Below are 56,816 nucleotides of genomic sequence, written 5' to 3'. Positions count from 1 at the left end.
AGCTGCGGATTGACGGCCATGATGGGGGCGATCACGGGCTTTGGCGTGGCAAGGAGGATCGGCGCCCACGCTTCGCCGCCCAGACTGAGGCCAAGGGAAAATCCGATCGCCCAGGGACCGACGATGGTCTCGCCCTTGTGGTTCATGAAGATCGGAAAGTAGTGCCCGGGCGCGTCGCGCAGCAGGCTTTCGACTTCGTCGTGGCGGTTCAGCACGGTATTGACGAGCCGCTCCTCGATCGAGCCTGGCCTGGTTTGCGGTATTGAGCCGCCGAATACGTGCGGCAACCAGGTATGTGCAGGGGGTGGCGTCGCCTTAACCGATTTTGAGACGCGATAGTTTCTTCCGCTAGAATTTCACGCGCCAATGGATGAAGCGATTTCGCGCCATGTCGAGATGACGTGAGCGCGAAGCTGGCGATGGTCTGCGGCGGTCAAGTATTTCCGGTGAAGAAGAAAGAGATTGGCAATCTGGCCGTGAGCTGAGACGAAACGCTGACATTGGCGCGCGGATTTGAAGCGCATCATGCGTCGCTCGCGTCGTCGCACGGGAAGGTGAGAATTCTCGGCCCGATTATTGAGCCCTTTGTGCGAGCGATGCTCGACGCCCGGCATCAACTGGGATTTTGCGGCGGAATAGGAACGCAGCTTGTCGGTCACCATCACACGCGGGGCGGTACCCTGGTCCTTGAGCAGCTTGCGCATCAAACGCATAGCGGCCGCCTTGTTCCTTCGGCTTTGCAGCAGGGCATCGAGGACGTAACCGTTGGTATCGACAGCGCGCCACAGCCAGTATTTCTTTCCCTTGATCGTCACCACCATCTCATCGAGGTGCCATTTGTCGGCAAAGTAGCCTCGTGAGCGGCGTCGGAGCTGATGGGCGAACTTCACGCCAAATTTCGCCGCCCATTCCGAGACGGTCTGAAATGAGACGCTGATGCCGCGCTCCGCCAACAGATCCTCAATATCACGGAAGCTGAGCGGGAACCGATAATAGAGCCAGACAGCATGAGCAATGATCTCAGCGGGAAACCGGTGGCGTTTGAAGTGGGCAAGCGAGGTCTCGGTCATCAAAGCCCGATAGCAAGTCGGTGCAAACAGCCCGTTAAGGCGACGCCACCCGCAGCGCCGTTTCGTCCTCGTTGCGGCCCATCAGTCGCACGGCCGTTGCGGCGCATTTCAGCGCCTGGCGCTGCCGCCAGCAGCCGGCCCAGTTCGGTTCGGAACGCACAAGATCATCAAGTGATTTCAGCGCGATACCGGCATGAAACGCCGCATCCGTCTCTGCCAAATCACGTCCGCGCGGAACAGACCAGGCGGGCAGCAGGGCCGGTGGCGCGGATCTCGGAAAGGCGGTGGCGAAAGACGAATCCATGTCCGCAAGACTACTGCATCGGTGCGGTTTAGGCCAGATTCTTCGCAGTTATCCGCACGGCTTGTCTTCATCACATAATGACTGATAATCTTGCATTATCCGTCATTTTCGTCTTTATATAGAAAATGGCCTCTCACATCGATCAAAACTCCGAAAATCGTACTCGGCATCGCTCCGCTCAACCACAGGAAACGCCGCCGGGCGTGGACGAAACCGCGCCGGCGGGCTCGGCCGAGCATGATGCCTCGATCGCCGACGACATGCCCGACATCATCGACGTTGTCCTGGAGATGGGCCGCGCGCCGGAGGAGCCGCCGGACGGTGCCCCCTCCCCTGCCCTTCCGGTCGTCTCGACCCCGCGCCTGCCGGCGCATCTCGACGCGCTGGCCGATCGGGCCCGCGATTACGTCGAGGCGGCGAGCTCGTCCAACACGCGCCGCGCCTACGCCTCGGACTGGAAGCAGTTTGCGAGCTGGTGCCGACGGCAGGGCGTCGAGATGTTTCCGCCCGATCCGCAGGTGGTCGGCCTCTACATCGCCGCCTGCGCGTCCGGAAAGGCAACCGGGGACAGGAAGCCGAACTCCGTGTCGACGATCGAGCGCCGGCTCTCGGCGCTGACGTGGAACTATGCCCAGCGCGGCCAGCCGCTCGACAGGAAGGATCGGCACATCGCCACCGTCATGGCCGGCATCCGCAACAAGCATGCCGCCCCGCCCCGGCAGAAAGAGGCGGTATTGCCCGAGGATCTGATCGCCATGCTGGAAACGCTCGACCGCGGCACCCTGCGTGGCCTGCGCGATCGCGCCATGCTGCTGCTCGGCTTTGCCGGCGGCCTGCGCCGTTCGGAAGTCGTGGGCCTCGACTGCGGCCGCGACCAGACCGAGGATTCGTCCGGCTGGATCGAAATCCTCGACAAGGGGATGCTGTTGCGCCTGCGCGGCAAGACCGGCTGGCGCGAGGTCGAGGTCGGACGAGGCTCGTCCGACACCACCTGCCCCGTCGTCGCGCTGGAGACCTGGCTCAAGCTCGCCCGCATCGCTCATGGACCACTGTTCCGAAGGGTGACGGGGCAAGGCAAAAAAGTCGGAGCCGATCGGCTCAACGACCAGGAGGTCGCCCGCCTCGTAAAACGCACCGCACTGGCGGCTGGCGTGCGCGGCGATCTGCCGGAGGGCGAGCGCGGAATGAAGTTTGCCGGCCATTCGCTCCGCGCCGGTCTGGCGTCCTCGGCCGAGGTCGATGAACGCTACGTCCAGAAGCAGCTCGGCCACTCGAGCGCGGAGATGACTCGCAAGTATCAGCGGCGGCGCGATCGGTTTCGCGTCAATCTCACCAAGGCGTCGGGGTTGTAGAAAAGCCCCCTCCCCTCCCCCGTTTTTCGGCCGCCGAGAAGCGGCTCCGGAGGGGGATTTTCAGCTTAGCGCTTCAATTGAAATCGGGAAGTAAAACCGACATCCGCTCTGCCGATCGCCGGCAGGAGGGCTTGGAGGGGCAAATCTCCGATCTCATACCGCATTGTAATAACTTCACTTTGTTCTCCATGCGGAAGCTATCATAGTCTTCACTTCCGTCACAGCGGTACTTTTGCCACGCGCGCGTACAATAAGATGCGTCAGCGGCTTCCGGATTGAACAGATGCTCCTCGATCGTGGCTCAGATTGACGAGAAACGCCGATTTGCGGAGGTTTCAAGCTCGGCCGAGTGTCAGGAAGGCCTTCAAGAGACGTTTACAAACGATCGTTTATCCGTATCTTCTATGTTTGGAAAACGGAACGATGGGCAGCTCGGAGGCGCTCCAAATGGCAGCTGAGACGCAAAAACGAGCTTCCCGTCGACCACAGGGCCGCCTGATCGGCTATGCGCGCGTGTCTACGGATGAACAAGCGACAGAAGCGCAGGAAATCGAACTGCGCTCTGTCGGCTGCGATGTGATCGTCCAGGAGCACGGCTCCGGCGCATCGCGCGCCCGGCCGGCTCTCAGCAAGCTGCTGCGCGACGTTGGCGCCGGCGACACCCTCGTTGTCGTCCGCATCGACCGCCTTGCGCGCTCCGTCAGCCATTTGCTCGAGGTGATTGAGGACCTGACGGAAAGAGGGGTGCATTTTCGCTCGCTGCGGGATCCGATCGACACCACGACGCCGCAGGGCATGTTTTCTCTCCAAGTGCTCGGCGCCGTGGCGCAGCTGGAGCGCTCGTTGATTTCCGAACGCACGAAGGCCGGCATAAGGGCGGCGAAGGCGAGGGGAAAGCTCTCCGGAAACCCTGGGATCCGCGAACGCCGACCGGAGACGCTCGCCATGATGACAGCCGCCCAGAAGGCAGCTTACGGCGCACGCATCCAGGCAACTGCCAGCCAGTGGCTTCCGACTGTGAAGCGCATGCGCCCGGATCATACTTGGGATGACATCGCGCGGGTACTGCAGCAACGAGGGCAGGACTGGACGCCCGAGCGGCTTCGTCGCGCCGTGAGATGGCTGGTTACCGAGCACATGGCAGACCCCGCCTTGCTTCGGAAATCGCCGCCTCGCCTCCCGGAGGACCGGCTGATGACGCTGGTCACTGGTATCCACGCCTCGAACCCGGATTTGACGCTCCGGGAGATTGGGGCGCAGCTCGAGAAACTTCACGAGCGCACACCGCGCGGCGGAGCCAAGTGGTCTCCATCATCGGTGAAGAACCTGCTCGACCGCGCCCGGCGCTCTGGACTGCTGGCGAGCGAAACTTCGTGACCATGCCTGGGCGGTGACAGCCAGTGCCCGATCGTGAGAGACACCAAACGAGCGGCATCATGGCAGCGGCTTTAACTTCTGCAGACTTTTCACGAGCGAATCCGAGAACTCAAGTCGCGGTGCTCCGCCGGCGTTGCCCGCGGCTTCTGATTGCCGCCGCTTGTTCTCATACAGCTTGGCCCGCAGCAGCGCCATGATCATCGGCCAGGTCGAGAACTTCCCTTCCCTCGCCTTGTCTGTCAGGCTCCGCAAGTATCCGCCCGCGCTGTTGATCTGACCCGATCGCTGATAAATCGCGGCCAGTGCAATCGCGGCCTGAACCTCGCCCATGACGCCTTGGGCATCCTGCCAGGCGCTCCGACTGATACCGAGCATCGTTCGTCCAAGTTCTGCGGCCGCAAGCAAGTCGCGCCAGTGGCGGATCTCACCCGATTGAACGATTTCCAGCAGGTTAGGGCAGGCATCCAGCACAATACTCAACGGCAAATCACGCTTCGGCAAGCTCCGCACGTTGTCGGTTTCCGCAGCGCTGCCGCTCGCTTCATTCTTTTCTCGAAAGCCGTGTTCAGATTCAGATATGGATTCGGGATTTGAATTCTGTATGTGGCGCTCAAAATGAGACTCATTGGCGTTCGCATTTTGCGTTTTTGTAAAGGATTCCAATATGTCACTGATCTCGGCGTGAAGTTCCGCGAGTTGCCCGCAGATGTCCTCGAGAAGTTGCCTCGGCGCCGTGCGCGGAAGCGTTGCGATGATCGTTTGATAGGCTTGAAGCACCCTGCCCCAATTACCCGGCACGCCCTCTTCGATCCCGGTGTCAATCATCTTGACGATATCGCGCCGCAGCAGCGTCAGACGCTCCCTGGCAACGCGAAACGCCTTCTTCTCCGCCTGGACGGTCTCAGCGAGATCACGAAACTCCTCGGCGCGGGCGACGATCGGCGACAGGTCGAAGCCATAGGCCTGCTCCACTTCCCCTGCCCTGCTCCTGCGGGCGAAGCGCTTGCCGTTCGGACTGTCGCGACGAATGATCAAACCGCATTCCACCAGCACAGCCAGATGGCGGCGAAGCGTTGCCGGCGAGATGCCATTGGCCCTGGCCATGAGCTGCTCGTTCGACGGCCAGACGATGAGTTCCCCCACGGCCGAGAGCTCCGTTTCCCGGTGGAATGAAAGCAGCGCGTTGAGGATCGCCAGAGAGCGATCGGTCGCGCCGAGCGGCTCGCGCGCTTCACGGATATGCTGGAAGACCTGCCACTTATTGGCGGCTGCCTCCTTGGGCATTGCCTTTGCGGTCGCCTGGCTGGCGATCTGGCCAAGCGTCAGCGCTCGCCGCCCGAAGGGCGTCGTTGAAATATGTATCTGCATTGTCTTTCACCTATCGCTAGGCAAAAGAAATTGGCTCGCCGAAACGACGTTTTCCGTCGCGGACTCTTGACTGCGATTCGCGGAAGTGCGATTCTCTGGGTGCTAACTTGGAGAAGGGCTTCCGAACGATGTTTTGGGGGCCTTTTTCTTTTGCTTCGTTTCGATCTCCTGCTTCGTGTTCAGTTCGCCGCTATCCGACGCTCTTGCGGTATTCCGCGTAGAGTCGGGGGACCTCGTTCAAGACGAATTCCGCAAACTCGGGGGAAGCCTTCCGATCGACGCTGAGCGTCACCTTCTGCTTCGTCTGAGAAATTCTACCAACTTCATTGCCCTGGTGAGTGACAGGCACCTCGTCTTTCGGAGCGAGCGCACCGTCCTTGAGAGCTTTCGCAACTGCCTCGAAGCGCTCCTTCGACTTAAGCAGCTCGAACCCAGGACGATTGGCGACGTTCAGCGCCTGCTTTGCGCGCTGTTTGTCTGACGCCAACATATCGGCCAATGCCATCCAATTGCGACGGCCTACGCCGTGCGCGGGGCCGATGGCTTCAATCAAGTCCTCGGGAATTTTCGCCGCGACAGCCAGCATGTTTGAAAGATCACTCTTATAGATCGCCAAGGCTGACATGATGACGTCACGAGGGAACTGCTTTTCGAGGCGTTGCGCGAAGCGAACTTTTTCGATGTAGGAGAGGTCCTGCCGCTCGTTGTTCTCCTGCCCTTGCGCAATGACCAGTTCTTGGTCGCTCATCGTCCTAACGACGGCCTTTACCGGCCGCTCCAGAGCGATCGCAGCGCGCAGTCGGCGATGTCCGAATGCAACTTGATATTTCGCTGGGTCGTCGGGGTGGGGCCGAACTAGGATGGGAACCTGTTGCCCCTCGTTCCGGATCGAGTCCACAAAACCGCGAAAAGCTTCATCATCGGACAACATTCGGTCCGGGATAAATGAAGGCTCTACGTCGGCAGTGTCGAGTTCGACTATGATCTGGCCCGATAGGAGCTTCTTTTCAATTTCGTCCGCTCGCTTCGAACGCTCACTGAGCTCCCCGAGCGACTGCCCAAGGGCACCAACCGGCGTGGCATCGCTCGGATCGGTCAAATCAGGTGAACCTAGAAGAGGTCGCAGCCTTGATGGCCGGCGTGGGCCTTGGTCTTCCTGCGAGACTGCGGGCACGGTATCGCGGGTTTGATCCGTCGGCTTTTGCGACAGGTTGCCAAAGATCTGCTTCCGGCTCATGCGGCCCTACCCCATGCTTTCTTGATCAGCGCCTCAATTTCAGCGTTGACACTGTCAACAGATTCCAACGCTCTGTCGTAGGTCGACCGCGTAAACTGGCTTCTCTCCACCTCGAAAATTGTTTGGTTGGTGAGACCGGCATCGGAAATCGCGGTGCTCTTGAGCATCGGGTGATTGAGGACGTGATCGCCAAAAATAGAGCGCAAAAAGGCGACCATCTGGTTCTGCGGGCCGTCGCTTGGCTCAAAGCGAGTCACTAGGTACTTCATCCAGAGATATTGCGACGACGCCCCTGCCCTACTGATTTCTTCGAGCAGATCTCCCGTCATCGCCAGGAACTGGCTCATCGACATTACGTCCAGCATCTGCGGATGAATCGTGATCAGAACCGACGTCGCGGCGGTAAGCGCTGACATCGTCAAGAAACCTAGTTGCGGCGGGCAATCGATTACCACGACATCGTACAGCTTCTGAACTTGAGAAAGCGCCTGTCCAATGCGCGCAAAGAACAGAGTATCGCCCGGCGCACGCGTCATTAGGGCCTTTGGCGTATCGTGCTCGAACTCCATCAATTCGAGATTGCCAGGCACCAGATGGAGATCTGGGATATACGTTGCTCTGACAATCTCGGCGATCGGGCGCTTCTCTTCGTCATACCGGATTGCTCCGTAGAGCGTTTCGTTGGGCCCGACATCGAGCTCGGGTTGGTGTCCGAACAGCGCGGAGAGGCTTGCTTGCGGGTCCAGGTCGATAGCTAGGACGCGGTAGCCGCGAAGAGCAAGATACTGAGCGAGGTGGGCCGTCGTCGTTGTCTTTCCCGACCCCCCCTTGAAATTCATCACAGTGATGACCTGGAGTTGCTCGGAGCCGGTGCGCCAGGGTAAGTATCGCTTGTTTCCTCGAGTCCCACTGTCCAGTGACTTCCGAATCTCATGGATCGCCTCGACCGAATATGTACGGCGCCCCCCCGCCGAGACGTTACTAACGTCCGGCATCTCGCTAGCGACCTGTCGGAGGTAACCCTCCGTGATTCCGATCAGCTTCGCGGTTTCGGCCGGCGAAAAATTGCGAATGCCTTTTTCCGCGCCTGGTTGAAATGTGCTAACGTGATGTGCTTGGAGCTCGGACGACAGCGCCGCGGAATGACGCTGAATGAGGGTCTTGAGCTCATTGGTCACGTCGGTTGACGCTGGCGGTTTAGCAGTGGTCTCCATCAGGTTCTTCCATTCCTGCGGTAGTTGCGGAAAATTTACGAGATTGCGAAAAACTCCGCAGGTGAGCGAACTATGCCCGATTCTTTCTGTTCTGCAACAAAATAAGGGTTAACGAGATATGAATGCCCCGGGGTACCAGCATTCAGTCGGGGAAGTTAGCCGCGGCTAACTGGTAATCTCGGTCCGCCCCAGGGCCACAGCCACGCACGGTGTCGACGGAGCCCAACCGCGATGGCGCCTACGAGAATCACCATCGTTGTGGCGAGAGAGGATTATACGTGCCATTAGCGCGGCGCCAATCCGCAGGAGTCATGAAATTACTCGACCAAATCCCTGCGCTCGCGGCCTTTGCCTTCGCCTCGATCTCCGCATAGCCGGGCAGCGGATCTTCATGCTTTGACACAGCCAGGACATACATCCCCTGCCCGAGACCCAAAGCTGCTATGTCGATCGCGTCGACGTAGCACAGCGCTCGATACCCTCCACCTGGAATAACGCGGGTCGGCCGACACTCGACCTCCTTGACCAATGTGCGAGACGCGAGCCACGCCGTAGCCACTGCGCCACATGGCCAGTCCACATTTCCAAGACGCGCCTTCTGTCGGAGTTCGCAGGAATCGACGGCCTCCAGGCGGATTCGGGTCGCAGTACGATATCGTCCTCCGTCCTGAATCAAATCGAACGTGACGCCATCGTAGATTTGCGCTTTGCCTATGACCGTTTCCGGCAAACCCTGGGCGGCGACGCTGCCGGCGGTCGAGAACAAGCTGAATGCAATGGCGATCGCATAGGCTGCCGGACCCCACCCGCAGCCTCGGCTTTCCACATATCTCGTCCGAACCTTCATCAACGCATCCGCCACTTCTTGCAGAACCCAATAAATGCTTTTTCGATGCTCGGTTGGGCGAGATCGATATTCCCCTTGCGGCACCAGGACCTGAAGGCATCCGCCACGGTCTCGACATCAGGCGTCGGTTTGGGCGCATGCTCGCGAACCAGCTCCGCCCAACCGGACCAGTTGATGCGGTCCTGAGGAAAGCCGCGATAGGGATGTACCGGGCGCGAGGAATGAATTGCGACGCCGCCGCCCTTCGCGCCGGCAAGCGCAAACAAAGACCGGCTAATTCGCAACTGCCCGTTTCTGCCTCGCTGAATGAGTCTCCGAAGATACGCGCCGGGGTTGGCGACCTGACCATCATCTGCGCGCTGCACGGTGACAGCAAGCGCGGCGATCGCCGCGTCCGGTCCCAGATCGTTTTCCGCCTCGGTCCATACCTGGGCATTGATTGTCGCGGCGGCGCACAGCCGGCGGCCTGATGACCGCAGCGCTGTCCAACTGTCGAAGACCTCGGGGACGTGCTTTTGAAGGGCAGGGCAGGCGGCTCGCACCAGTCCGAGCGATACATTGCCGATGTCGTCAACCGGGCTCAGCGCCGGCCTGCCATCCGTTCCAGCGGCCGCTAGCGCATCTGCCAGTCTTCTTCCGGAAGTCAGTGGGGTGGGGCGGGGTGGGGCGCCTGAAATAAGTCTGTCCGTTACGGCGGGGGGCGAGTTTCTACTTTCTTCTACACAGGGAAGATCCGCTGTAGTTTGTACCTGACGAAAACTCGTCACCGCGGTGTCTAAATTTGAGCGTTGCGACGCGCTTCGGTACGCCTCTTCAACCTGCTCACGGAGAACGGTCAACTCTTCGATCAACTCGCGGAATTGGCCCAGGTCACCCGGCACGCATTCCCGCAGCCTATCCAGCCTCGCGTGGAAGTGTTGCCAGTTGCCCACGAGCCCATCGCGTTCCGCCGCCACCAGGACAGCCTCGATCTCTCTGCGGATCTGTGTACGCTGATAGGAGAGCGTCCTGCGCTCGCGTCCTTCCTGCTCATAGGCAAGGGCGATCTCGAGAAGTTCGTCATAACGCATGATGATCGGCGATAGGTCGATCCCAAACGCCTCCACGATCTTGCCTTGGTCGTCCCGAACACCACGACGCTGGTAGGTGGGGTGCGATGCATGCGCGATAAGTCCTGCCGCGGCCAGCCCGCGCAGATGATGTCGGGCCGTAGAGATGGATAAGCCGAGTTGCCGCGCGAGGGCCTCGTTAGAGGGCCAGACGATCGGGCTGGCGTCCTTGCAGGTCCAGTCGGCCGCGGGCGAATAGCCGAACAGTTTGTCTATCATCGCAATCTTCGCCGCCTTCAGTCCCAACGCGGCGGCCGCGCGCTTAGCCAACTGCAATGCCTCAATCCGCTTTACGGCCAGTGTCCGATCGCCAGCATAGTCCCGAGCTGCCCGGTGCGCGGCCAGGCCGGCGGGCGTGATCCGACGAACACCGGCCACTGGTTTCAATCCTTCGGCCGATGCAAATTCTTCAGTAGTGCTCATTCCGGTACCTCCCGAAACGGCAAGCAGGATCGTTCGCCGAAGTGGCGTTTTGCCTTGACACAAATTTGGGCTTTTGCGATTATTCGACCCGTCACAGGTTGCGGTTCTCGCCAAAGAGCCCCAGCAAAGAATTTCGATCTTCAGTGAACCGGCCTTGGAAGCGTCAACTTCCGGGGCCGTTCCTTTTTTGCCGTATAGCTTCTCCATCACACGGTTTGTCTACGCGAAACGAATCAGTCTGCGCGTGAGAGCAGGTGAGTCGTTGCGCGAAGTATGCTAGCGCGCTTATGCGCAAGCACTACTGTGCGTTTTCATCATGTAATGGAAGTCTTTTTAAGACGACTTTTCAAACGACTGAGGATCACGTAGCGCGGTTTAGGAGCCGTAAACGCCCTGAAGCCTCTCGAAGATTTCCGGCGCGATCTCGTACTGCCGGGCCTTGCCACGCCCGATTGACGTGCGCCCCCAGGACTCTTTCAAAAGCCCTCGCACGACCAGCGGATCAATGGCTTCCTGCGCTGCTTTCCTTGTCATTCCAGTGACTTCCGTCACGTTCGTTATGGTCAGCGCCGTATCTGCCTTTTGCAGCGTGTACAGGAGATTCATCATGCCGAGCTGGCGCAGACGCGAATTCGGCGTCTCGTCGGGCAGGGGCTTTGACATGATCTCGTGCGTAGCCAAGGTCGCAAAAACCGTGTTGTGCCAGCGTTGGTTTAATGGGCTTGGCATCTTCTTATCTATTCGTTAACGTGCAGTATGAAAAGGTGGTGAAGCCTCACGGACGGCGAGCCAGTGGAGAGACAAACGGGAGTTTGGGCATGAAAAATGCGGTCATTCGGGCACTTTCTGCCTTTTTACTCTGCGTTCCATTGTACACGTTTTCGTCTTCCATTGCGCGGGCAGATGATTGGGGTTGCCAGGTTCTCCTATGCCTTTCGAATCCCGGTGGCGCAACGCAGTACGCCGAGTGCCGCCCCCCGATTGAGCGGTTGTGGTCGCATCTGGCGAAGGGCCGTTCCTTCCCGATTTGCAGCGGTGTCGGCTTCACAGCGACGAAGCCCCGTTACGAGCCGTACTATTGCGATGCCGGGTTCCGTCTCGTCACGCGTTCGGGGGATCGTCGGAATGAAGTCGGTTGCGTCTCCACCGAACCCAAAGTCGTTAGCAGCGCCATGTGCAGTTATCGTGACAATGGGGGCGCCTCGGGACGCTGGCATTTCGAGGACGGCAAGCGGGTTTGCAAGGCACTGGTCACCCAACATCCTTATGTGCGCGAGCAGCCGAGGTACGTCGACGTTACCATCGATGGCGCCGGCCGCCAGCGCGTGTGGTTCTAACCTATGCCGGTTGCCTTCCTCGATCTCGCTCAAAACTGCGCGCCGCAGATCGCCACGGAAACAATCGCGGCTGTCGTGAGCGTCGAGAGCGGCTTCCAACCCTTTGCCATCCGCATCAACACAGATCGTCCGCTCGCCGAGCAGCCCAAAACCAGAGCCGAGGCAATCGAAACCGCGACAACCCTGATTGCCGAGGGCCACGATATTGACCTCGGACTTGCCGGGATCAATTCCGGCAATCTCGGCCGGCTCGGCCTTTCCGTCAGCGATACCTTCGACTTCTGCCTCAACATCAAGGCCAGCGCGTCGCTCCTTGAGCATTACTACCAAATAGCGCTCCAAGGCGGCGCGACGACGGCGCAGGCCGAAGCCGTCATGCTGCGAAGCTATTTCGGCAATGGCGACCCCTCTGTCGGCGAAATGGTGCGCTACGACAAAAAAGTGCTGGCCGAGCGCGCGCGACTGTCCAACCAACTCGACAGTATCGAGATTGTCGAAGCGAAGGCGCAGGCGTTGCCCGCACGCGAGAGGGCAGGGGAGTCGTCTGCCGCGACGGCCGAAGGCGATCAGGCCGAGAAGAGCCAGCAGAGGTCGCAGGCTTCAGTGCCGCGATGGGACGTCTATAACGCGGGGCGGCAATCCTCCGTCCTCGTCTTTTCCAACGAGCAAAAGGAGTGATGAGCCCATGAACCTATCGGCTCGCATAAGGCCATTCGCGGCGACCGCGACGATGGCGGCGGTATTTTCCCTGTCCTTGGTCGAGCCGAGCTTCGCCCAGGCGGGCGGCATCGAAAGTGTGCTGCAGAATATCGTCAACATGCTCACCGGCAATGTCGCCAGACTGCTGGCCATCATCGCCGTGATCATTGTCGGGATCGCATGGATGTTCGGCTACCTCGATCTTCGCAAGGCGGCGTTTGTCGTGCTTGGCATCGGAATCATCTTCGGTGCGACCGAGATCGTCAACATGATCTCAGGAGGCTAGTGCGTGACCGAACGGATTGCCCTTGAGGAAGACACGCTGTTTCTCGCCTGCACCAGGCCGGCGATGATTGGCGGCGTGACGATGGAGGCGATGGGGATCAACATGATCTTCACGACGATCCTCTTCATAGTCGCGGGATCCGTGGCCTACGCGCTCGTGGGCCTGGTGTTCCACGTCATCTTCAAGGCCATCGTCAAGCACGACCACAATATGTTCCGCGTGCTGCTCGGTTGGATCGAGACGCGGGGCAGAACCCGCAACAGCGGGTTCTGGGGCGGATCGAGTCTCACTCCGATGAAGCTCGTTCGGCGCTATGACGAAAGGGATCTCGGCCTTGCCTAGTACCGCGACCGTCAGGAGCCGTGAGCTCGAACCCGAGACCTTCATCCCCTACGTCCGCCACATCGATGAACGGGTGATCGCGCTTGACTCCCGTGCCCTGATGGTGGTCATCGCGCTCGAAGGCGTGTCGTTCGAGACGGCCGACACGCTGGACCTCAATGCGCTGCACCGGGACCTCAACACGCTCTACCGCAACATCGCGGATGAGCGGCTGGCGCTGTGGACGCATGTCGTTCGGCGACGCGACAACGAGTATCCTGACGGCGAATTCGCGAACGCCTTCTCGCGCACGCTGAACGACAAGTACCGCAACCGCATGATCGGCGAGGACTTGTTCCGCAACGATCTGTATCTCAGCCTCGTATGGCACCCGGGCAAGGATGCAGCCGAGCGGGTGGCAGCGTTCCTGTCGAGATTGCGCAAGGCGCGGCGACGCGGGGTGGAGCTTGATGTGGATGCCCTCAAGCGTCTCGACGACACCATCGTCGACGTTACAGCCGGCCTGAAGCGTTTCGGCCCGCGCGTTCTCACCCTTCAAGAGCGCGACGGCCTTGTCTTCTCGGAGCCGAGCGAAGTGCTGCACCAACTGGTGGGCGGCCGCCGTGAAGCCGTGCCGCTGACCGAGGGCCGCGTTTCATCGGCAATTTATTCCGACCGCGTCATTGTCGGACGCGAGACGGTCGAGATCCGTCACGAAGGATCGAGCCGTTATGCAGGCATGTTCGGTTTCAAGGAATATCCGGCCCGCACGCGGCCCGGCATGTTCGATGGCTTGTTGACCGTCCCCTATGAACTGATCCTGACCCAGAGCTTCTCATTCCTGTCGAAGTCAGATGCGAAGACGGTGATGGGACGCAAGCAGAACCAGATGGTCAGCGCCGGCGACAAGGCCGGGTCGCAGCTCGAGGAGCTCGATGATGCGCTGGACGATTTGGAATCCAACCGCTTCGTGCTGGGTAACCATCACTTGACGCTTACGGTCTTCGCCGGAACGGTGAGGGAATTAACGGACAATCTGGCGAAGAGCCGAACCCATCTGACCAACGGCGGCGCGGTCGTTGCGCGCGAGGATCTCGGGCTGGAAGCGGCCTGGTGGGCGCAGCTTCCCGGCAACTTCCGCTATCGCGTCCGCTCCGGCGCGATCACCTCGAAGAATTTCGCGGCCTTTTCGCCGTTTCATTCCTATCCGGTCGGTCAGCGCGACGGCAACGAATGGGGACCTGCCGTTGCCATGCTGAAGACGGCGTCGGGATCTCCGCTCTATTTCAATCTTCACTATGGCGATCTCGGCAACACCTTCATCGGCGGACCTTCCGGCTCTGGCAAGACGGTGCTGCTCAACTTCATCCTGTCGCAGGGCGAGAAGTTTGATGCCAATATTGTGTTTTTCGACAAGGACCGCGGCGCCGATCTTTTCGTGCGCGCCGCCGGCGGCACATACCTGCCGCTAAAAAATGGCCGGCCGACCGGCTGTGCCCCGCTGAAGGGCATGGAACTGACGCCGGAGAACAAAGTGTTTCTGGCGCAATGGGTGACCAAGCTTGTCGGCTCGAAAACGCGAGAACTCTCCGTCGCGGAAACCCGCGACATCGCCAATGCCATCGATGGGCTCGCCGATCTGCCGGTAGAGCGGCGCACGATCGGCGCGCTGCGCACCTTTCTCAACAACACCGATCCCGAAGGCATCGCATCTCGATTGCGCCGCTGGGAGAGGGGAGGGCCGCTCGGTTGGGTATTCGATAACGTCATTGAGGACATTGGCCTTGGAGACTTCGGTGTTGGCGGCAAGTTCGTCGGCTATGACATGACCGACTTCCTCGACAATGAGGAAATCCGCACGCCGCTGATGGCCTATCTCTTCCACCGGGTCGAGCAGCTGATCGACGGCCGCCGCATCATCATCGTGATCGATGAGTTCTGGAAGGCGCTTGCCGACGAAGGCTTTCGCGATCTCGCCCAGAACAAGCTCAAGACCATCCGCAAACAGAATGGGCTCATGCTGTTCGCCACGCAAAGCCCGCGCGATGCGATCAACTCTCCGATTGCGCACACCATCATCGAGCAGTGCCCCACCCAGGTCTTCATGCCCAACTCGCGTGGCAGTCGAGCCGACTACGTCGACGGCTTCAAGCTCACCGAACGGGAATATGAGCTGATCGCACGGGAGCTCTCCAACGAGAGCCGCCGCTTCATCGTCAAGCAGGGTCATAACAGCGTCGTCGCCGAGCTCAATCTCGGCGGCTTCGACGACGAACTCGCCGTGCTCTCCGGTCGCACCGCCAACGTCGAACTTGCCGATACGATCCGGGCGGAGACCGGCGACGATCCGGAAGCATGGCTTCCTCTCTTCCAGCAGCAAAGGAGTGCAGGCTGATGCGTATGCGCAAATCGATGATGGCTGCCGCCATCCTTGTCCTGTCGGCCAGCGGCGCCGGCGCGCAAGGGATTCCCGTGATCGACCAGACGGCGATCCTGAAGCACATTGAGAGCATCACCCAGCTCAAGTCGCAGCTTGACGCGCTCAATCAGCAAATCACCCAAGCCGAGCAATTGTTCGGATCGCTGAACAAGCTGACGAACATGGCCGATGTTGTTTCCCTCCTGAACCAGCCGGAAATCCGCAAAGCCTTACCGCAAGACTTTGCGGCGATCGAAAGCCTGCTCAGCGGCAACGGCTCGGGTGCGTTCGGCGATGCCGCCTCGAAATTCCTCGGCGAGAACTCGACCTACCAGACCTCGGCCAACGATTTCTACGCCCAGGAACTGGCGCGCGTTCAGAACCGCAATGCCGGCCAAATGAGCCTTGGCCAGCAGATTTACGATGCCGCCACCAAGCGCATCGATGGGATCGATCAGTTGCGCCAGCAGATATCGTCGGCAAGCGATGCCAAGGACATCGCCGATCTCCAGGCGCGCATTCAGGCCGAAAGTGCCTTCCTGCAGACCGATCTCCTTAGGATGCAGGGGCTGCAGATGGTCCAGCAGGCGCAGGCCCAGGTCGAGGATCAGCGCAAGGCGGAAGACTGGCGCAAGCGCATCGACACGATGAACACGGCGCTGTCGCAATGAAGCATGTCGCGGCTCTCGTCATGATGGCATTGCTGGCGGCGTGTTCGGAACCGCCTCCGGCTACGGTCATCACCGTCAGCGAATTTCTCGCCGACGAGAGCCTGCGCGCTGATCATATCGGAAAGTGCCGCGAGAACCCCGGTGAACTCGGGGAGACGCCCAATTGCCGCAATGCCGAAGAGGCGGAAGGCAAGGCCCGGCTCGAGCGCATGAACAGGGCGCTGGGGGGATAGCGCCATGTACACCGTCTTCGGCTTTCTCGATCGCCAGTTCACGACGCCGCTCCAGAACTTCATCAGTTCCGGTACAAGCGGGATCAGCGCGTGGGTGACGGGGCCGTTGACAGCAGCGCTGACACTCTACGTGATCCTTTACGGTTTCCTGATCCTGCGCGGATCGGTGCAGGAACCGATCATGGAGTTTGCCTTCCGGGCGATAAAGCTCGCCATCATACTGATGCTGCTGAGGAACGCCGGCGAATATCAGACCTATGTGACTAACGTCTTTTTCGAGATTCTGCCCAGGGAAGTTTCCGAAGCACTGAATACCGGCGGCGCGCCGAGCGCTACGACCTTCGACAGTCTGCTCGACAAGGGTCAGAAATCCGCCAATGATATTTGGGCACAGGCCTCATGGCCGGTCGATCCGCTGACCGGTTTTGCCGGTCTTGTCGTCGTGTTTGTGACTTTTGTCGTGGCCTCGATCGGCTATGTTGTTTCACTCTATGCGCGGGTCGCCCTTGCGATCGTTCTCGCGATCGGACCGATCTTCATCGCACTGGCCATGTTCCAGTCGACACGCCGCTTCACCGAGGCGTGGATCGGGCAGCTCGCCAACTTCGTCATTCTGCAGGTTCTGGTTGTCGCGGTCGGCTCGCTGCTGGTCACCAGCTTCGCGACCATGTTTACGACTGTCGAGGCTTACAGCGACGTCCTGATGCGCCCGATCGCCGTCGGCGCCATCGGGCTTGCGTCACTGTACGTCTTTTATCAGCTGCCAGGTATTGCCTCGGCGCTCGCCTCCGGCGGTGCCTCGCTGACCTATGGCTATACCGCGGCGCGCGATGGGCACAACAACACCGTAGTGCGCGCGATCGGTTGGAGTTGGCGCAGGCTGACCGGCAGAGGAGCCTGACGCCATTACCATGAGGGGTATTTCAGCGTGCATATAGTTCGAGTTGTAACAATGATGGGGCTGCTGGCGGCGGTCTCCGGCTGCGCGACGCTAAGTTACCCGCTGCCCAAATGCGACGGTTACGCGAAGCGTCCGCTCAATCGTTCGATGTGGGATTGGGATGCCGGGAAAGCACAGGGCAATCCGCAACAGCAATCCTCGCGCGCTGGTGGCGACGCGTTAGCCTTGGCGTTCGCCGAGCATGAACCAACCGTCGCGACCGTAGCCTTCGCCGGATTCGACGAAGCCGGCTCTCACGCCGCTTGCCGGGCAGGGTAGGGGGCATGGTGACGACAGACAGTCTCAAGGAATATTTCGACAAGGCGCGCCGCTTCGATCAGGACCGGATGGTCTCCGCCGAGCGCTCAAAACGACTCGCCTGGTTCGTCGCCATCGTCGCCAGCGTGCTGGCCTGCGTCTCGGTTGCCGCCGTGGTCGCGCTGACGCCGCTCAAGACGGTCGAACCCTTTGTCATCCGCGTCGACAATTCGACCGGCATCGTCGACGTCGTGTCAGCCATGGCGTCGACCGCCGGCAACTATGACGAGGAGGTCACCAAATATTTCGCCGCCCGTTACGTCCGGGCACGCGAAGGCTATGTCTGGTCGGAAGCGGAAGAGAATTTCCGGACCGCATCGCTGATGTCGAACGCGGCTGAGCAGCAGCGCTTTGCGGCCGCGTATCGCGGCGGCAATCCGGAATCTCCGCAGAATGTCTATGGGCGCTCGGCGACGTCCCGTATCGGGATCAAGTCAATCTCACTCATCAACAGCAATGTCGTTTCAGTCCGCTACACGCGGACAATCACACGCGGCGAAGATGTCCGCACAACCCATTGGGTGGCAACGATCACCTATTCCTATGCCAATGCCCCAATATCCTCCAGCGACCGGTTGGTGAACCCGCTTGGGTTCGTGGTGAGCGAGTACCGGGCCGATCCGGAGGCCTTGAATTGAGAAAACGATCGTTCCTTGCCGTGGCCATCATCGCGGCACTGACCGCATTCCCTGTTCAGACCCTGGAGATTCCGACCAGCGCGCAGCAGGACAATCGCGTGCGTTTCGTCAGCTACCAACCCTACAATATCACCCGCATCGTCGGCACGATCCGTTCTTCGGTCCAGGTGGAGTTCGCGCCAGACGAGGAAATCGCTCATGTGGCACTCGGCAATACCGTTGCCTGGGAAGTCGCACCTGCCGGCCACATCCTGTTCCTCAAACCACGCGAGAACCAACCCGCCACCAACATCTCGGTTGTGACGACACGGCGCGACGGCTCCAAGCGCAGCTATCAGATGGAATTGGTCGTTCGAGACGGGTCGGTCGATGCCGGGCAAAATACCTATTTCTATGTGAAGTACCGTTATCCAGCCGATGAAGCAGAGCGGCGACGCCTCGAGGATGAGGCGAAGAAGCGTGCGGCCGAGGCTGGTTATGCCGATCAGGTCCTCGGCATCCATGAACAATACGGCCCACGAAACTGGCGTTATTCGGCGCAAGGCTCCGCCGCAATCGAACCGCAGGCGGTCTACGATAATGGCAAGGTGACGACCTTTGCCTTCAGCGGCAATCAGGAGATGCCCGCGATCTACATAGAGAATTCCGACGGGACGGAAAGCCTGGTGCCGAAGACGGTTCAGGGCGACCTCGTTCTGGTCCATGCGATCAGCCGCAAGTTTATCCTGCGGCGTGGATCGGACACGCTCTGCATCTTCAACGAGGCCTATTCGCCGGTAGGCGTCGATCCGGGAACCAATACCACCTCGCCCTCGGTCGAACGAGTGGTGAAGGTTCCGGCCGCCGGACAATAAGGGAGCCGCCATGACAGATACGCCAGAAACATCGATCCCCGGCGAACGCGGTCAGACCTCGGCGGCACGCAAGGTCGACAGCAATCCCTTGCTCAAGCGAGGCGCGGTCGTGCTGGCGGTCGTCGCCTTCATGGGTTTCGCCATGTGGTCGATGCGCCAGGGGCCGAAGGAGGACGTCGAGCAGCCGGGATCGGGAGTGATCCGTCAGACGACGGAGTTCGAACCGGCCCGGGCCGAACCCGAGCCCGTGGCCCTGCCAGTTCCCGAGATCAAACTACCGACGCCGGCCGTCGAGACGGCGGAGACGCCCCCGGTCGATGAACTGCTCGATGCGGCAAGACGGGCGCCGGTGATGGCCTTTGGCGGCGGTCAGTCCGGCAACAATGCCAGGCCTTCCAATACGGGCGACGCGACGACCGATCCAAACTTCGTCCCGGTTGACGGCCTCCTGGGAGGAGGGGGGCAGGGCGAGAACGAGGATCAGCGCTTCAACCGGATGCTGAAGCCAACTGTCCTGGAAGGATCGAAGGCCGGACATCTCGGCAACCGGAACTTCATCGTGGCGATGGGGACCTCGATCCCCTGCGCGCTCGAAACCGCGCTGTCATCCGATCAGCCGGGATTCACCAGTTGCGTGATTACCCGAGATATTCTCTCCGACAACGGCCGGGTCGTGCTGATGGAGAAAGGCACCCAGGTCGTGGGCGAATATCGTGGCGGACTGCGCCGCGGCCAAAGCCGGTTGTTCGTGCTCTGGAACCGAGCCAAGACGCCCACAGGCGTCATCATCACATTGGCCTCGCCGGCAACCGATGCGATCGGCCGGGCTGGCTTTGATGGTTACGTCGATACGCATTGGTGGGAGCGCTTCGGAAGCGCGCTACTTCTGTCGGTGGTCGGCGATATTGCCACCTATGCCGGTCAGGAACTACAGCGCAGTGATGTGCAGGCGCAGGGCACGACAAGCGCCGGCAAAGACGCCGCCGCGATCGCCGTCGAGCAGTCCATCAACATTCCGCCAACGCTCATGAAGCACCAGGGGTCACTCGTTTCGATCTTCGTGGCGCGCGATCTCGATTTCTCAAGCATCTATGGTCTGCGGGTCACCGAGCCGCGCAACACGATCTACGACCGCGCCGTGATAGGCGACTTCTATCCAAAATCCGATTTGGTCACGAAATAGGGCAGGGGATGGCGGAAAACTCCGATGCTGGCGTCGTCCGCCAACTGCTTCTGCCGCTCGATCGCTTCTTGAAAGACGAGAGCCTCTACGAGGTCGTCATCAATCGACCCGGCGAAGTGCTGACGGAAGGAACGGCTGGCTGGAAACGCCACGAGCTGCCGGACCTGTCGTTTGACAAGCTGATGCGGCTGGCCCGCGCGGTGGCAAGTTACTCAAATCAGGGCATCGACGAGACGCGCCCGCTTCTCTCTGCCACCCTTCCGGACGACGAACGCATCCAGATTGTGATCCCGCCGGCGACGACACGCGACACCGTTTCCATCACCATCCGCAAGCCCTCATCTGTTGCGCTGTCCACGGCTGATCTGGAGGAGGGCGGCTTGTTCGAGAATGTCGTTGCGAGCGCCGATCAGACCTCTCGTGAAGATCCGTTGTTAGCGAGCTACCGCAGCGGACAGTATCGCGTCTTTCTCGAAGGTGCGGTTCTTGCGCGCAAGAACATCATCATCTCTGGCGCCACGGGATCCGGCAAGACCACGATCTCGAAGGCGCTAATCCAGCACATTCCAGACGACGAACGGCTCATCAGCATCGAAGACACACCGGAGTTGACGATCCCGCAGCCGAACCATGTCCGGCTGTTCTATTCCAAGGGCGGGCAGGGGCTGGCAAAGCTCGGCGCGAAGGATCTGCTTGAATCGTGCCTGCGCATGCGCCCGGATCGGGTCCTCCTGCAGGAGCTGCGTGACGGCACTGCGTTCTACTACATCCGAAACATCAATTCCGGGCACCCCGGCTCGATCACCACCGTCCATGCGGATTCACCAAGCCTGGCGTTCGAGCAGTTGACACTCCTGGTCAAAGAATCCGAGGGGGGACAGGACCTCGACCGGGAAGACATCCGAAACCTGCTGAAGATTTCGATCGACGTGATCGTGCAGTGCAAGAGGGTCGGCGGCAGGTTCCGGGTGACGGAGATTTACTTCGCTGACGCCATTGCCCCGACCGCCCGCATCTCTTCAGCTGGAGGGGTCGCGCCATAATCCATAGCGTGCGGGCTAGGCAAGATCCGCATTTTAGAAAGTTGGACCATCTTATGAAAACAGCGCGCCGTCGGCGATCGGCCAGTCTCCCCGTACATTTTGCGACAAACTTATCCTGCGGTACCGCAAGGTCTGCAGAAAGGTGTCTTCGTATGCGCACCTCGAACGAAGCATGTCTGACCGTCTCCGAAGGGGAGCATCTCGCTCAATCCATCAATTTGGCTCTCGCGTGTTACTGTAGAGAACAAATGAGAGAGGGTGACGATCTTATTCTCGAGCTCGACTCTTCCCGTGCCATCATCCGGCCCGTTCCGGGAATGCTGTGGCTACGCGTTGACGCGTCCGATTTGCTGACCTGCATTGGAACGAAGATGTTACTCGAGTCTGCCCTGAGAGCGTCTCGAGAGGATGCGCCGAGACATGTTCTGTGGGTGCAGGCGGAGCACGAGCCCTTTGCGGCCGTCCGGGCAGTCATCCAGTCCGGCCAGATCACCGCCTACTAGAGCCGCGCGCTCGCCGTGGCGATGAGGCGATGAGGCGATGAGGCGATGAGGCGACGCGATAGCATGATCTGATTTCCTGATCCCAGCGATTCCAGTGGTGGCCGGGACCCCGCCAGGCAAGCTTATCGCTTTATCGAGATCCCAGCATTGCGGCCGCGTTCCAATTGCTGTCGCTGCAGCTGGGTCTGACCATGCACCGCCTGCACCTGAGACTGCACGCGCGCGAGCGTGGCGACACGCTCATGAGGGACAGCGAGGTTTCGTGACAGTCGATCGAGATCCCCTGATTTCAAGGCATTTCGGTCAGAGGGCGTCAACCGCCGATTGATTGACGAAGCGATGCCGTCCAGCTCCCGTCGCAACTGCGGGGCGGCGTGCAGCCTCGCGGCCTGCTCGTGCGCCGGCGCCTGCAGGATTGCCGTCAATCCCACCGATGGCGCTCGGATTTCCTGACGCTGGCGATGTTGCTCCTCACGATGCTTCGTCTCGATCTGATGCCGCTCGAAATCGACCGTGCGGCCATAATCCTCCATTGCGGCGGCAAGCTGCGGCAGATGTGCCTTCGCGGTCTGGCGTTCCGGGCTTTCGGCACGCAGGAACCGACCGCCCTCGCCTGCCATGGGTCCAAGCTTTCCAGCCCGGATATCCTGTCCAGCGACGGAGCCCGCCATGGCGCCATCGATGCTCTCGACCGTCGCCGATGTAGCAGCGGCGTTTCCATAGACCAGTTGGGATAGCCGTTCGATTTCAGAACGCTTTTGCTCCAGCCGTGAGGATTGCCGCAGCTTGGTGCCGATCTCGGCCTCGCTCAGATCGGGCACGTCCCGCCCGGGAATGAGGACCTCTCCCGGTCGAACCTGCCGCTCCGGTTTCTCTTCCTCACGATCACGGACCAGGGGACGCGCCAGAGGGTCTTCGCCGCCTGGAATGATGGGACTCCGGTCGATGCCGATCCGCTGCTTGACCTCCCGGGCGGTCTTCATGGCATCGTCATCATCCGAGCGACGCCGATCCGCCAGAAACCAGGCGAGGTCATCGCGTGAGTGAGCCTTGACTTCATCGAGCAGGGACGCCGGCGCACTACGAGCCTCCATACGATCCACGACCTTGGCCCAGACAAGCGCGAAGGCGTCGATTTCCTCGCGGGACAAAGGTCGGCTGCGCGTCTCCTCGAGCACCTGGCGCGCCATGGCGGCCGCCCGCCACTGTCCATTGGACAGAACATTGTCATAGACCGCTTCGCCATCGGGCCGTTGAATCAGGACCCGGCTGGCGAGCTTGCGGCGCTCAATGCGCTCCAGGCTTTCGGCAAGGCCGGTGACGGCGGCATCATGGACGGCGCGCGGCGGGATCCGCGCCGCTGCGCCGGCATGATGCAATTCCTCGAAGCGGTAGTGGCAACCCTGCCAACTGACTCGCGAACTGACGGCCAGCACGCGCGCTTCGATGCGATAGCCGGCCGATCGTCCGGCCGTCATGATTTTCTCGACATTGTCGGGCGTCCTCATCGTGGTTTCAAACACGACATGGACACCGCGACCGGTGGCAGCGGTGAGCAGCTTCTCGCTCCAGATACCGGCGTCGGCTTGCGTGAAGCGCGACGCCGTCATCGGATCGGCGTTCTGGTGAGCGACAAAACCCGGATGATAGGATCGCAGATCATCGCCGACGACGCGGATGGCGGGACCCGTTTCCTCCAGCTCCGTAAGGCTCGCCGTCAGCAGAGCTGTTTTGCCGGAACCAGGCTGGCCGCCGAGCACGATCAGGGTCGGCCGGTCCGCTTTGCCGATATCGTCGGGGAGATAGTCGGGCAGGATTTCCGTGCGAAAGATGTGTTCGTTCTGGGCCTCCGACAGCCGGCCGAGGGTAGCTTCGTCCGCCATGGATCAGAGCTCCCGCCAGAACGCGGCCGCGTCTTTGACCCGCGGCCCCCATTCCGCGATCACGGCTTCGATCTGCTCGGGATCGCCGACCCGAATGCGGTTCTGCACCGCAAGCAACTCCCGCCGCTTGGCGCGCAGCGCTTCGGCGCCGGCCGGATCGTTCGCCTCGATGGCGGCAACGCGTTCCGATACCAACCCACGCGCCTGATTCATGATTTCGATGGCGAGCTCGGCCCGCACAATCGCGTCGAGCGTTGTTATCTGTCCGGCCATTGTCTTGTCCCTTCTGCTATCTCGTGATGCCTTTGGTCTGGTTGAGTGCCCGCATCTGGCGCTCGGCGATGATGTCCTGGGCCTTGTCGGCGCGAACGGCATTCTGCAGCACCTTGAGGCGGGGCTGCATGGCCTCGAAGACCTTGCGCTGCGCCGCCGGCACCCGATCGATGACGTTTGCCTGCGCACGTCCAATCGCGTTCGGCCCGAACCTCTTGTCGAGCGCATTGCTGACGGCTGCGAACTCCGCTCTCACCTTTGCATCCAGAGAACGGACGAGCCGGGTTATGTCCTTGGGAGACTTCTCGGCTGTGGCCGTCACGCGGGCCAGCTCGGATACCGCCCGTGGTGACAGTCCGGGCACCGGTACGCTCATTCGCTCCCGATCTGCGGCAATGGCCGCCTTCTCGGCGTCGAACGCGCCCTGCCAGGCCTTGCCCGTTGCAACGACGCTGGCGGCTGCGCTCGCCACGGCTTCGACCGCAGCCTTGCGTTCCCGCCCGGTGGCCATGAGCCGATCCACAACGCGGTCGGAACCGCGCAGTGCGCCATAAGCCGCGGGGTCGTTCGCGACGGCACGCGCGATGCGCTCGGGCTCGACGCCCTTGACGACCAGAGCCTCAATCGTCGCAAGGGCCGCCGCAGGATCGCGCCAGACGCGCTGCGCGGCCTCAGCAAGTGCTGCGCGCTGTTGCCTATAGCGGGGAACCTCCAGCGCACGCTTTTTGGCTTCATCATCGACAGTTGCCGCGAACTCGGTGACCGCCGCGAGCATCGGCAAGGCGGGTGGCCTGGACATCTCTGGAGCCGTGGCCGGATCGTAGGCCGCCGGCGCTATGACCCGCGATGGATCGTGCCGCTCGGCCAGATATTGCAGTTCGTTAAAACGGCGCACGGCCGCAAACAGCGTCGTCAACTCTTGCCGTTTTGCCTCTGGCATTCCTTCGGGCATGCGCGCGACCATCTGCTTTTCGGCATACTGGTCGGCCTTTTCGGTAAAGGCGCTCCAGCCGAAGCGGGCGGTCAGCGCTTCGCCGAGGGCCTTCATCTCCTGCACCAGCGAGCGCTCTGACGCTGCATAGGTAAAGGCCGTCTTGTAGGCGCCTTCGCCGCCCTTCTCGCGAACCGCCTCGACTTCATTGAGCCGCGCCACCGCATGCGGGGACAGTGCCGGGACCGAAAGCGCCATGGCGGCGCGGCGCGCATGCTCACGGTTCTCAAAATTGGCCCGGTCATGCTTGAAGTTTTCGGCGTGACTGCGCGCCAGGGGGCCGAGCTCTGCGACAGCGGCGACGGCCTCAGCCCGTTCCTTCCGCGCTATCTGGCCGTCGACCAGGCTGTCGCTGCCACGCATGGCCCCAAGCATCGAGGGACTGCGAGCAAGCTTTTCACCGAGCTGCCGTGGCTCGACTTCAAAGGCCGACGCCTCCGCGTTCAGACGATCGAGGGCAGCGGCAGGATTGCGATAGATACGCTCGAGCACGGGGAGCAGAATCGCCTCGCGCTCTTTCCACCGTGTCGACGCAAGATGCTCGATCCGCGCGTCTTCGTCCAGCGAGCGGATAAAACTCGCCTGTGGCGCGAGCAGATATCGCGTCTGTTCGGCAGCCGCCCCAATCTGCGCGGGCGCAATTCCAGATACACCGACATATGCCGGATCCACCGTTTGCGTCCGAACCGCCCGATCGTCGTAGGAGACGCTGCGCTCCTTCTCGATCGCAAAGCCGAGTGCGACGCTGGCGCGCTCCCAAAGCCGCGCCACGCGATCACGTTGTGCACCAATCCACGACAGGCGCCGCTCCATCCCCTGCTCCATTCCGGCAGCAAGCTCGATGGCATGATCCATGTTGCGGCGGCGGGCGAAGTCGACAATCTGTGCCTGGTAGCCCGCTTCGGATTCGTAATCGAGCGTCGTCGTCTTGGCGCCGGAGCGGGACAGGCGCTCGACCAATGACTTAAACAGTTCCGGACGATGACTTTCCTGCGCGAGACGTTCTTGGCGTACATCCGCGGTCTCGGCCCGCTCTGCGATCCAGACATTGCGTTCGACCTCACGCTCCTCGAAGGTCTTTTTGCCGGTTTCGGGATCCACGACCGGTATCTTCACCGTGACGTGCTCAACTCCGTCCTTGCGCAAGGTGACGGTGTCGCCGATCTCGACGCTGCCTTTCTCAATAGCCTTCGGAAGGCTGACACCCCAGACGCGATGGACCACGCCGTCGTCGGTTTTGACGTCGGCATATGGGCTCTCTTTTGCATCTTCGTCGTTTGGACGGAATTTCGCTTCGCCGGTTTCGACCAGTTGACCGGTGACGCCGGCGGCGTGATCGACGCGCTGCGCCCTGCCCCATTTCTCGCGCGGCGCAAAATCCTCGTGCGCCATATAGAGATCGGCCCGATCGCGATGTCGCGACATCGCAACATAGGCGAGATGCTGATCCATCATGCCGGTGGCCAGAACCAACGTCCTGTCCACGGTCGCGCCTTGAGATTTGTGCACGGTGGCCGCATAGCCGTGGTCGACATTGCGATAGGTGTCCTGGCCGAAGGTTACCTCCCGCCCCGCATCAAGCTTTACCGTGAGCAGCGTCTCGCCCCGCTCGTTCGTCGTGCGAACGACGGTTCCGAGCATGCCGTTCTTCACTTGCTGAACAGCGAGATGCTCGGCGCGCTTCTCAAAGAAGCGGGCGTTTTCGAGGAAGATCAGTCGGTCGCCAATCGCGAACTGCCGCGCGCCCCGCTCGGTCTGGTACGCGCGGTCTTCGCCAAGCGCTTCCTGACGACGCATCACGGTGCGGATCGCATGATTGAGCTTTCCGACATCATCATTGGTTTGCGCCAGAACCAGCAGTTCCGAACCGGTGAGAACGCGGCTTTCCGATTCCGCCTTCTTCCGGTAATCCGCCCGCGCCTGCCCCCAATCCTCGACGATCCGCTCGATCACCGCATCGCGGGTTTCAAGCTGGACGATGCGGTCATGTTGCGCATAAGCGTCGAGCGCCTCCTCGACCTTCCCGCGCGCGAACAGGCGGGAGGCACCGCGCGCCCACTGCTCGCGCTGGCGACGAACACCGGTCAATTCGGCAAAGCCGATGCGCTCGACAATCGCCCGGAACGCCGCGCCCGCCTGGATCGGCTGGAGCTGCATCGGATCCCCGACCAGCACCGCTTTTGCTCCAGCGTCCTCGACAATCTTCAAGACACGCGCCAACTGTTCCGACGACACCATGCCGGCCTCGTCGATAACCAGCACATCGCCCTTTTGCAGCGTGTCCCGACCGTCCGCCCAGCCCAGTTCCCATGAGGCGAGCGTGCGTGATTTGATCCCGGAACTCTCTTCAAGACCCTCGGCGGCCTTACCGGCAAGGGCCGCTCCGACGACGCGACGGTCGTCCGCCTCCCAGGCAATGCGCGCCGCATCGAGCAAGGTGGATTTGCCCGCACCGGCCAACCCTACGACGGCGGATATAGCGCTATCGCCGGTGACGTGCCGGACGGCGTCGACCTGTTCGGCGTCGAGCCTGAACGGCTTCTCCGGATCGCGGCTCTCCACCAGGCGAATGGCGTTACCGACTTTTTCGGACGTCACCGTGAAGCCCGATCGACGCGACAGCTCCCGCGCCGACTGCGCCATATCGTATTCGGTGCGCAGCATGGCGCGTGTGGTGAACACGGCGACGTCGGCAACCTTTCCTGTGTCCGAATCAATCTGCTGCGGCTTCAGCGTCACCAGATCCGACGACGCCATCAGTTGCGCATGGATATTGGCGAAGACCGCCGGATCGTCGACATAGCGATGCAGTGCTTTGGCGATTTCCCGCTCGTCGAATGTCGAACGTTCCCGGCTGAGCTGCTTCAGCAAAAGGCCGGGTTCATCGGCAAGGCGGTCGGCCATTTCCTGCCGCTTCGCCAGGGCGGCTGGTGCGAAGTACATCTCCCTGCCCTTTCGGGCCAAGGCCGCTTTTGCCGGACCGAGATGGCTTTGGGCGATGCCGTCGAGGCCCTGCTCGGCATAGCTGCGCCCATCCAGGCGGATATCGTGACCGGCAAGCGCAAGATGCTTGTTGGCCGTTTCCGCCCAGCCGATTTTCCACGCCTTCATCGTGTCCTTGTCACCAGCCCACAGCCGATAGACGATCTTGCCCTTCGGCCGATCCGGGGTGACGACACGCAGTGGCTTGCCGTCATCGCCGAGAACCGCGACCTTCTTGTTGCCAAAACCATCATCGGTCAGAGGCCGCAAGGTGGTCATCAGGTGGATATGCGGATTGCCGTCCTTGTCGTGATAGACCCAGTCGGCGACCATGCCCTTTGATGTCAGATGGTCGCGGACGAATTCGCGCACCAGGGCAATGTTCTCCGCCTTCGACAGCTCCTCCGGCAGCGCGAAGATCATCTCGCGGGCAAGCTGCGCGTCCACCCGCTTCTCAAAGGTATCGACGGCATTCCACAACACCTCGCTGGCGCCGGCGATCGTCCTCCCATCGATCATGGTGCGGAGCCATGCCGGCGTCTGATCCGGCAGCGCCAGCTCTTCATGCACGAGCTCGGCCTTGCCGCCCTCATACCGGAAGCTCATCCCCGTCTGCTCTTCGTCCATCCTCGTACGATGGCGATAGGCCGCGGCCGAGACGACACTGCGTCCCGCTCCCCGGCTGATCACCTGTGCCCGTACGAACATGATCGCCATGCGATCAGACCCTCTCCCAAGCATGTCGCGTTCCGCCACGTATATTGCGCCCTCGAACAGATCGGGCCGCAGGACCGATGCCGCTTCTCGGGATGCGCCCTTGCGGGCGCAGACCAAAAGTGAGCCTCACGGCTCGCCGCAAACTAGCATCTTTTACTATGCGTTTCTACACGGTATAATCGCCGTGCAAAGGAAGGCTTCCGGAAAGGATAAGGTAGAAAATGCGCGCTAAATCATCGATTTCAGAGATTGACGCCCAGATAGATAAACTACGCGAAAAACGCCGTGGAATCCTCGCCAAGGCCAATGAGCGCTTCGCGCGCGCGGCGGCCAAGGCAGGACTGGCCGAGATGGATATTCCCGACAATGAGCTCGACGCTGTCTTCGAGGAGATCGCCGCGCGATTTCGCAAAAGCGCCAAGGGGCCTTCAGGCGCATCTGCTTAAGCGCCTCGATCGGCGGATTGTGGCCCTGGAACGAAAGCGGCGGCAGACGATGACAGAGGATCGCAAGAAAGACGCGCGCGAGAAGATCACGCTCGGCGGATTGGTGGTGAAGGCCGGGCTGCGACAGGCCGACCGGGCGTTCCTGCTCGGTGTCCTGTTGGAAGCCGCGACCGTACGCGTCGGATCGCCCGAGCATCATCGGCTGAAAGCAAAAGGCGGCATGGCGTTCCAACGCGACCGCATGAAGGACGCCGAAGCGGCGGATGCGGGATCGCCCGTCTCCGACGATTCCGAGAAGGCAAACGGCGACTAAGCGCCAGCAAGAGGAAGCCGGTCATGGCGGGAAAGACGAAACTGAAGCCGGCGCTGTTATGGGCAATCGTGCCTGCCGTCGTGACAGCGATGACCCTGGCGATCACATCGTACAGATGGCAGGCAATGGCGGGCGGGTTCTCGCCTGCCAATGCCTATTGGTTCTTACGCTCAGCACCCGTTCCCAATCTGCTCTTCGGTCCGATCGCGGGATTGATCACTGTCTTCGCGCTGCCGATGCACCGCCGCCGGCCGGTGGCGATGGTCAGCCTGATCTGCTTTCTCGGGGTCGCCGGCTTTTACGCTTTGCGCGAATATGCGCGGCTGTCCCCATCCGTCGAGAGCGGCTCGGTGACCTGGGACGAGGTGCTGTCCTATCTCGACTTCTTCGCCGTCATTGCTGCGGCCGTCGGTTTCGTCATCGTCGCGATATCGGCGCGGATATCGGTCGTCGTGTCCGATCCGGTGAAGCGCGCCAAGCGCGGAACCTTCGGTGATGCCGATTGGCTCACCATGTCGGCCGCCGCAAAGCTGTTTCCGCCAGACGGCGAGATCGTCGTCGGCGAACGTTACCGCGTCGACAAGGAAACGATCCGCGACGTGCCGTTCGATCCGGCCGACCGCGAGACATGGGGAAGCGGCGGCACCGCGCCGCTGCTCACCTATAAGCAGGATTTCGATTCCACCCATATGCTGTTCTTTGCGGGCTCAGGCGGATTCAAGACCACCAGCAACGTGGTGCCGACGGCGCTGCGCTATACCGGGCCATTGATCTGCCTCGACCCGTCGACCGAAGTCGCACCTATGGTCGTCGAGCACCGGACGCAATCGCTCGGGCGAGAGTGCATGGTCCTCGACCCGACAAATCCAGTGACGGGGTTCAACGTTCTCGACTGGATCGAAACGTCAAAACACAAGGAGGAGGATATTGTCGCGGTAGCCCACATGCTGCTGTCGGAAAGCGCGCGGTTCGAATCCTCGACCGGCAGCTATTTCCAGAACCAGGCGCACAATCTTCTGACCGGATTGCTCGCCCATGTGGTGCTCTCTCCGGAATATGCCGGTCGGCGGAACCTGCGCAGTTTGCGCCAGATCGTCTCCGAGCCGGAACCGTCCGTGCTCGCCATGCTGCGCGACATTCAGGAGACATCGGCGTCCGCCTTCATCCGCGAAACGCTCGGCGTCTTCACCAACATGACCGAGCAGACATTCTCCGGCGTGTACTCCACGGCATCAAAGGATACGCAGTGGCTGTCGCTCGACGATTATGCCGCGCTTGTCTGCGGCCGATCGTTCAAATCGAGCGATCTCGTCGCCGGAAAGAGGGACGTGTTCCTGAACATCCCTGCCGCCATCCTGCGCTCCTATCCGGGCATTGGCCGGGTGATCATCGGTTCCCTGATCAATGCCATGACACAGGCCGACGGCGCGTTTCAGCGCCGGGCCCTGTTCATGCTCGATGAAGTCGATTTGCTTGGCTATATGCGCGTTCTCGAAGAGGCGCGCGATCGCGGTCGAAAATACGGCATCACGCTGATGCTCATGTACCAGTCGGTCGGCCAGCTCGAACGGCATTTTGGCAAGGATGGCGCGACGTCATGGATCGATGGATGCGCCTTCGCCTCCTATGCCGCGATCAAGGCGCTGGAGACCGCGCGGAACGTTTCGGCGCAATGCGGCGAGATGACCGTCGAGGTCGAGGGCAAATCCCGCAATGTCGGGTGGAGTAATTCCAACAGCGGGTCGCGGCGCTCGGAAAGCCTCAACCTGCAACGCCGCCCTCTGATCATGCCGCACGAAATCACGCAGCAGATGCGCAAGGACGAGCAGATCATCATCGTACAGGGCCACGACCCGATCCGCTGCGGGCGGGCGATCTACTTCCGGAGAAAGGACATGGATGCGCAGGCCAGTCCGAACCGTTTCGTCAAGTCCGCCGTTTAGCGGAAGGGCGGTACCGGTCGAACGGATCTTCCGCGCCGGGCGGCGCGAACCAGTCGAGGAACAGATTGTAGCCGACCGCAAAGACGAACATGCCGAGCGCGGAGGAAAGGAAAAACCACCACGGCATGGGCGCAGCATTCGGATTGACGAAGACACCGATCGATACGAGCAACATGACGATGCCGGCGACGAACAGAAAGCCGGTGAAGGCGCGGAACGCGCAGGCGACGAAATAGAGCAGATGCCAGGTGGTGTAGAAACCGGCGCGGCCAATGGCCTCGAGCACGTTGAAGGGCAATGCGACGAGGAAGGGCATCGGGCGCAACGTTGGCCGCGCGTCGGCAGGGGCAGCGTTGGGGGCGTCGTGATTGCCGTTTGTGGGAGATCGCATCCGTTGTCCTTTCGCGGTGAGCGTCATTGTAGCTGAAATTGGAAGAATGAGAATCGGCGGAGTTCAATTGACGGAAGAAGAACAGCAAAGAACCGCAGGCCGGCGAAACCGCGGGAGCAAACGGAAACAGAATAAGTGAAGAGGAGACCAGTCTGATGATGACCGCAGGAACCGGAAGACCATGAGCCGGCATATCCGCATGGGCGGGCTTGATGTCGACATCGCTGATGCCGCGTTCGACGATCGGTTGGCGGATGCCTATTCGCGTCGTGAACATCCGCTTTGCCGCTGCCAGGCGGACGGCGTGCAGATGTACATCGCGCGGTTTGAAGACCGCCATATCCTGAAACGGATGCCGGGCACCGGGGCGCAGCACGCGCCCGACTGCGAGTCCTACGAGCCGCCATCCGACCTCTCGGGCCTGAGCGCGGTCGAGGGCGAGGCAATCGTCGAGAATGTGCAGGACGGCACAACGGCCCTGAAGCTCGGGTTCAGCCTGTCCAAGCTCGGCGGACGGACCGCGCCTGCAATCGGGGACAGCGCTGATCCGGGCGACGTCAGGACCGACGGGGCGCGATTGTCGTTAAAGGCGATGCTGCATTTCCTGTGGGACCGGGCGCAGTTCAATCGCTGGCGGCCGGCGATGGCCGGCCGCCGCAATTGGGCGGTGGTGCGCAAGTTCGTCGTCGAGGCGGCGTCGAGCTCGAGCGCCAAGGGCAAGCCGCTTTCCGACGCACTCTATATTCCGGAGATGTTCGATCCGGAGCGCGCCGACGCAATCGTTCAGCGCCGCCAGGCATTTCTGAGCAGAGCCGTTCAGTCACAGGGCAACCGCCGTTCGCTCGCGATCCTGATCGGAGAGTTGAAGGAGATACAACCGTCTCGGTCCGGATCGCGTGTGATCGTCAAACACGCCCCCCGGTATCCGTTCATGCTGGCCGACGACGTCACCCGCCGCATGAACAAGGTCTTTTCTCGCGAACTCGCGCTTTGGGAGGCAAGCCCGGAATCGCATCTCATCGCAGCGGCAACGTTCGGGGTCGGGGTATCCGGCATCGCAGCCATCGAGGCGATCGCGCTGATGATGGTCAGCGAACGGTGGATTCCATTCGAGAGCCAATACGAAGGCATGCTGCTTGACGCGCTCACGAAGCACGGCTCCATATCCGTGAAGGGGTTGCGTTACAATTTGCCGCCGGCACAGCCGATGGCGAGCGTCGTGCTGACCCGTGAAGGCGGCCAGCCCATCGCGATGTACATCGTTCCCGATGACGCGGATGGCGCCTATCGCGAGACGCTCGATCTGCTTGTCTCGGAGAGTGAAATGGACTCCTGGATATGGGACATCGCGGAAGGACCAGTGCCTGATCTTCCTCGGTAAGCGGTGCTTCGAAAGCCATCATTTGTGGACGGTCCCGTGGCCGCGAGAGGATCGTCACGCGACTGCGCGGAGACCGCTTGCGGCTCCGGGAGCACCGCTCTTGCGGTGCGAGTAGAGCCGTCCCCGAAGGGGCTCGCCCAACTTCCCTGTGCGCATCGTTGAAGCATCGACCGGAAAGGGAATCTTCCACTTTCCTGATACGCCCTGATATGGACGTACGGCCCATAGTCAGGACGCGACGTTGATCGAGGAATGGCCTAATCGTCGATGGCAGGGCCACGGCAGAGCCGCTGCGCTGACCCATCACCGGAATGAATCGGCCGTGGGCAACCGATTCATAGAAGTCGTTGGACCTTGAAATCGTAAAGCGCGATTCTGTCCCTATGATCGCGCAACCCTACCAGCTTTACGTCGAGCGGATGGATCCCACGAAGAACATGGCCCGGTTCTATGCCATGTCGATCGAGGCGACGCTGTTCGGAGACGTCTGCCTGACCCGCAGATGGGGACGCATCGGCGCGCGTGGGCAGATCATGCAACATCATTTCAACAAAGAGGAAGACGCGGTGCAGCTCTTTCTGGAGCTGCTGCGCAGCAAACGCACGCGCGGTTACGGTCCACGAACGGGCCGCCGGCCGCATGATCGCCGGGCTCGGCGAACCTCATAGGCCGGTCGATCCGGCTTATGAGGTTAGGTGTCAGGGCGAAAGCCCCCTAGAAAGGAGGCTCGGCGCTCATCAGCGCCTCCTGCTCGGCCCAGATGGCTTCACGCTCGGCCAGCGCCCTGGCAAGCTCCTCTTCGATCCAGCGACGCTCGTCCCGGCAGATCGCATTTCTGGCCTCGGCCCGAAGCTCCTCGATGTGTTGATCGATCGACATGTTCATCTCCTTGATGTTGGTGAAAGATGACACCGGCGGTCATGGTGGGCCGGAGGGGTCAAGGAGCGCGGCACGCGACCGGCGGAGCCGGCGAGTGGGGGAGCCGAAATGCGTCAGCATTTTGGGGGTACCACGAAGTCCTTGGGGCCTTCGGAACGCCATGGCATCCTCGGACGATCTGAGCAGACCTTCCCCAACCGGATGGCAGCAAAAAGCCGGGGCCAGGCTCGATGCCTGGTTCCGGCTTCTCTATAGCTGAGAGGAACCCCGCCTGTGCGGCGGGGTCCTCTGGCGGGATGCTCAGTCCCGGTTCGGGCGGGACCAGATCAGCTGCAGGCCTTCCTCGCCTTCCACCTCGATCAGGGTGGCGTAGATCGGAGCGGGGAAGCTCGGGTCGTCCAGCTTTACCGAGAGGTAGTCGCGGCCCTCTGCGGAGACCTTCTGCCAGGCGGCGCCGAGTTCGACATTGCCGGAGAAGATGCGGAAGTGCGGTCCCTTGTCGGAGGGGTTTTCGATGCGGACCAGCTTGGCCTTGACGTTGAGGTTGAGGGTCTTGATCGAGCCGCTGAAGCCGTTGCCCGTGGAAGCGAAGGTGCCGATGGTAGCCATGTGTCTCATTCCTTTGTTGCTCGGGCCGCGCCCATCGCGACCTCGATGACGGTCGGTGGACCGGAGGCGATCGACTGGCACCCGCAGGGCTGGAACAAAGTGGAAGGCGGCCGGGAGCGGCTTTCTTGGTCCGCGAGGAATGGCGGCGCAGCCGTCAGGGGAAGAAAGTCGTGAAGGCCGTTGCCGGGACAAGATCGAGAGCCCGCAATAGCGGGATCGGCCTTCGGTCAGACCAGTCACATCGAGGACGCAGATGGACGTGGCCTTTGTGGAAACCGGAATGAAGACCGGCGTTTCCGTCGACGGCGTCATACCACGAGCCAGAGGCTGTTCGGTCGAGAGCCCATCGCGGTCGCAGTCAAGCCACGCAGCGCCTCAGATCCCAAAGACAGGGACCGTTGCCCCATTGTCTCGCACCGGCTTCGAACGGTGACGCACCGGGAGATCAGCGAGACAAGCGCCCGACGCTACGCGCCAGGCTGACCCATGCATTGAACCGACGCTGCTTCTATGGCGCGCTATCGGGAGAGGCGACCGGCAATTTGCCTATCCTGGCTCTCGTTTCAAGCTGAATGGCTAACCGCCAGGGACGACCGTACAGGCGGGGTTCCGATCGCGGACCTGACAAACTACAGCGGGAAGGCGCGGCGCCTCCGGGTCCCGGGGCCGACCTGGCGCCCGTCAGGGAACCGTGGCGAGATCGGTTTGCCGAAACTCATCGGCCGTCGCCAGAATGGGCACCGCGAAATATTTCGCACAGGCGTAATGCAGGCAATCGCCGAGATTGAGGCCATGGCGGCCGGAGCGATACCGGTGAGCCGCCGACAGTGCCAGCCTGGTGGTCTCGGCTGCAGGCGGCAGATCCCGGACCTCGATCCCGCGCTCGTCGAGGAACTCGGCAACGATCGGCTCCACCTCCGATACCGAAAGACCAAACTTGTCGGGACGCGCAAGACCGAGCACCGCCTCAAGCACGGCGACCGGCGAGGTGAAGGCATTCTTCCCGGAAGCGATGGCATCGGAGACGCGGCCCGCTTCCGGTTCATCGGACAGCACGGCGATGATCGCGCACGCGTCGACGAACATCACTCCGATTCCCACATCTTGTCGAAAGCTTCGCGCGGGAGCGGCTTCTTCGCCGCCTTGCGCAGCGACACGCCATGCTTTTCACGAAGCCGTGCAGCCGTCTGAAGCGGGCTCTCGGCATCACGCCGGCGCTCGATCGCCTCCTTCATCGCGATGACGATCGCATCGGTGATGCTGACGCCGGCCATATGGGCGAACCTGCGCGTCAGCGCATCAGCCTCCGGGTTATTGACATTGATTGGCATGGGGCCTCCATGTAGATAGTTCTTGCCAGTAATGTAGATATTCTCGTCTACATTGACAAGATCGCCGATCTGGAAGGGAACAGCCGCGACGCCATCCTCGGCGTTGAAGGTAATCGGTCCGCTCTTTCGCTCCGTCGGCGTCGTCGCCAGACCGACGGCCCGGCTCCGCCTGATTTGCGGATCGTCGCACCAGCCCCAGATGACCTTTCTTCGGCCCCGGCGTCCGGACCGGGAGTCGGTCCCGCTCCGCGATCGACCGAGTGTAACCCACCCGTCGAACCGAAAGAGATTGCCGCTGTGGAGGGCGGCATCCTGATAGCTGACCGCCCAGCGGCAGCCGCGTGCGACAGCAATTGCCGGGAAGGCGAAGGATCGCCAGAGGCGCAGCGCCACGCGGCAGAGATCCGGTTTTGCTGCGCACAGGCGCGAAAGCTCGACTGCATCGTGCCGCGTCAAGCCGGCGACACGCTCACGTATGAGCGTGTCGGTCGCGACGACGGCAAGCAGCCGGCCCTCGTGGCGCAGGCCGTAGGACCAGCCGCGCGTCGGGCGGTGGATCTCGCCCATCCTGTGACCCTATAGAACGAGATGGGCGTTAAGCTCCTCGCGTGTGATGGGCCCGAACGTTACGGGGGCAAAGCCGGCCTCATACACCGCACATGCCCTCGCACTCATTCGGCCAGAGATCGAGCTGCCCGCGGTCAGCGGCGGTCGATAGATCGACGTCCTCGAGCGGCACGCAGGATCGATGCAGGTATACCTCGCCGCGAATGCCCCTGAGTCCTGTCCGCAGCGCCCGGTCGACCTCGACGGCGTCCTGCCATGCAACGGCATCCTGTTCGCGCATCGATCGCCATACGGCGTTGCTGTGAAACGGGCAGCCGATGCACGCGCTTTTCGGAGGATCGGGATAGTCGTGCCGACGCAGCCAGGCGAGGCAATCCCGCCTGCTCAAGCGCTTTTCGATCAGCGGGAAGCGCTTGACCTGCCACGCCTCGAAACTCGGCTTTGCCCGAACAATCTCGTCCGTCGAGATGCCTATCCAGCATTCGACGACCGGAAACGAGGGAGAGCGCTTGCGCGTCAGGCCCGCCAGCTCACGCACCTTCCGACGGATTGGAACAATCTTATAGTCCGTAGTGCACTGGCGACGGATCATGCCGATCGAGACGGTCTCCGTCGTCGTCTGGCGCGTGGCGACTTCGATGAGCTCGCCCTCGTCGTCCTCGTCAAAAACCGGGACCACCGCGCCTGCCGGCGTGACGGTCCTGGCGAAGGCGGGGATCGAGGCCCAGCGGTTGCCCTGCCCGGCCGCGATCAGCTGCTCGCGAATATTGCCGTCCGAGACAATATGGACCGGGAACGGCAAGACGTTCGGCGACATCAGCCATGCGAGATGATCGTAGACGGCCTGAGGCTCCCAGCCGGTATCAGCGAAAATAGCGCAGTCGGGCATGGGGCCGATCTCGCCATGGGCCGCCATCAGAGCGAGTGTGGTGGATTGCACGCCAGCGCCAAGCGATAGCGCGCGCAAGCGGAGCGGGGAAGGCTCAGCGCCCTCCCCCATGATGTTCGGAGAATGCAGCATCACGCCGCCTCCGCGACCTGCGTCGCACCCGGCTGGAGATCGTGCAGATAGTTGACGGCGCGCTGGGCATGCGCCGCCGCGGCGAAAATGAAGCGCTTCTCGTTCTTGAGAATTTCAAGCCAGCTGGCCAAATAGCTCGCGTGATCCGGCCTCGGCTCCAGTTCAGGGACGATGCCGAGGTCGGCCGCCAGGAAGCAGCCGCCCAAATCCGCGACCAATTCTTCGTGCGCCCTGAAGGAGCGATCCTTGTGATAGCGGGAGAGATTGCGATCAAGCCGCTTTTCCGAGCCGACCCAATGGGTCATCTCGTGCCCGAGCGTGGCGTAATAACTCGGAGCATCGCGAAAGCTCTCGAAGGGCGGCATCTGCACGATGTCGAGCGCCGGATTGAAAAACGCCTTGTCGCCGCTGTGACGGATGACAGCGCCGGTATTGGTGAAGAAGGCATCGGCATGCTCGATGCGCTCGACCGGATCGGCCACCGGCGCGGGATTGCCGTAGTACTGCGCCGGCAGGTCGTCGATCTGATCGGCGCAGAACACGGTATAGGCCTTGAGGAAGGGAATGCCGCGTTCGACTTCCTCGCCTTTCGCGTCGGTTTCTGTGCGGGTGAAGCGGCTGGCGTAGACGACCATCGATCCGGTCTCGCCCTTGCGGACATGACCGCCCAGTTCAACGCTCTGCTTGAACGTCATCCATGTGGGCGAGACGAACCCCCGCGCCACCGCCTCCGACCAGAGAAGCAGCGTGTTGATGCCCTGATACGGCAGTCCGTTGTGGCGCAGCGGCCGCGTGATGCGACCCGTCGTATTCCCAGCATTCCATGGCTGAACCCACGGACGCACGCCCTTTTCCAGCTCTGCGACGATGCGGTCGGTGATCTTCGCGTAGATATCGACGCGGGGCTTGCTCTCTTTCCTGCTCATTTTCCAAAACCTCCATTCAAGGCCGCGCCAGTCGCGGCCGTCACGAGGTCCGCAGGCGCAGGACCGCAGGTTCGCGAACCCGCTCGAGAGCAATCGGAAAAAGGATAGATGTCGGTTGCGGGCCGCAACGTCAGTGAAGGACGGCGCAGCCGTTTCGCGGGCCGAGGACCGAAGCAGGACCAACATTCGTGACGGCCGCGACTGGCGCGGCCTGCAGGATCGTTTTCATTTGTCGGGTTTCCTTGGCGACGCACATGCGAAAAGGCCGGTGTCCGCAAGGACACCAGCCTCGATGGGAAGATGAGGGCGGAGCCGAAGCTCCGCCCGGGATTGGCTAGCCGAGCGCCGCCATCTGGAGGTCGGCCGCCTGCCGGCTGACGGTCTGGCCGGGATTTTCGACCTGACGCTCGTAGGGCTTCCAGGTCTCGCCGACGATATGCTCGTAAGCGGCGACGGCACCCTCGGCGGCCATGCGCAGGGCGTGGGACTGAAGCCCCATGTCGGCCGCGAATTCGCGCTTGCGCTGGGCGTTGCTGTCGAAACCGACCGGTCCGTCCAGATCCTCGTCGCGGATGTCGTTGGCGAGCTTGGCCGTGGCGTCTTTCGCCTCGGTGACGGCCTTGGAGTAGAACTGACCTGCCCCGTAGGCGGAGCCGACATAGGAGCCGACGATCCGCTGCAGGTGAATCTGCATCGCCTTGTCGGAAAGCCCCTCGGAGAGGGTATCGGCGCCTTCGATCAGGCTGCGCTGGTGGAAGTCGCGGATGCCGTCGCTGTCGAGGACCGGAAGGCCGAAACTTTCGGAGATGAGCGCGGCCTGGTTGCCGTCAGGGCAGCAAAGCCGGACCATTTCGAGGGTCGTGCCCTTGCGGAGCGGGACGATGCGGGCCTTGGACTTGGGGGAGCGGGTTGAACTGGACATTGAGCTTACCTTTCTAGCGATGCCCTTCAGGTGATCCGGCCCTCGGCCGGTCTTTCCTGCGGGTGCGGTCGAAAGGAACCAGCGGAAGCTGGACGCTTCAGGGTCCGGACCCTGCCAGGCGAGCGAGGCCGGCTTGCGGACAAGCCGGGGCCAGTTCTTCACTGGTCCCTGCGCGGGACGCGGGCCGGCCTTGCCGAGATCGGCGGGGTTCCGGCCGCTCCGCGGCGCGATAGCGGCCTTGAAGGGGCCAGCCGCTGGTTCAGACCGCAACAAACCCGCCGGGAAGAGCGGCGAGGGATGGTCTGTGACACCGGCATGCAGACCGGTAAGCGCCCGGTCGACCCGCACCGCCATGGTGTTTCATGGCCAGCCGCGCTGCCGAAGGTCATCCACGATTTGCCGGGAGCGATCTGGTCACCATGGTTGTAACCAGCATCATCGCCACGAATGAATGTCGTACCGCGGCGAGAACGACATCCGCGTCACGCACACAGTTCTTCCGGGTCGAGCTGCGCCCGCAATGCCGTGATAGTGCTTTCCTGGCGTGCCAGTTTACGGGTCAAGGCGTCGATTTCCGGCTGACGTTCCGCCGTGATCGCAGCCAGATTGGCACGATACCGTTCGAGGAATGCGCCAGGGTCTGGTGACTTCCCGCGCCGATACGTGGTCTGGCGCGGATGCAGTTGCGGGATCAGCGCTGCCATGCGCCGCGTGATCTGCCGGTCGATCATGTCCAGCTGACGCTGGATTTGCCGGCGAGCTTCCTCCATGCGAAAGAGCCGCGCTCGGCGACCTCGCGCGACCATTACGCTGGTCTCCCCTGCCAGCCGACAAAGCTCGAAGGCCCGCCATAGACGGCGTGTCGCTCCGGATCGATGACGAAGCCGAAGCGGCCGACACGATATTCAACCGAAGGAACGAGGAACCGGCGTTCCTCGCTACCCGGCCCGCGTTTACCGCCGGGGGTGGCGATTACTTCGGTGAAGCCGGGTTGGTGGTCGCAGATGATCGCCCAGATGACGATCCAGTCGTCGCGGTGCTGCGCGAAGAATGCACGTTCGTCCTTCGTCCAGGATTCACCCGCACCAAGCACATTGCCGGTGATCGCCTCCCACGCATCCGGGAAGCTGTCCTTCATCGTCTTTTCCGCAGCCCGGCGCTCGAAAGCGGTGAACAAATGCGGAAAGCTGAAGGCGACGATCGCCCAGGCCTCATCCTCCTCATAGGCCCCGCCGGCGACGCGGATCGACGGATGAACCTTGCGGTTGCGGTCGGGCGAAAGAAGGAAGCCGCCATGGCCAGCCGTCGAGTGGAAGACAATGCCGTCAGCATACACGGTCGCCCCCTGTGACGGACCCCATGGTGTACTCGCCGTGGATCGCTCCTCGCGTCGGCCGAGGGCGATCTTCTCGCGCTGGTGTTCGGCGTTTTCCAGAACCTTTGTCCGGAAGGCGTTCTCATCGGCAAGGTCGCCGCCATGACCGTAGAAGTCGCTCCGCGTCCAGTCGGCCATGGGCCGCCGGATACGCCACCCGGTTACAAGGAAATGGCGCCCGTCTCGGGCGGGGGCCATGGCGAAGGCGTGCTCGTCGACGAGTGCAACGGGCAGGCCATCTGCACTTTTGCCAAAAGAAACCCACGGAAAACCGGGGGCTTCGATGACATCGGTTTCGAAAGCAGGTGCGCTCATGCCGCTGCCCTCCCCTCGACACTGTCCGCCGCTTCCGTATCGGCCGTGATTTCCTGCAGCACGGCATTTGGATAACCGTGGCGGGTCAGCCATTCCGCGGCGGCGGTGCGATCGGCGGCAAGATGGACAAGCTCGGCATCGTCGCCGGCCCGATCGAGGACGAGAACCGAGCCGATCGCGGGCCGTTCCTTGACCGCGAACTTGAGGTCGCTGTTCACCGAAAACGTCCGGTGGACGCGCAGGACAATCGTCCCCTGGCTGCCATAGTCCCCCTCGTGGAGGGTGATGGAGGCAGGGATCGTAATGTTGCCGACACGTACTCCGGCCTGTTTGCGGATCAGGCGACCGCCCGAGTTGCGGGTCTCCCAGGCGGCAAGCTTCTTGCGGTGGCGTTCCGGCGGGCGCGGGGAGCGGTCGGAATATGTCAGGGTCGAGCCCAGGGGCACGAGGTCGTAGATCAACTGAGCGGACATGGTTTCTCCGTGGTGTTGAGTGGAAAACAGAACCGCCGCCGGTGATGCACCGGCGGCGGGATGGTCGTTCGGAAGAGAGGGTGTGACGCTTACTCGGCGGCCACCTTGTAGGCCTCGCGCTGCTCGTCGGTGAGGTCCTGGTCGGCCGCAGCCTGATCTTCATCGACATAGTCATGCGCCGGCTCGACGACCGCATCGCCGTCGAGCTCGTCCTCGCCTTCCGGCGTGCCGTCATCTTCAGGCTGCTCGACGCGCTCGTTTTTCTTCAGCCACGACGCGAGCTTGGTCTGGTCGGGACCGAACAGCGCCGACGGATGGACGAAGCGACCTTCCTTGAAGTGCTCGACCAGGGCCGCGCGGGTGTCCTTGATCTTCTGCCGGGGAAGAACCGACGTGTCGGCGCACGACGCCTCCAGCGCCGGTCGCGACAGGCAGGAGAGGAACTCCTCCGTGCCCATGTTCGGCAGGAAGCCGTCGGCGCCGATCACATCGCCAGCAACGCGGGAAACGATGCCACTGTCCGAACGGTTTTCCCTGCACGACAAGACGTCGATCAGCAGCGAGCGCACGGCAACCCGAAGCGTTTCCATGTCGAAGTCGAGCTTGCCCTCCTCGTCGAACAGGCGCGCGGCATGTTCGCCAAGGCCGGCCGCCCCGTAGTAGGAGATGTCGCGCGTGCCGGACGCCACCGTCACGTTCTGTCCCGCGAACGCCAGGACCAACAACGCCATCAACGTGTCGTCCTCGATCGGAGCCCGCGACAGCGCTTCATGCAGAGCATCGGTGCGCAGATCACCGATCATTTCGATGCCCTTGCGGGTGACATCGGGGCGGGTCTTCACGACGATCGCAGTATCGTCACCCTCGCCCGCCGGCTGTTCGCCCTTCTTCGGCTTCTTCGCCTCCGCCATGCGGAAGTGCACCGTCTGAACCTTCCCCTCGCGGTCTAGGTACAGGGCCGTATGGTCGGACTTGCCCGGCTTGCCATAGACGCGCTCCGCCTTCTTCGGCAGTTCCGGCTGGCCCCAGTTGTTGGTCTCGGTGATGACCCCCTTCTTGGGCAGGTTCTGCGTCATCCACTCCTGCTGCGCGCCCAGGAATGCCTCGACGTCGGTCGTGTAGCGGCTGTCCTGATCGGCCGGTGCAAACAGGTCCTCGACCCAGGCAATGCCGTAGGCCTGGGCGAGATCCTCGCCGAAGCTCGCATCGCGGGCATACATGCGGGTCTTCTGTAGGCCTTGCGCGACACTCCACCAGGAGACCTGCGGGTCGGCCTTCGAGGGCTTATGCTTCTTCCAGACCTCCTTCTGGTCGTCGAGCGAGGCCGACGCGATGGTGCGCAGCTGGCTCTCATTGGGCATGTCGCCTTTGGCCATCTGGTCGAGCATCGCCGGTAGGACATTGGCGAGCAGACGCAGCTTGCGGATCTGGCGAACCGGCAAGGCCAAGGCGACAGCGATCGCTTCCTCGGTCCAGCCGAGCGCGACCAGGCGCTCGATCGCCCGCCACTGATCGACGGGATTGAGCTGCTCATGCGCCAGCGTTTCTGCGAGCGAGCGCATTGCGCCGCCATCCTCGGCACGCTCGATCACCAGCACGGCGATCTCTTCAAGGCCTGCGGCGATGGCCTGCTTGACGCGGCGATGGCCGGCATCGATGACGAAGCCGTTGCCACCATCGGATTCCGGTGCAACGACAGGCGGCTGCACGATACCGACGGCGCGGATCGTCGCCAGCAGCAATGCGTCAGCCTGCGGACTGGACTTGGAACGACGCGCCTTGTCGGGGTTTCCCTTCAGCGCGCGCGGATCGACAAACTTCAGTTCCATGGAAATGCTCCTCACGGGGTTGCCGGACACAGCCAATCGCTGCGTCCTTCTTCGTCTTCTTCCCGAAGACACCCTCTGGCCCGCGGAGCGGACGGACCGGTGCAACTGCGGCCGAGCATCCCTGCCCGGCAGGACAAGCGGGGCTAACAGCCTTGCGAAGGCCGACGCGGCCGGGATCGCGAGCCGGCGCGGTTGAGCGCAAGCGTCAGCGGTCCGACCGATCTGCGAGCGGATTCCTCATCCTCCTTTTTCTTTTTCCCTCCTCCTCCTCTCAAAGAACATCCCCGCTGCGACATGCGAGAGCCGGATATCTGCCACTCGGCCATTTCACGGAGGGACTGAGGGGGGTGAATCGACTATGCGGCATCCTGCAAAGGTTCAGCAGATGTTTCCACATCCGCCGACAGGGCCGCCTCTATCTTGCCAAGCTGCCGCCGCTTGTCGGCCAGTTCGCCGGCGAAGGCAAACTCGGCACCATTGTCCCTCGACTGGTACGATGCGAGCCTGCGGCGGGCATCAGCGAGACGCTGGCGATACCGCTCGCGTTCGCCCTCGAAATCGTCGAGCGAGTGTTCGAGTCGCGAAATCGCTCCGAGCGGCGTGACCGTCATGGCAAGTTCGATTTCGGAATCGGCGCCCGTGCGCGTCAGCATGGTGGTATAACGGTAGCCTTCCTTGCCGAAGCGCTGGCCGTCATATTCGAGATCGAACCCCCCGACAGAGCCGATGATGCTCTCGCCCTCCTGCTGAAGCTGCACCAAGGTCAGAATCTCCTTCATGAGCGCGCGGCCTGCCTCCTTGCGCTCAGTGTAGACCTTACCGGCCACGGTCATGGTGAATGCCTCGCCGGTGGTCGGAACGAGCATCCCGATATCCTGGCCGATCTCCCCAATCCGCCGCGTGCAGAACTCGATATCGCGCTCGGCGTCGCGAAGTTGCCAGCGAACGGCGTGCTGATCATCGATATGCGCCGCGCGCAGACGCTCCAGCCGGGCGATATCGGCTTCAAGCCCAGCCTTCTGCATCAAGCGCTGATCGCCGGACGCGATGGCCTTGGCTATGGCGAACTGGTTGGCCTGGCCCTCACCGAGATCTTCGAGACGCCGCACGGAGGTATCACCGGAGAGCGCCGCGGCGATGAAGCGGGCCTTGCGCTCGTTGTTCTGCCACATGGTGGCGTCGAGCGAACCTTCGGTAGCGTAAGCGAAGATATCGACCTCGTCGTGCTGGTTGCCCTGACGGACGATGCGACCCTCGCGTTGCTCGATCTGCGACGGGAGCCAGGGCACGTCGAGATGGTGGAGCGCCTTGAGCCTCAGTTGCGCATTGACGCCGGTGCCCATCGTCTCGGAACTGCCGATCAGGAAGCGGACCTTGCCGGCGCGCACGTCGCCGAACAGACGCTGCTTGGCCTCCGACTTTTTATAGTCCTGCATGAAAGCAATCTCGCCGGCTGGCACGCCCATGCGGATGAGTTCGTCACGGATCCAGCGATAGGCGGAAAAGCCCCTGCTCTTCTCAACACTGATCGTTCCGAGATCGCTGAAGATCATCTGGGCGGCGCCCGGGAGTTCGAAAGGCTTACCGTCATGTCGAACATAGGGGTGCCCGGCTGTCGCCCTCCAGATAGCGAAGGCATTCGAGATGAGTGCGTTGAGCTTGTTGTCCGCCTCATTGTCATTGTCGGCGTCGACCAGGCGCAGGTCGATTGCAGCATGGCGACCATCGGTGATCACCGAGAGCAGGATGTCATCGCCGGGCTCAGGCGGCCGGTCGCGCTTCTCGATTTCCGCGATGCGCGCAGCCAGGACCATCTGGTAGTGTTTGAAGGCCTGCGTCGGCTTCGATGTGATGATCTGGCGCTTGCCGGTGGAGATCGCCGGCACCTTGACGAATTGGCGCAGGTCTTCCGGCATCACGACGTCGGCGAAGGAGCGGAACATCGCGATCAGTTCGGGGACGTTGACGAAGCTGGCAAACCTGGAAACAGGCTTGTATTTGCCGGAAGGCTGAAGCTCCAGCTCGGTCGTCGTGTCGCCGAAGGTCGACGCCCAGGCGTCGAATTCGTGCAAACCGCGTTCCATCAGCGCCGCGTGGTCCATCAGCCGCTGGACGGTGAACATCTCGCCGAGCGTGTTTGTGATCGGGGTTCCGGAGGCGAGCACGAGCGCCCGTCCCGGGTTCTTCGTCTCGATGAAGCGGGATTTGACGTATAGATCCCAGGCGCGCTGCGAGCCGTTGGGGTCGACGCCCTTGAGCGTCGACATGTTGGTGGCGAAGGAGAGCTTGCGGAACTCCTGTGCCTCGTCGACGATGATCTGGTCGACGCCAATTTCAGCAATGGTGAGAAGATCGTCCTTGCGACTGGAGAGTGCTTCGAGCCGCTCCTGCAGGCCCTCCTTCAGCCGCTCGAGCCGCTTGCGCGAGACGCGGTCATCGCCTTCGACCTTGGTGAGAAGCGTCTCGTAGAGCTCCAGCTCGTCATGTATCATCTGTTGTTCGAAGGCAGACGGGACGCCGATGAACTTGAAGGCGGAATGCGTGATGATAATCGCGTCCCAGGTCGCGGTTGCCGCCCGCGACAGGAACCGCACGCGCTTATCCTTGGTGAAGTTGGTCTCGTCGGCGACGAGGATGCGGGCGGTCGGATAGAGCGCCAGGAACTCACGGGCCACCTGCGCCAGGCAATGGCCGGGGACGGTGAGCATCGCTTTGGCGATCAGGCCTAGACGGCGTTGCTCCATGATGGCGGCTGCCATGGTCATCGTCTTACCGGCGCCGACGGCGTGGGCAAGATAGGTTGAACCGGCCGAAATGATGCGCCAGGTTCCACGCATCTGATGTCCATAAAGAACAAAGGCGCCCGAGGCGCCTGGAAGTTTCAGATGGGAGCCGCCGAACGCTCGTGGCGCGATATTGTTGAAGCGGTCATTGTAAATGCGGGCCAACCGGTCGGTTCGATCCGGGTCAGACCAGATCCACCGCTGGAAGGCCTCCTTGATCTTGTGAAGCTTCTCCTTGGCCGCCTCGGTATCGACGACGTTGAGGACGCGACGCTCGCTGTCGCCGTCCTTGATCGTATCGAAGATCTGTGGCACGCGGCTGTTGAGCGCATCTGTCAGCAGTTCGCCCGCATGCCTGCGTTCGGTCCCCCATTCCGATGTACCGACGGCGAGATAGCCAAGCTGGCGCGCATCGACAGTCCAGGAAGCAAGTTCCGGCATGTGGTGGATCCTGATGTCGACATTCATCGTCTCCTTGACGAATGCCGCGATATCGAGAGCGGGAATCCACGGCGCGCCGAGACGCGCGGTGATGTCGGAGGGGCGAAGGTCGACCGGCTGCACGCCCTGCAGGGCCGTGACATTGCGCTCATAGGCCGGATCGAGGGCAGCAGCAGCTTCCGCGGCCTTCAGCTTGTCGCGGACATGACCCGAGAGATAGGCGTCAGCCATCTGCCAGGAACCGTCGGCGGGGTCCTGAAAGATCGCGCTGCCAAGTTCGGCGACGACGTCCTGGGGGTCGCGGTGGAGCAGCTCGGCGATATGGTCGAGATCGACACGGCCGCGTTCATTGAGAACCACGGCAAGGGCGTCGGCCGCGCTGGAGATCACCGGCGGCGCCGGCGGTGAGATCACGCGCTCGGTGAAGATCGGGCCGGGCCGGGCGGTGTCGTTTTCAAGGTCGTAGTCCTCGATCGAAGCGACCAGCCAGCAGTCGGGATCGTCGAGGAAAGGCTGAAGGTTTGGACGCCGATGACTTTCGCGGGTCTCGCCGGTCTCCGTGTCCTCGCTGATCGAGACCGTGGTGTGATTGATCGGACCGAAGTCGCGAACGAAGCTCGACCAGGCGATGCGCAGCCTGACCTGACGGTCTTTCCAGGGCTGGTCCACTTCCTGGGCTTTCAGCACCTCGCGCACCGCGTCACGGACCGGGATCAGCTTGCGGATGATACGGACATGCTTTTCAGGGATGCCGTCGGCACTACGGCCCTTGCGCACCTTCACAGCGACCGGCTCGCCGTCAATGATTTGCATCAGGCCGCGGGCGTTGTCGAAGAAGAAGCTCCCTTCGCGCACATGCCGGCCATTGGGCAGATCGACAACGGTCTGATCGTCAGCCACATCCAAATTAGGGTCGATGTCGCTGGGTTCGCCGTCATAGCGATCTTCCGGAAGGAGACTGACGGCAGCGGACAACGCCGCGTCGAGGTCCTCGCCGTCGCGGGGCCGGCATGTGTAGGTCTCGCCGAAGGGACCAGAGGTCAGTGCGTGCGTTCCGAGCACGAAGTCCGGGTGGCGCGCGAACCAGCGATTGACGCGGATCGCGCCTTCATCGTCTGTGACCGGCCGGACGTTTTCGGTGTCGAGCCAGGACTGCTCGCCTTCAGGCTCCCCAGCTTTCCTCTTCCGGAAAAAGAGGATGTCGACGACGACATTTGTTCCGGCGTCCGCGCGGAAGCTTCCTTCGGGCAGCCGGATCGCAGCGATGAGGTCCGCCGACTTCGCGATATGCTCACGCGCGCAGACATCGGCCTTGTCCATCGTGCCGGAACTGGTGACGAACGCCGCGAAGGCGCCTGGCTTCAACAGGTCGATCGACCGCGCGATGAAGTAGTCATGCAGGCGCAAGGACAGCGAGCGATAGGCCCGGTCGGAACGCACGGTCCGGTCGGAGAAGGGCGGGTTGCCTATGGCAAGGTCGAAGCTCGCCGGCAGCTCCGTGCGGGCGAAGTCGCCTGTAATGATACGCGCCTGTGGTTGTAGCAACCGGGCGATGCGTGCCGTCACCGGGTCGAGCTCGATGCCGGTGACATGGGAGACGTCGCGCAGGCCTTCCGGCATGAGGGCGGGAAACAGCCCCGTGCCAATCCCTGGCTCCAGCACGCGCCCGCCGCGCCATCCCATGCGTTCAAGATTCCATGGGCGGTGGACCGCGACCGGCGCTCTGGCAGTGTGGGGTTGCTCAGACGCCCATCTGCACAGGAGACAACCATGAACAAGCCTTTGCCCGCGATCTTCACGCCAGCCGCGATCCGCACCGATCTTGGCGCGATTTTTGTTTCGTTGGAACTCAGCCGATCACGTTGGATCGTCACGTCGCTGTCGCCCGGCGGCGCCGAGAAGATGTCGAAGCACAGCGTGCCGGGCGGCGATCTTGCGGGTCTCATGGAGCGTTTCCGGCTCCTTGTTGCGAAAGCGAAGGGTCGCACGGGACGGGATTTCCCGATCGTGACGATTCAGGAGGCGGGCCTCGACGGCTTCTGGATCCACCGCGCGCTGGTGAAGGAGGGCATCGAGAGCCATGTCGTCGATCCGGCCTCGATCGCGACCTCGCGTCGGCGGCGGCGCGCCAAGACCGACAGGATCGACGGGGAGGCCCTGGTGCGGGCGCTACTGGCCTTCAAGCGGGGAGAGCCGCGGGTCTGCGCCATGGTCCGGGCCCCGTCGCCCGCAGAGGAGGACGCGCGCCGGATCATGCGCGAGCGCAAGACGCTGACCGGCGAGCGTGTTGCGCATGTCAACCGCATCAAGGGGCTCCTCTTCGCGCAAGGCGTGAGCGGATATGAGCCGCTGCGGCGCGATCGTCGCAAGCGGCTGGAAGAGCTGCGCACCGGTGACGGTCGGGAACTCCCGCGGCATCTGACGGTGCAGATCCTGCGCGAGCTCGACCGGCTGGAACTGCTGCTGGCGCAGATCAAGGCGGTGGAGGCCGAGCGCGATGCCGAACTGGCGCAGGCCCGGGAGGCCGCGCTGCCCGCCTCGGCCGCGCGGCTGCTGGAGATCAGGGGGATCGGCCCGGAATTCGCCATGCTGCTCTGGTCGGAGGGGCTCTATCGTCACTTCGACAACCGGCGGCAGGTGGCCGCCTATGCGGGCCTGGCGCCAACGCCGTGGCAGAGCGGAGCGGTCGACCAGGAGCAAGGCGTGTCGAAAGCCGGCAATCCGCGGTTGCGCACCACGATGATCCAGCTGGCCTGGCTCTGGCTGCAGCACCAGCCGACATCGGCGTTGACGCAGTGGTTCCGCGACAGGGTAGCGCATCAGGGTGGCCGCTCGCGCAAACCCGCCATCGTGGCGCTGGCGCGAAAGCTGCTGGTCGCACTCTGGAAATACGTCGCCACGGGTGTCGTGATCGAGGGCGCCGCGATGAAACCCGCCTGAACCTGATACCCTCCTTTCCGAAATTCGACGGGGCCCGATCAGCCTCGCCGGATCCGGGTGGATGAACCGGGCCGGACCCTGGTCTGACAAGAACCGTGTTCAAGATTGGTCTCATCCGCCCGAGCCCAGCCCGCCGCAAGCGGAATTCTGGACCGCCGCCGACAGCCCGACAGGGCGCCTGCGCGACCGTATGTGAGGTTGATCGTGCCCGGAACCGGGCCGCGTCATGCATTCGGGCTCGGACCTCGGATCCTGAAACAAACGGAGCATCATCATGTGACCGAATGCCAACCGTTGACATCGAAATGCCCATGTGAGGCCCGACCAGATCGCCCGGACGATGAACTCCGGCGTAAAATGGGCGTATTGGGTGCAGCGGGCGAGCGAAGTATAGTCGCCCTCGCCGACGGCATCCTCCAGATCGGTGCCGATTTCGTCCCAGCCCTTGCGGAAATCGACCTCGCCAGGCCGTCGGAAGACACCATTGGCAAGATCGGACGCACCGAAACCGGTGAAGCGGATCAGCTGCTCCTGCTCTTCGGCGGTGGCCGGCCGCTCATCGGCCTCGATTTCGACCGCGAGCCGGATCGCAGCGACGTTATCGCGGGCACGCTCCTTCCAGCCCCGAGCCAGACCCCGGTCGTCGGCGAGATAGAAGTTCGAGCCACGTTCCCGGTCGGGCTTGGAGGGTGCTGCGGCCGCCGCGATCGGCATCGCCGGCGCCGGGGACGATGGATCAGGATCGTCGTCGGGTTCAAATCTGTCGGCAAAGGCCGTCACGCCGAGGCCGAGACCGGACGAAAGGGCCGTGTTTCCGAAAAGATCGATGGTGAAGGGGTCGTCATTCGACATGATAAATCTCCTTGGATTGCGGGCGAGCGCGTTTCACGCGGACGACAGCGTCGGCCACGTGGAAAGGCTCGCGGTTTGAAAGAGTCAGCGAACGATCAGGGAGAGCGTGACCTGGTGCTCGGTGAGCTGCACATTGAGATGCGTGCAGCGCAGATTCCGATCGAACATCGGGAGCAACTGCCCGGCGTCGATGAATTCGATGCCGTCATCGCCCCCAAAATGGCGATGCTTGTAGTCAAACCAGTCGGGATTGCCGACCGGATGGCACTCCTCGGAATAGACGACGAGCGGGCGCCCGCCATCAGGGAGTTTTCCGTCCGACATGATGTAGACGCCCTGGTCTCCAACGAGCCAGAGCCCTGGAATCTCGCCCTCGCCGGGCTTCATGCCATAATAGGGATTGCGAAATCCGCCATTGATGGCGGAATCCGCCGTGCCGCGATCGATGACCTTGCGAACGGCAACAATGGGAAATGTGAACATCGCCGCCCCCTCACGCTGCAACGGCAAAAGGAAGGTGGCGGAGATGAACCGGCAGCTTGGTTGCGATTTCCGCCTCGGTGAGTTCGTCGAGCAGCTTGACGTCGCGGCTTCGGTCGGGACCGAAGAACAGGACCGTCCGCCGGCCGCGCTGCGCGTGCGGGAAACGCCAATCGGCGTAACCGCGGTATTCGTCGTGGCTTGAACTCCAGATATGCTCGACCCGCTCTTCGCGGGTCATTGCACGGACTGGACGGCTTTCCCGCTCGACAATGGCGGCGCGCATGTGTGCGGGCGAACCCTTGTCGGCAAGGTCGCAATAGGCGTGGAAGAACCGCATCCGGTCGTCGATCTTCAGGGTGAAGAAGACGCTGGTGATGCAGCCCGTCAGGAATTCGCGCATGGCGAACATCTCGCCGTTCATGAAGAGCGGCGGCAGGATGTTGAACATGTAATCATGCTCGATCTCGGTAAGCTCGAACCACTCCCCGCGATAGAGGCCGGCATCGGCATCCTCGAAACGATTGGGGCGCTGCGTGTGGCGATCGAACATGCGGAACATCTGCCGGCGGTCGGCAATACCCTGGTAGACTTTGCGGATAGGAGAAGAGGGGTTCATTGGCGGGCTCCTTCAGCCTCGTCGGACTGGAGCGCGACGCATCCTCGGGGATCACCATCATCTTCAGCCCTTCCTGACCCCTCCCCAGCGGCCGCCTCTCCGTCCGGCCGGGTCAAGTGCCGGCGGAGCCGGGCGAAGCTTCACACTTGACGCGGCTGGCGGGTATGCGGCAGCCGGGTTTCATTCGTTTTATTTCCTTCTTCTTCCTCCCCAATTCGGCCGCATGCCCGGGCTGATCCGCCGATGAGCCGCGCACTCGTCTTCGCCCCAATCCTCGTCGCTACCGGCGAGATCATCTTGGAGATCTACACGCCAGAGCTAAGTCGGCCGATGTGGAAGCTGCGAAGCTGGAGGCCGCGTCAAGACTTGGCGCGCCATTGCGGATCGAGATGACGACGGCGAAGGTCGGGCCAGCGATCCTCGATCGCGCATCATGAGCGCTGGAGGTGCCGGTCTGCCCGATCAGGCGATTGCCCCCTCCTTCAGCATCGCATTCCAGTCCTCCGCACGCGGCTTCAGACGTTCGAAGTCGCAGGAGAGTTCACCGGCAAGCTCACGCAACCGCGCCACGAACGCTTCGCCCTGCGTGTTCGCATCGGTCGCGGCGACGAAGCGGACATCGGGCCGTTCCCCCAACATGCGAATGGCGCCGTCGGTGGCCGGCGACCAGCCGCCGCCAGTGCTGACATAAAGCGTATCGCGCCGGGCCTTCTCGATCGCGCCAAGGCTCATGGCATCGATGGCGGCTTCGGTTACGCAGATGCGAGCGGCGCCCTTGAACCCGAAGCGGAACAAGACCTTGCTGCCGCCGGTTGCAAAGCCGCGCCATTCGGGACCACGTTCCTCCCAACCGGTGACCACGCCATCGGCACCCTGATGAGCGGCCCACATGCTCCCACGCGGCCCTTCCCGCAGAAGGTCCTGGGCGATGGCTGCCCGGAGGACCTGTTCGGGAATGTGCCGGTCGTCGCGCAGATATCGCCAGGTTGCCGACCCGCGCCAGGGCTTGCGCCGGGCACCCCAACGATCCGGTATGGATTGGTCAGGTTCCGCCTCGCGCGACTGTCGTTTCCATTCTGGCTCGCGGGGCTCGAAGGCGACCAGGGACGCGACTTGCACAAACGCTTCCAGAAAATCGCCGCCGTCCAGATGCTGAACGAGCGAATAGACATCACCCTTGGCGTCGGAGAGCGGATCAAACCAGCCCTTGCCATCGTGGATAACGATGATGATGTCATCGCCACGGCGATACTTCACCGCCTTGCGCGTGCTTTCCTTCAAGTCGATCGCGAACCCTCCGGTCTCCAGCACGGCCGCACAACCCACCCTGCCTCGCAGCTCTTCGATATCCGCTTTTTCCATTCTTTTCTCCCAGCGGCCTTTCGGCCGACCTTTCATTCAGTTTATCTTCTCCGCACACTTCGCGGAACACCTTAGCGACCGGCGCGAAGAGCAAAGGGGGCAAGGGCGCGGCTCCTGCCGCGGCGCAGCTTCCCTTGCGGCCTGCCGCTCGCAAGCGGCACGCCGGGCAAGAGACGGTTCAATGAACCGGCTGGCCACCCGTGTAGGGGTCGTAAAAGTAGAGGGCGTTGACCTCGTCGTCATCGAGGTCGTCGGCAGGAAGAACGCCGTATGCGTCTTCATCGACCTTGAAGAGGATGACCGGCGTCATCAGGGTGCGCGCGAGGTTCCAGGCGTGGTTCTGAGCGAGGCTGAGTTCTTGCGACATGGTGTGACTCCCGTAGCTGCGGGGACCATTCCCCGCTCGACAGGCGCCCGTCGGTTCCGGCCTGGACCGCGATCACCGCGTTGGCGAAGCCATAAGCGGCGGCACGCTTGCGTAGTCCGACCCCTCGCGGGTTGATCGACAAGGTCCGGGCTGGAACAAGGGAAATAAGCCGATAAGAGCGGGGGTGATCTTTGCGCCTGAGCCGCATTTCCAGCACGAACCGTCGCGGATTCATGCCGCAGACAGCGCCGGCTGATGCATGCCGCTATCATCAAGGTCTTTGCGAGGACCGGTTCTTCCTGTACCGACGATGTCGCCACCATCAAAAGCCGACAGCCAATTTGATCGGCCTGACCACGGAGATCGTTGCCGCTTACGTCAGCAACAGTTCCGTACCCAGGGCTGAGCTTCTGCGGCTCATTGCCGAAGGCCGTCCTGCTGCCGGCGACTGAGGCGCGGTCGCGCGAACGCGACTGCCCCAAGCAAAAAGCGGACGAAAGCGCCCGCAGCAAACACGGTCGAGCCTGCCGCGCCGCCTCGACCTCGCCTCTGGCCACCCAGCATCGACCTTTCTCCGGTCCGGACGCCTTCCTTCGTCTAAAACGCGAAGAGACCGCGACAAATCCGTTCGTTTTCGGTATGGATTCAGTTGAGGCAGCGACGCACTGCCTCAAGGGCGTCGAAACCCTTACCAGCGGTATGGAATCAACCGGGATGATTCCAACCTCCTTGACCTTATGGTCGGGGAGCCTGTGGCGTATACAACAGGCTCACCGAGCTAAAGGCCATGGGGCCGTCTGGTACGGTTTCGAACTCCCCGATCACCAAGGGGTCAATGAGCATCGCAGAGCGGGGGCGCACCGCGAGCGATGGCTTCGAAACCGGATAATGACAACGGGTAGTTCCGAGGCAAGGGCGAAGCTTGGCTTCCAGCTTATTCACGATGTGATGCTGCATCAGGTCGTTGGATTCCCGCTGGCCGGCGAGACGCCAGGCGCACGACTACGGCAATACGCGATGGTAACGGTTATCCTAGACCTGCACTGCAAGGGCGAGCCGATAACGATTTCCAATATTGTCGCTGTCACCGGGATGACGCGCGGTGCTGCCGATGAGGTTCTTGGCGCCCTTGGAAGAAGGGGACTCATCGAAGGATCCTGGACAAAAAACTCAATGGGCCGAGGTCAAGCAAGGGAGTACCGGATCGCTGGAAGGCTTAATGTCGATATTGCCGGCCTACTCGATAACCTTCGCCCCTCATGAGCGTCGGGATCAATCTGACAATCGGCAGGGGTCATTCGCTGCCGGTTTGCATCTGGCAATCATTCCCCTGAAACAACCATCTAGCCCGTCTTATTCATGACGGCGCGTTTGCGAGGCTGGCGGGTGTAGCATAAGCCATTGATGTGGCGTAGGATTCGGTTGCTTAGGCCAGTCCTGCAGACAACATCTCGCGAGCCACACCCGCCATGATCGACGATACGCTGCTGCCGTTCTCTTTTCCAGCCGTTCGCGCCAAGAAGATCACGGCTGCCTTCGACGGCGGTCGCATCACCTCGGATGCCGGGATCATGCTTTTGGCCGCCGCCGAGCGGCGCCTGAAGCTGGCCGAGAAGCTCGCTGCCGCCATCCGCGACCCGCGCGATCCGGCGCGTGTCAGGCACAGCTTGACCGACATCCTGCGCGCCCGCATCTTCGCCATTGCCTGCGGCTACGAGGATGCCAACGACCTCGACCGCCTTCGCAACGATCCGGCCTTCAAGCTCGCCTGCGGTCGGCTGCCCGACAGCGGTCAGGATCTGTGCTCGCAGCCGACCTGCTCGCGTCTGGAGAACCTGCCCGACCTCAGGACCGTCATCCGCCTCGGCCGGGTTCTGGTCGACCTGTGGCTGTCGAGCTACCCTGCGCCGCCGAAAAGCGTCACCCTCGACATCGACGACACGCTCGACGTCGTTCACGGCCATCAGCAACTCTCGCTCTTCAACGGCCACCACGACGAACGCTGCTTCCTGCCGATCCACATCTACGACGCCGCCACTGGACGCCCGGTCGCCATGATCCTGCGTCCGGGCAAGACCCCGTCGGGCAAGGAGATCCGTGGTCATCTGCGCCGGCTCGCGCGGTGCATCCGTGCCCGCTGGCCGGACACCCGCATCCTCGTGCGCGGTGACAGCCATTATGGCCGGGTCGAAGTCATGGCCTGGTGCGAGGAAAACGCGATCGACTACGTCTTCGGCCTTGCTGGCAACAAGGTCCTGAAGCGTCTCGTTGACGCGAGCGCCGACGACATCCGCACCCGCCGCGCGCTCGAGCAGAAGCCGGTGCTGCGGGGCTATGTCGAGACCCGCTACGAGGCCAAATCCTGGAAGGCCGAGCGCCGCGTCGCGGCCCGCATCGAGGCGACCACGATGGGCCTCGACATCCGCTTCGTCGTCACCAACCTCGCCAAAGGCTCCGCTGAGCACATCTACGACGTCGTCTACTGTGCGCGCGGCCAGGCCGAGAACCTGATCAAGATGCACAAGAGCCAACTCGCCTCCGATCGAACCTCCTGTCGCCGGGCCGTCGCCAACCAGATGCGCCTCGTTCTCCACACCGCCGCCTACTGGCTCATGCTCACGCTGCGCGAGGCGGTGCCCGCTACCCATCATCTTGGCAAAGCCGAGTTCGCCACGCTGCGGCTCAGGCTTCTCAAACTCGGCGCCCGTGTAACCGAAACCGTCTCGCGCATCCGATTGGCATTCGCCGCCGCCTGTCCCGAGGCAAGTCTGTTCCGTTCCATTGCCGCCAAGCTGCAGCCGGCAGGACCTTGAGACGACCAGGGCGGAATGCCCCCGCAACCAAGCCCGTCAACCTCCAGCGCGTTCAACAAGTCCAGCCTCGCCCGCGGTGAAAGAGACGCCTCGACTGCCCGCGCACCATCGATCTGCGTCATCCGCAAAGCCGTGCTCATGAATAGGACGGGCTAGCCTCGGGCAATTCAGAGGATGCCGAGCAAGGCCCAACGTCGCGCCTACCAGTTCGGGACGCGGCGCAAAGCGCGGCACGCTATCTACTAGGACAACTGGGATCAGGCCGGCCATGTAGGGGGCGGGCTCACGCGTTACCTTCTCGGCTCGTAGCGCAGCGCTACAGCGCCTGAGCTGAGCTCTTGCCGGTCGACGAGCTTCAACTCGATATATTTGGAGAGCCCGGCGAACAAGGTGGGCCCATGACCGGCAAGCCTGGGCTGTACCACGAATTCATACTCGTCGATCAGGCCCAGCTCCGCCAGCGCCATCGGCAGCTTTACGCCGCCCGTGAACAGCGCCCTGCCCGGCTGCTGCTTGAGCTTCCGGACCGCCTCGCCGAGGTTACCGCTAACCCGTTCCGCGTTCCAATCGACCCGCTCGAGTGTGTTTGAAACGACGTATTTCTTCATTGCGTCGATGGTGCGCGCGAAAGGCTCGGTCCAGTCAGGCGGCGTGATGGTCCGCGTCTCATGCCTCCACGCCTCTTCCATCATCTGGTAGGTGACGCGGCCAAAGAGCAGAGCATCGGCCCGGCCGATACTCTCGGTGGCGTGCTGATGTGTCGCTTGGCACTTAATTATGAGAATGCCATACAAGCGATTCCAGATGCTTCGGCCGGCACATAATTTGAGAATTGGCAGTTAATTT

General features: G+C 62.2%; 54 protein-coding genes and 1 pseudogene (1 of these 55 running past the window's edge). 24 read left to right on the top strand and 31 right to left on the bottom strand.

What is annotated here, in order from left to right; genetic code table 11:
* The 3 genes from GNP00_RS21770 to GNP00_RS21760 form a co-directional block, all read right to left on the bottom strand.
* Positions 1-287: the 5' portion of a UPF0149 family protein gene (locus GNP00_RS21770; RefSeq protein WP_011578809.1), read on the bottom strand. Its footprint begins 118 nt before the window's first position; only the first 287 of its 405 coding nucleotides appear in the window; it begins with the start codon at positions 285-287; its stop codon lies beyond the left edge, outside the window.
* A 69-nt stretch (positions 288-356) separates the two neighbouring features.
* Positions 357-1,070 carry an IS6 family transposase gene (locus tag GNP00_RS21765; RefSeq protein WP_011578808.1) on the bottom strand — a complete coding sequence of 238 codons (714 nt, stop codon included), beginning with the start codon at positions 1,068-1,070 and terminating at the stop codon, positions 357-359.
* 34 nt (positions 1,071-1,104) lie between these two features.
* Positions 1,105-1,374 carry a DUF1403 family protein gene (locus GNP00_RS21760; RefSeq protein WP_011578807.1) on the bottom strand — a complete coding sequence of 90 codons (270 nt, stop codon included), beginning with the start codon at positions 1,372-1,374 and terminating at the stop codon, positions 1,105-1,107.
* 125 nt (positions 1,375-1,499) lie between these two features.
* On the opposite strand from GNP00_RS21760, the gene GNP00_RS21755 reads away from it, so the two are divergent.
* Positions 1,500-2,726 (top strand): site-specific integrase, encoded by a 1,227-nt coding sequence (locus tag GNP00_RS21755; RefSeq protein WP_011578806.1) that lies wholly within the window; start codon positions 1,500-1,502, stop codon positions 2,724-2,726.
* 447 nt (positions 2,727-3,173) lie between these two features.
* On the top strand, positions 3,174-4,103 hold the full coding sequence (locus GNP00_RS21750) for a recombinase family protein (RefSeq protein ID WP_011578805.1): 930 nt from the start codon (positions 3,174-3,176) through the stop codon (positions 4,101-4,103).
* 57 nt (positions 4,104-4,160) lie between these two features.
* Here GNP00_RS21750 and repC (GNP00_RS21745) read toward each other — a convergent pair whose 3' ends face one another.
* The 6 genes from repC (GNP00_RS21745) to GNP00_RS21720 all read right to left on the bottom strand — a co-directional run bounded on the left by repC (GNP00_RS21745) (position 4,161) and on the right by GNP00_RS21720 (position 10,964).
* A complete protein-coding gene (gene repC, locus GNP00_RS21745; protein ID WP_166016294.1) occupies positions 4,161-5,471 on the bottom strand; it encodes a plasmid replication protein RepC in 1,311 nt (436 codons plus the stop codon).
* Between the two features lie 190 nt (positions 5,472-5,661).
* Complete coding sequence (gene repB, locus GNP00_RS21740; protein WP_011578803.1) at positions 5,662-6,708, bottom strand: plasmid partitioning protein RepB; 1,047 nt, start codon at positions 6,706-6,708, stop codon at positions 5,662-5,664.
* Positions 6,705-7,922 carry a plasmid partitioning protein RepA gene (gene repA, locus GNP00_RS21735; RefSeq protein WP_011578802.1) on the bottom strand — a complete coding sequence of 406 codons (1,218 nt, stop codon included), beginning with the start codon at positions 7,920-7,922 and terminating at the stop codon, positions 6,705-6,707. The genes repB and repA overlap by 4 nt, the downstream gene beginning before the upstream one ends.
* 247 nt (positions 7,923-8,169) lie before the next feature.
* On the bottom strand, positions 8,170-8,769 hold the full coding sequence (locus GNP00_RS21730; protein WP_011578801.1) for a hypothetical protein: 600 nt from the start codon (positions 8,767-8,769) through the stop codon (positions 8,170-8,172).
* Positions 8,769-10,256 carry a plasmid replication protein RepC gene (repC, locus tag GNP00_RS21725; RefSeq protein WP_343034347.1) on the bottom strand — a complete coding sequence of 496 codons (1,488 nt, stop codon included), beginning with the start codon at positions 10,254-10,256 and terminating at the stop codon, positions 8,769-8,771. The genes GNP00_RS21730 and repC (GNP00_RS21725) overlap by 1 nt, the downstream gene beginning before the upstream one ends.
* Before the next feature lie 420 nt (positions 10,257-10,676).
* The gene (locus GNP00_RS21720; protein WP_245262446.1) at positions 10,677-10,964 is read right to left on the bottom strand and encodes a MarR family transcriptional regulator; all 288 of its coding nucleotides are present in this window, start codon (positions 10,962-10,964) and stop codon (positions 10,677-10,679) included.
* Positions 10,965-11,119: 155 nt separating this feature from the next.
* Between GNP00_RS21720 and GNP00_RS21715 the strand changes: the two genes are divergently transcribed.
* The 14 genes from GNP00_RS21715 to GNP00_RS23495 all read left to right on the top strand — a co-directional run bounded on the left by GNP00_RS21715 (position 11,120) and on the right by GNP00_RS23495 (position 21,746).
* Positions 11,120-11,638, top strand: a complete 519-nt coding sequence (locus GNP00_RS21715) for a hypothetical protein (RefSeq protein ID WP_011578798.1) — start codon at positions 11,120-11,122, stop codon at positions 11,636-11,638.
* Between the two features lie 3 nt (positions 11,639-11,641).
* Complete coding sequence (locus tag GNP00_RS21710) at positions 11,642-12,316, top strand: lytic transglycosylase domain-containing protein (protein WP_011578797.1); 675 nt, start codon at positions 11,642-11,644, stop codon at positions 12,314-12,316.
* 7 nt (positions 12,317-12,323) lie between these two features.
* Entirely contained in the window at positions 12,324-12,623 is a 300-nt protein-coding gene (locus GNP00_RS21705; RefSeq protein ID WP_011578796.1) for a TrbC/VirB2 family protein, read from the top strand.
* Between the two features lie 3 nt (positions 12,624-12,626).
* The gene (locus tag GNP00_RS21700) at positions 12,627-12,965 is read left to right on the top strand and encodes a VirB3 family type IV secretion system protein (protein WP_011578795.1); all 339 of its coding nucleotides are present in this window, start codon (positions 12,627-12,629) and stop codon (positions 12,963-12,965) included.
* Positions 12,958-15,339: a VirB4 family type IV secretion/conjugal transfer ATPase gene (locus GNP00_RS21695; RefSeq protein ID WP_011578794.1), complete on the top strand. Its 2,382-nt coding sequence runs from the start codon at positions 12,958-12,960 to the stop codon at positions 15,337-15,339. The genes GNP00_RS21700 and GNP00_RS21695 overlap by 8 nt, the downstream gene beginning before the upstream one ends.
* Positions 15,339-16,034, top strand: coding sequence for a P-type DNA transfer protein VirB5 (gene virB5 / locus GNP00_RS21690; RefSeq protein WP_011578793.1), 696 nt, complete (start codon positions 15,339-15,341; stop codon positions 16,032-16,034). Before GNP00_RS21695 ends, virB5 begins: the two co-directional genes overlap by 1 nt.
* Positions 16,031-16,267 carry an EexN family lipoprotein gene (locus GNP00_RS21685; protein WP_011578792.1) on the top strand — a complete coding sequence of 79 codons (237 nt, stop codon included), beginning with the start codon at positions 16,031-16,033 and terminating at the stop codon, positions 16,265-16,267. Before virB5 ends, GNP00_RS21685 begins: the two co-directional genes overlap by 4 nt.
* Positions 16,268-16,271: 4 nt before the next feature.
* Positions 16,272-17,168, top strand: coding sequence for a TrbL/VirB6 family protein (locus GNP00_RS21680; protein ID WP_166016293.1), 897 nt, complete (start codon positions 16,272-16,274; stop codon positions 17,166-17,168).
* A 51-nt stretch (positions 17,169-17,219) separates the two neighbouring features.
* The gene (locus GNP00_RS21675; RefSeq protein ID WP_018431390.1) at positions 17,220-17,486 is read left to right on the top strand and encodes a hypothetical protein; all 267 of its coding nucleotides are present in this window, start codon (positions 17,220-17,222) and stop codon (positions 17,484-17,486) included.
* Between the two features lie 5 nt (positions 17,487-17,491).
* Positions 17,492-18,163, top strand: coding sequence for a VirB8 family type IV secretion system protein (locus GNP00_RS21670; protein ID WP_011578789.1), 672 nt, complete (start codon positions 17,492-17,494; stop codon positions 18,161-18,163).
* Between the two features lie 20 nt (positions 18,164-18,183).
* On the top strand, positions 18,184-19,017 hold the full coding sequence (virB9, locus tag GNP00_RS21665) for a P-type conjugative transfer protein VirB9 (RefSeq protein ID WP_049764565.1): 834 nt from the start codon (positions 18,184-18,186) through the stop codon (positions 19,015-19,017).
* Positions 19,018-19,027: 10 nt separating this feature from the next.
* On the top strand, positions 19,028-20,200 hold the full coding sequence (gene virB10, locus GNP00_RS21660; RefSeq protein WP_011578787.1) for a type IV secretion system protein VirB10: 1,173 nt from the start codon (positions 19,028-19,030) through the stop codon (positions 20,198-20,200).
* Positions 20,201-20,208: 8 nt separating this feature from the next.
* Positions 20,209-21,243, top strand: a complete 1,035-nt coding sequence (gene virB11, locus GNP00_RS21655; protein WP_011578786.1) for a P-type DNA transfer ATPase VirB11 — start codon at positions 20,209-20,211, stop codon at positions 21,241-21,243.
* 248 nt (positions 21,244-21,491) lie between these two features.
* Complete coding sequence (locus GNP00_RS23495) at positions 21,492-21,746, top strand: hypothetical protein (RefSeq protein ID WP_157037970.1); 255 nt, start codon at positions 21,492-21,494, stop codon at positions 21,744-21,746.
* A gap of 122 nt (positions 21,747-21,868) precedes the next feature.
* Here the strand turns inward: GNP00_RS23495 and GNP00_RS21645 are convergent, their stop codons facing one another.
* From GNP00_RS21645 to traA, 3 genes are read right to left on the bottom strand one after another with little or no spacing between them, the layout of a single operon-like run.
* Entirely contained in the window at positions 21,869-23,629 is a 1,761-nt protein-coding gene (locus GNP00_RS21645; protein ID WP_011578784.1) for a BID domain-containing T4SS effector, read from the bottom strand.
* A 3-nt stretch (positions 23,630-23,632) separates the two neighbouring features.
* On the bottom strand, positions 23,633-23,902 hold the full coding sequence (locus GNP00_RS21640) for a hypothetical protein (RefSeq protein WP_011578783.1): 270 nt from the start codon (positions 23,900-23,902) through the stop codon (positions 23,633-23,635).
* A 16-nt stretch (positions 23,903-23,918) separates the two neighbouring features.
* A complete protein-coding gene (traA, locus tag GNP00_RS21635) occupies positions 23,919-28,592 on the bottom strand; it encodes a Ti-type conjugative transfer relaxase TraA (RefSeq protein ID WP_166016291.1) in 4,674 nt (1,557 codons plus the stop codon).
* A 221-nt stretch (positions 28,593-28,813) separates the two neighbouring features.
* On the opposite strand from traA, the gene GNP00_RS21630 reads away from it, so the two are divergent.
* From GNP00_RS21630 to traG, 3 genes are read left to right on the top strand one after another with little or no spacing between them, the layout of a single operon-like run.
* Positions 28,814-29,038, top strand: a complete 225-nt coding sequence (locus tag GNP00_RS21630) for a TraC family protein (RefSeq protein ID WP_011578781.1) — start codon at positions 28,814-28,816, stop codon at positions 29,036-29,038.
* Between the two features lie 49 nt (positions 29,039-29,087).
* On the top strand, positions 29,088-29,351 hold the full coding sequence (locus GNP00_RS21625; protein ID WP_018431381.1) for a conjugal transfer protein TraD: 264 nt from the start codon (positions 29,088-29,090) through the stop codon (positions 29,349-29,351).
* Positions 29,352-29,374: 23 nt separating this feature from the next.
* The gene (gene traG, locus GNP00_RS21620) at positions 29,375-31,294 is read left to right on the top strand and encodes a Ti-type conjugative transfer system protein TraG (protein ID WP_011578779.1); all 1,920 of its coding nucleotides are present in this window, start codon (positions 29,375-29,377) and stop codon (positions 31,292-31,294) included.
* Here the strand turns inward: traG and GNP00_RS21615 are convergent.
* A complete protein-coding gene (locus GNP00_RS21615; RefSeq protein ID WP_011578778.1) occupies positions 31,278-31,685 on the bottom strand; it encodes a hypothetical protein in 408 nt (135 codons plus the stop codon). The two genes, traG and GNP00_RS21615, sit on opposite strands and share 17 nt — an antisense overlap.
* Positions 31,686-31,866: 181 nt before the next feature.
* Between GNP00_RS21615 and GNP00_RS21610 the strand changes: the two genes are divergently transcribed.
* Positions 31,867-33,066, top strand: a complete 1,200-nt coding sequence (locus GNP00_RS21610) for a DUF1173 domain-containing protein (protein WP_011578777.1) — start codon at positions 31,867-31,869, stop codon at positions 33,064-33,066.
* Positions 33,067-33,449: 383 nt separating this feature from the next.
* Positions 33,450-33,734, top strand: a complete 285-nt coding sequence (locus GNP00_RS21605) for a WGR domain-containing protein (RefSeq protein WP_011578776.1) — start codon at positions 33,450-33,452, stop codon at positions 33,732-33,734.
* A gap of 46 nt (positions 33,735-33,780) precedes the next feature.
* Here the strand turns inward: GNP00_RS21605 and GNP00_RS21600 are convergent, their stop codons facing one another.
* The 12 genes from GNP00_RS21600 to GNP00_RS21545 all read right to left on the bottom strand — a co-directional run bounded on the left by GNP00_RS21600 (position 33,781) and on the right by GNP00_RS21545 (position 48,220).
* Positions 33,781-33,945 carry a hypothetical protein gene (locus tag GNP00_RS21600; RefSeq protein WP_166016289.1) on the bottom strand — a complete coding sequence of 55 codons (165 nt, stop codon included), beginning with the start codon at positions 33,943-33,945 and terminating at the stop codon, positions 33,781-33,783.
* A gap of 300 nt (positions 33,946-34,245) precedes the next feature.
* Entirely contained in the window at positions 34,246-34,554 is a 309-nt protein-coding gene (locus GNP00_RS21595; RefSeq protein ID WP_011578774.1) for a DUF736 domain-containing protein, read from the bottom strand.
* A gap of 681 nt (positions 34,555-35,235) precedes the next feature.
* Positions 35,236-35,640: a type II toxin-antitoxin system VapC family toxin gene (locus GNP00_RS21590; RefSeq protein WP_011578773.1), complete on the bottom strand. Its 405-nt coding sequence runs from the start codon at positions 35,638-35,640 to the stop codon at positions 35,236-35,238.
* Positions 35,640-35,885: a type II toxin-antitoxin system VapB family antitoxin gene (locus tag GNP00_RS23770; protein WP_026227915.1), complete on the bottom strand. Its 246-nt coding sequence runs from the start codon at positions 35,883-35,885 to the stop codon at positions 35,640-35,642. The genes GNP00_RS21590 and GNP00_RS23770 overlap by 1 nt, the downstream gene beginning before the upstream one ends.
* Positions 35,886-36,531: 646 nt before the next feature.
* Complete coding sequence (locus GNP00_RS21580; RefSeq protein ID WP_011578771.1) at positions 36,532-37,473, bottom strand: hypothetical protein; 942 nt, start codon at positions 37,471-37,473, stop codon at positions 36,532-36,534.
* A complete protein-coding gene (locus GNP00_RS21575; RefSeq protein ID WP_011578770.1) occupies positions 37,473-38,399 on the bottom strand; it encodes an ArdC family protein in 927 nt (308 codons plus the stop codon). The genes GNP00_RS21580 and GNP00_RS21575 overlap by 1 nt, the downstream gene beginning before the upstream one ends.
* 334 nt (positions 38,400-38,733) lie before the next feature.
* Entirely contained in the window at positions 38,734-39,321 is a 588-nt protein-coding gene (locus GNP00_RS21570; RefSeq protein ID WP_026227914.1) for a hypothetical protein, read from the bottom strand.
* Between the two features lie 482 nt (positions 39,322-39,803).
* Positions 39,804-40,127, bottom strand: a complete 324-nt coding sequence (locus GNP00_RS21565; protein ID WP_011578768.1) for a hypothetical protein — start codon at positions 40,125-40,127, stop codon at positions 39,804-39,806.
* Complete coding sequence (locus tag GNP00_RS21560) at positions 40,127-41,011, bottom strand: DUF7007 domain-containing protein (RefSeq protein WP_011578767.1); 885 nt, start codon at positions 41,009-41,011, stop codon at positions 40,127-40,129. Before GNP00_RS21560 ends, GNP00_RS21565 begins: the two co-directional genes overlap by 1 nt.
* On the bottom strand, positions 41,008-41,484 hold the full coding sequence (locus tag GNP00_RS21555) for a hypothetical protein (RefSeq protein ID WP_011578766.1): 477 nt from the start codon (positions 41,482-41,484) through the stop codon (positions 41,008-41,010). The genes GNP00_RS21560 and GNP00_RS21555 overlap by 4 nt, the downstream gene beginning before the upstream one ends.
* 89 nt (positions 41,485-41,573) lie before the next feature.
* Entirely contained in the window at positions 41,574-43,313 is a 1,740-nt protein-coding gene (locus tag GNP00_RS21550) for a ParB N-terminal domain-containing protein (RefSeq protein WP_011578765.1), read from the bottom strand.
* Positions 43,314-43,669: 356 nt separating this feature from the next.
* A complete protein-coding gene (locus GNP00_RS21545; RefSeq protein ID WP_011578764.1) occupies positions 43,670-48,220 on the bottom strand; it encodes a lactate dehydrogenase in 4,551 nt (1,516 codons plus the stop codon).
* An 87-nt stretch (positions 48,221-48,307) separates the two neighbouring features.
* Here GNP00_RS21545 and GNP00_RS21540 point away from each other — a divergent pair, with 87 nt between their 5' ends.
* Entirely contained in the window at positions 48,308-49,477 is a 1,170-nt protein-coding gene (locus tag GNP00_RS21540) for an IS110 family RNA-guided transposase (protein ID WP_011578763.1), read from the top strand.
* A 315-nt stretch (positions 49,478-49,792) separates the two neighbouring features.
* Here the strand turns inward: GNP00_RS21540 and GNP00_RS21535 are convergent.
* The 5 genes and pseudogenes from GNP00_RS21535 to GNP00_RS21515 form a co-directional block, all read right to left on the bottom strand.
* Positions 49,793-50,329: pseudogene (locus tag GNP00_RS21535) on the bottom strand (class I SAM-dependent methyltransferase); the annotation flags it as partial.
* A gap of 84 nt (positions 50,330-50,413) precedes the next feature.
* Positions 50,414-50,812 carry a DUF3085 domain-containing protein gene (locus GNP00_RS21530; RefSeq protein ID WP_166016287.1) on the bottom strand — a complete coding sequence of 133 codons (399 nt, stop codon included), beginning with the start codon at positions 50,810-50,812 and terminating at the stop codon, positions 50,414-50,416.
* A 10-nt stretch (positions 50,813-50,822) separates the two neighbouring features.
* Positions 50,823-51,428: a DUF1419 domain-containing protein gene (locus GNP00_RS21525; RefSeq protein ID WP_011578760.1), complete on the bottom strand. Its 606-nt coding sequence runs from the start codon at positions 51,426-51,428 to the stop codon at positions 50,823-50,825.
* A 462-nt stretch (positions 51,429-51,890) separates the two neighbouring features.
* Positions 51,891-52,790 carry a DUF3991 and toprim domain-containing protein gene (locus GNP00_RS21520; RefSeq protein WP_041544184.1) on the bottom strand — a complete coding sequence of 300 codons (900 nt, stop codon included), beginning with the start codon at positions 52,788-52,790 and terminating at the stop codon, positions 51,891-51,893.
* A gap of 178 nt (positions 52,791-52,968) precedes the next feature.
* Positions 52,969-53,157, bottom strand: coding sequence for a hypothetical protein (locus GNP00_RS21515; RefSeq protein WP_011578758.1), 189 nt, complete (start codon positions 53,155-53,157; stop codon positions 52,969-52,971).
* 420 nt (positions 53,158-53,577) lie between these two features.
* Here GNP00_RS21515 and GNP00_RS21510 point away from each other — a divergent pair, with 420 nt between their 5' ends.
* Together GNP00_RS21510 and GNP00_RS21505 are read left to right on the top strand one after the other, a co-directional pair.
* A complete protein-coding gene (locus GNP00_RS21510) occupies positions 53,578-54,420 on the top strand; it encodes a hypothetical protein (RefSeq protein WP_246259486.1) in 843 nt (280 codons plus the stop codon).
* Positions 54,421-54,626: 206 nt separating this feature from the next.
* Complete coding sequence (locus GNP00_RS21505) at positions 54,627-55,970, top strand: IS1380-like element ISMesp2 family transposase (protein WP_011578756.1); 1,344 nt, start codon at positions 54,627-54,629, stop codon at positions 55,968-55,970.
* A 290-nt stretch (positions 55,971-56,260) separates the two neighbouring features.
* On the opposite strand, the gene GNP00_RS21500 is transcribed toward GNP00_RS21505, so the two are convergent.
* Complete coding sequence (locus tag GNP00_RS21500; protein WP_011578755.1) at positions 56,261-56,764, bottom strand: dihydrofolate reductase family protein; 504 nt, start codon at positions 56,762-56,764, stop codon at positions 56,261-56,263.
* Positions 56,765-56,816: the final 52 nt, after the last annotated feature.

The organism is Chelativorans multitrophicus, assembly GCF_011317445.1.
GTDB classification, from domain to species: domain Bacteria; phylum Pseudomonadota; class Alphaproteobacteria; order Rhizobiales; family Rhizobiaceae; genus Chelativorans; species Chelativorans multitrophicus.
The sequence above is the reverse complement of the archived record's forward strand: the minus strand, read 5'-3'. Positions and strand labels throughout refer to the sequence as shown.

Bases quoted from the DNA above. Each gene is read 5' to 3' on its own strand.
- GNP00_RS21630 (WP_011578781.1), top strand. From the start codon at position 28,814: ATGCGCGCTAAATCATCGATTTCAGAGATTGACGCCCAGATAGATAAA.
- virB5 (WP_011578793.1), top strand. From the start codon at position 15,339: ATGCGTATGCGCAAATCGATGATGGCTGCCGCCATCCTTGTCCTGTCG.
- GNP00_RS21750 (WP_011578805.1), top strand. From the start codon at position 3,174: ATGGCAGCTGAGACGCAAAAACGAGCTTCCCGTCGACCACAGGGCCGC.
- GNP00_RS21615 (WP_011578778.1), bottom strand. From the start codon at position 31,685: ATGCGATCTCCCACAAACGGCAATCACGACGCCCCCAACGCTGCCCCT.
- GNP00_RS21520 (WP_041544184.1), bottom strand. From the start codon at position 52,790: ATGGAAAAAGCGGATATCGAAGAGCTGCGAGGCAGGGTGGGTTGTGCG.
- GNP00_RS21515 (WP_011578758.1), bottom strand. From the start codon at position 53,157: ATGTCGCAAGAACTCAGCCTCGCTCAGAACCACGCCTGGAACCTCGCG.
- GNP00_RS21595 (WP_011578774.1), bottom strand. From the start codon at position 34,554: ATGGCTACCATCGGCACCTTCGCTTCCACGGGCAACGGCTTCAGCGGC.
- GNP00_RS21545 (WP_011578764.1), bottom strand. From the start codon at position 48,220: ATGGGATGGCGCGGCGGGCGCGTGCTGGAGCCAGGGATTGGCACGGGG.
- GNP00_RS21730 (WP_011578801.1), bottom strand. From the start codon at position 8,769: ATGAAGGTTCGGACGAGATATGTGGAAAGCCGAGGCTGCGGGTGGGGT.
- GNP00_RS21645 (WP_011578784.1), bottom strand. From the start codon at position 23,629: ATGGCGGACGAAGCTACCCTCGGCCGGCTGTCGGAGGCCCAGAACGAA.
- GNP00_RS21600 (WP_166016289.1), bottom strand. From the start codon at position 33,945: ATGTCGATCGATCAACACATCGAGGAGCTTCGGGCCGAGGCCAGAAAT.
- GNP00_RS21550 (WP_011578765.1), bottom strand. From the start codon at position 43,313: ATGGAACTGAAGTTTGTCGATCCGCGCGCGCTGAAGGGAAACCCCGAC.
- virB11 (WP_011578786.1), top strand. From the start codon at position 20,209: ATGGCGGAAAACTCCGATGCTGGCGTCGTCCGCCAACTGCTTCTGCCG.
- GNP00_RS21760 (WP_011578807.1), bottom strand. From the start codon at position 1,374: ATGGATTCGTCTTTCGCCACCGCCTTTCCGAGATCCGCGCCACCGGCC.
- GNP00_RS21675 (WP_018431390.1), top strand. From the start codon at position 17,220: ATGATGGGGCTGCTGGCGGCGGTCTCCGGCTGCGCGACGCTAAGTTAC.
- GNP00_RS21755 (WP_011578806.1), top strand. From the start codon at position 1,500: ATGGCCTCTCACATCGATCAAAACTCCGAAAATCGTACTCGGCATCGC.
- GNP00_RS21625 (WP_018431381.1), top strand. From the start codon at position 29,088: ATGACAGAGGATCGCAAGAAAGACGCGCGCGAGAAGATCACGCTCGGC.
- GNP00_RS21555 (WP_011578766.1), bottom strand. From the start codon at position 41,484: ATGTCCGCTCAGTTGATCTACGACCTCGTGCCCCTGGGCTCGACCCTG.
- GNP00_RS21670 (WP_011578789.1), top strand. From the start codon at position 17,492: ATGGTGACGACAGACAGTCTCAAGGAATATTTCGACAAGGCGCGCCGC.
- repC (WP_166016294.1), bottom strand. From the start codon at position 5,471: ATGCAGATACATATTTCAACGACGCCCTTCGGGCGGCGAGCGCTGACG.
- GNP00_RS21680 (WP_166016293.1), top strand. From the start codon at position 16,272: ATGTACACCGTCTTCGGCTTTCTCGATCGCCAGTTCACGACGCCGCTC.
- GNP00_RS21540 (WP_011578763.1), top strand. From the start codon at position 48,308: ATGAACAAGCCTTTGCCCGCGATCTTCACGCCAGCCGCGATCCGCACC.
- GNP00_RS21565 (WP_011578768.1), bottom strand. From the start codon at position 40,127: ATGGTCGCGCGAGGTCGCCGAGCGCGGCTCTTTCGCATGGAGGAAGCT.
- GNP00_RS21715 (WP_011578798.1), top strand. From the start codon at position 11,120: ATGAAAAATGCGGTCATTCGGGCACTTTCTGCCTTTTTACTCTGCGTT.
- repB (WP_011578803.1), bottom strand. From the start codon at position 6,708: ATGAGCCGGAAGCAGATCTTTGGCAACCTGTCGCAAAAGCCGACGGAT.
- GNP00_RS21705 (WP_011578796.1), top strand. From the start codon at position 12,324: ATGAACCTATCGGCTCGCATAAGGCCATTCGCGGCGACCGCGACGATG.
- GNP00_RS21575 (WP_011578770.1), bottom strand. From the start codon at position 38,399: ATGAGCAGGAAAGAGAGCAAGCCCCGCGTCGATATCTACGCGAAGATC.
- GNP00_RS21570 (WP_026227914.1), bottom strand. From the start codon at position 39,321: ATGTCCAGTTCAACCCGCTCCCCCAAGTCCAAGGCCCGCATCGTCCCG.
- repA (WP_011578802.1), bottom strand. From the start codon at position 7,922: ATGGAGACCACTGCTAAACCGCCAGCGTCAACCGACGTGACCAATGAG.
- traA (WP_166016291.1), bottom strand. From the start codon at position 28,592: ATGGCGATCATGTTCGTACGGGCACAGGTGATCAGCCGGGGAGCGGGA.
- GNP00_RS21525 (WP_011578760.1), bottom strand. From the start codon at position 51,428: ATGAACCCCTCTTCTCCTATCCGCAAAGTCTACCAGGGTATTGCCGAC.
- GNP00_RS21710 (WP_011578797.1), top strand. From the start codon at position 11,642: ATGCCGGTTGCCTTCCTCGATCTCGCTCAAAACTGCGCGCCGCAGATC.
- GNP00_RS21590 (WP_011578773.1), bottom strand. From the start codon at position 35,640: ATGTTCGTCGACGCGTGCGCGATCATCGCCGTGCTGTCCGATGAACCG.
- GNP00_RS21720 (WP_245262446.1), bottom strand. From the start codon at position 10,964: ATGTCAAAGCCCCTGCCCGACGAGACGCCGAATTCGCGTCTGCGCCAG.
- GNP00_RS21640 (WP_011578783.1), bottom strand. From the start codon at position 23,902: ATGGCCGGACAGATAACAACGCTCGACGCGATTGTGCGGGCCGAGCTC.
- GNP00_RS21605 (WP_011578776.1), top strand. From the start codon at position 33,450: ATGATCGCGCAACCCTACCAGCTTTACGTCGAGCGGATGGATCCCACG.
- traG (WP_011578779.1), top strand. From the start codon at position 29,375: ATGGCGGGAAAGACGAAACTGAAGCCGGCGCTGTTATGGGCAATCGTG.
- GNP00_RS23770 (WP_026227915.1), bottom strand. From the start codon at position 35,885: ATGCCAATCAATGTCAATAACCCGGAGGCTGATGCGCTGACGCGCAGG.
- GNP00_RS21505 (WP_011578756.1), top strand. From the start codon at position 54,627: ATGATCGACGATACGCTGCTGCCGTTCTCTTTTCCAGCCGTTCGCGCC.
- GNP00_RS21560 (WP_011578767.1), bottom strand. From the start codon at position 41,011: ATGAGCGCACCTGCTTTCGAAACCGATGTCATCGAAGCCCCCGGTTTT.
- GNP00_RS21530 (WP_166016287.1), bottom strand. From the start codon at position 50,812: ATGTTCACATTTCCCATTGTTGCCGTTCGCAAGGTCATCGATCGCGGC.
- virB10 (WP_011578787.1), top strand. From the start codon at position 19,028: ATGACAGATACGCCAGAAACATCGATCCCCGGCGAACGCGGTCAGACC.
- GNP00_RS21685 (WP_011578792.1), top strand. From the start codon at position 16,031: ATGAAGCATGTCGCGGCTCTCGTCATGATGGCATTGCTGGCGGCGTGT.
- GNP00_RS21765 (WP_011578808.1), bottom strand. From the start codon at position 1,070: ATGACCGAGACCTCGCTTGCCCACTTCAAACGCCACCGGTTTCCCGCT.
- GNP00_RS21580 (WP_011578771.1), bottom strand. From the start codon at position 37,473: ATGCTGCATTCTCCGAACATCATGGGGGAGGGCGCTGAGCCTTCCCCG.
- GNP00_RS23495 (WP_157037970.1), top strand. From the start codon at position 21,492: ATGAGAGAGGGTGACGATCTTATTCTCGAGCTCGACTCTTCCCGTGCC.
- GNP00_RS21610 (WP_011578777.1), top strand. From the start codon at position 31,867: ATGAGCCGGCATATCCGCATGGGCGGGCTTGATGTCGACATCGCTGAT.